Origin of the sequence: Pseudomonas fontis (genome assembly GCF_028656955.1) — a bacterium.
GTDB lineage: Bacteria > Pseudomonadota > Gammaproteobacteria > Pseudomonadales > Pseudomonadaceae > Aquipseudomonas > Aquipseudomonas fontis.
This window is the reverse complement of sequence record NZ_JAMDGY010000096.1, coordinates 1-56224: the sequence shown is the minus strand read 5'-3', so window position 1 is coordinate 56224 and position 56224 is coordinate 1. Positions and strand designations below refer to the sequence as shown.

The 56224-nt window shown below is 63.5% G+C and carries 56 protein-coding genes (1 of these 56 cut by a window edge); 37 read left to right on the top strand and 19 right to left on the bottom strand.

Going from position 1 to position 56224, the window contains the following annotated elements:
* The 9 genes from M5G11_RS23655 to M5G11_RS23615 all read left to right on the top strand — a co-directional run.
* Nucleotides 1-440: the 3' end of an ATP-grasp domain-containing protein gene (locus M5G11_RS23655; RefSeq protein WP_273913198.1), read on the top strand. 538 nt of this gene lie to the left of the window's left edge; only the last 440 of its 978 coding nucleotides appear in the window; its start codon lies beyond the left edge, outside the window; it ends in the stop codon at nt 438-440.
* Nucleotides 421-1098, top strand: coding sequence for a metallophosphoesterase family protein (locus M5G11_RS23650; protein ID WP_273913197.1), 678 nt, complete (start codon nt 421-423; stop codon nt 1096-1098). The genes M5G11_RS23655 and M5G11_RS23650 overlap by 20 nt, the downstream gene beginning before the upstream one ends.
* 124 nt (nt 1099-1222) lie before the next feature.
* Nucleotides 1223-2305 carry a dTDP-glucose 4,6-dehydratase gene (gene rfbB / locus M5G11_RS23645; RefSeq protein WP_273913196.1) on the top strand — a complete coding sequence of 361 codons (1083 nt, stop codon included), beginning with the start codon at nt 1223-1225 and terminating at the stop codon, nt 2303-2305.
* Complete coding sequence (rfbA, locus tag M5G11_RS23640; RefSeq protein WP_273913195.1) at nt 2302-3177, top strand: glucose-1-phosphate thymidylyltransferase RfbA; 876 nt, start codon at nt 2302-2304, stop codon at nt 3175-3177. Before rfbB ends, rfbA begins: the two co-directional genes overlap by 4 nt.
* Complete coding sequence (gene rfbC / locus M5G11_RS23635) at nt 3174-3719, top strand: dTDP-4-dehydrorhamnose 3,5-epimerase (RefSeq protein WP_273913194.1); 546 nt, start codon at nt 3174-3176, stop codon at nt 3717-3719. Before rfbA ends, rfbC begins: the two co-directional genes overlap by 4 nt.
* Nucleotides 3716-4591, top strand: a complete 876-nt coding sequence (gene rfbD / locus M5G11_RS23630; RefSeq protein WP_273913193.1) for a dTDP-4-dehydrorhamnose reductase — start codon at nt 3716-3718, stop codon at nt 4589-4591. The genes rfbC and rfbD overlap by 4 nt, the downstream gene beginning before the upstream one ends.
* Before the next feature lie 36 nt (nt 4592-4627).
* The gene (locus M5G11_RS23625) at nt 4628-6445 is read left to right on the top strand and encodes a sensor histidine kinase (RefSeq protein ID WP_273913215.1); all 1818 of its coding nucleotides are present in this window, start codon (nt 4628-4630) and stop codon (nt 6443-6445) included.
* A complete protein-coding gene (locus tag M5G11_RS23620) occupies nt 6442-7836 on the top strand; it encodes a sigma-54-dependent transcriptional regulator (RefSeq protein ID WP_273913192.1) in 1395 nt (464 codons plus the stop codon). The genes M5G11_RS23625 and M5G11_RS23620 overlap by 4 nt, the downstream gene beginning before the upstream one ends.
* Complete coding sequence (locus M5G11_RS23615; protein ID WP_273913191.1) at nt 7836-8291, top strand: thioesterase domain-containing protein; 456 nt, start codon at nt 7836-7838, stop codon at nt 8289-8291. Before M5G11_RS23620 ends, M5G11_RS23615 begins: the two co-directional genes overlap by 1 nt.
* Here M5G11_RS23615 and cysQ read toward each other — a convergent pair.
* Complete coding sequence (cysQ, locus tag M5G11_RS23610; RefSeq protein ID WP_273913190.1) at nt 8280-9107, bottom strand: 3'(2'),5'-bisphosphate nucleotidase CysQ; 828 nt, start codon at nt 9105-9107, stop codon at nt 8280-8282. The two genes, M5G11_RS23615 and cysQ, sit on opposite strands and share 12 nt — an antisense overlap.
* The gene (gene nudE / locus M5G11_RS23605) at nt 9104-9670 is read right to left on the bottom strand and encodes an ADP compounds hydrolase NudE (protein ID WP_273913189.1); all 567 of its coding nucleotides are present in this window, start codon (nt 9668-9670) and stop codon (nt 9104-9106) included. Before nudE ends, cysQ begins: the two co-directional genes overlap by 4 nt.
* 84 nt (nt 9671-9754) lie before the next feature.
* On the opposite strand from nudE, the gene yrfG reads away from it, so the two are divergent.
* Complete coding sequence (yrfG, locus tag M5G11_RS23600; protein ID WP_273913188.1) at nt 9755-10417, top strand: GMP/IMP nucleotidase; 663 nt, start codon at nt 9755-9757, stop codon at nt 10415-10417.
* Nucleotides 10418-10420: 3 nt separating this feature from the next.
* Here yrfG and lysM read toward each other — a convergent pair whose 3' ends face one another.
* Nucleotides 10421-10861: a peptidoglycan-binding protein LysM gene (gene lysM / locus M5G11_RS23595; RefSeq protein WP_273913187.1), complete on the bottom strand. Its 441-nt coding sequence runs from the start codon at nt 10859-10861 to the stop codon at nt 10421-10423.
* A gap of 85 nt (nt 10862-10946) precedes the next feature.
* On the opposite strand from lysM, the gene M5G11_RS23590 reads away from it, so the two are divergent.
* The 6 genes from M5G11_RS23590 to M5G11_RS23565 all read left to right on the top strand — a co-directional run bounded on the left by M5G11_RS23590 (nt 10947) and on the right by M5G11_RS23565 (nt 17683).
* The gene (locus tag M5G11_RS23590) at nt 10947-11834 is read left to right on the top strand and encodes a LysR family transcriptional regulator (RefSeq protein ID WP_273913186.1); all 888 of its coding nucleotides are present in this window, start codon (nt 10947-10949) and stop codon (nt 11832-11834) included.
* A 94-nt stretch (nt 11835-11928) separates the two neighbouring features.
* Nucleotides 11929-12765, top strand: a complete 837-nt coding sequence (gene fdhD, locus M5G11_RS23585) for a formate dehydrogenase accessory sulfurtransferase FdhD (protein WP_273913185.1) — start codon at nt 11929-11931, stop codon at nt 12763-12765.
* On the top strand, nt 12762-15098 hold the full coding sequence (locus M5G11_RS23580) for an FdhF/YdeP family oxidoreductase (protein WP_273913184.1): 2337 nt from the start codon (nt 12762-12764) through the stop codon (nt 15096-15098). Before fdhD ends, M5G11_RS23580 begins: the two co-directional genes overlap by 4 nt.
* A gap of 225 nt (nt 15099-15323) precedes the next feature.
* Nucleotides 15324-15794 (top strand): glycine zipper domain-containing protein, encoded by a 471-nt coding sequence (locus tag M5G11_RS23575; protein WP_273913183.1) that lies wholly within the window; start codon nt 15324-15326, stop codon nt 15792-15794.
* Between the two features lie 266 nt (nt 15795-16060).
* A complete protein-coding gene (locus M5G11_RS23570) occupies nt 16061-16906 on the top strand; it encodes a CheR family methyltransferase (protein WP_337994619.1) in 846 nt (281 codons plus the stop codon).
* A gap of 123 nt (nt 16907-17029) precedes the next feature.
* Complete coding sequence (locus tag M5G11_RS23565; protein WP_273913182.1) at nt 17030-17683, top strand: response regulator; 654 nt, start codon at nt 17030-17032, stop codon at nt 17681-17683.
* Nucleotides 17684-17686: 3 nt separating this feature from the next.
* On the opposite strand, the gene M5G11_RS23560 is transcribed toward M5G11_RS23565, so the two are convergent.
* The 4 genes from M5G11_RS23560 to M5G11_RS23545 all read right to left on the bottom strand — a co-directional run bounded on the left by M5G11_RS23560 (nt 17687) and on the right by M5G11_RS23545 (nt 21576).
* Entirely contained in the window at nt 17687-18115 is a 429-nt protein-coding gene (locus M5G11_RS23560; protein WP_273913181.1) for an acyl-CoA thioesterase, read from the bottom strand.
* Nucleotides 18116-18335: 220 nt separating this feature from the next.
* Nucleotides 18336-19877: a phosphoenolpyruvate carboxykinase gene (locus tag M5G11_RS23555; RefSeq protein ID WP_273913180.1), complete on the bottom strand. Its 1542-nt coding sequence runs from the start codon at nt 19875-19877 to the stop codon at nt 18336-18338.
* A 180-nt stretch (nt 19878-20057) separates the two neighbouring features.
* A complete protein-coding gene (gene hslO / locus M5G11_RS23550; RefSeq protein WP_273913178.1) occupies nt 20058-20960 on the bottom strand; it encodes an Hsp33 family molecular chaperone HslO in 903 nt (300 codons plus the stop codon).
* 214 nt (nt 20961-21174) lie between these two features.
* Nucleotides 21175-21576 (bottom strand): RNA-binding S4 domain-containing protein, encoded by a 402-nt coding sequence (locus M5G11_RS23545; protein ID WP_273913177.1) that lies wholly within the window; start codon nt 21574-21576, stop codon nt 21175-21177.
* 108 nt (nt 21577-21684) lie between these two features.
* Here M5G11_RS23545 and rimB point away from each other — a divergent pair, with 108 nt between their 5' ends.
* Together rimB and rimK are read left to right on the top strand one after the other, a co-directional pair.
* Nucleotides 21685-22167: a retropepsin-like aspartic endopeptidase RimB gene (gene rimB, locus M5G11_RS23540; RefSeq protein WP_273913176.1), complete on the top strand. Its 483-nt coding sequence runs from the start codon at nt 21685-21687 to the stop codon at nt 22165-22167.
* Complete coding sequence (rimK, locus tag M5G11_RS23535) at nt 22164-23069, top strand: 30S ribosomal protein S6--L-glutamate ligase (protein WP_273913174.1); 906 nt, start codon at nt 22164-22166, stop codon at nt 23067-23069. The genes rimB and rimK overlap by 4 nt, the downstream gene beginning before the upstream one ends.
* 2 nt (nt 23070-23071) lie before the next feature.
* Here rimK and M5G11_RS23530 read toward each other — a convergent pair whose 3' ends face one another.
* Together M5G11_RS23530 and ompR are read right to left on the bottom strand one after the other, a co-directional pair.
* Nucleotides 23072-24388, bottom strand: a complete 1317-nt coding sequence (locus M5G11_RS23530) for an ATP-binding protein (protein WP_273913173.1) — start codon at nt 24386-24388, stop codon at nt 23072-23074.
* Nucleotides 24389-24515: 127 nt separating this feature from the next.
* Entirely contained in the window at nt 24516-25256 is a 741-nt protein-coding gene (gene ompR / locus M5G11_RS23525; protein WP_273913172.1) for an osmolarity response regulator transcription factor OmpR, read from the bottom strand.
* Nucleotides 25257-25500: 244 nt separating this feature from the next.
* Here ompR and M5G11_RS23520 point away from each other — a divergent pair, with 244 nt between their 5' ends.
* The 4 genes from M5G11_RS23520 to M5G11_RS23505 all read left to right on the top strand — a co-directional run bounded on the left by M5G11_RS23520 (nt 25501) and on the right by M5G11_RS23505 (nt 30573).
* Nucleotides 25501-27822 carry a Tex family protein gene (locus M5G11_RS23520; protein ID WP_273913171.1) on the top strand — a complete coding sequence of 774 codons (2322 nt, stop codon included), beginning with the start codon at nt 25501-25503 and terminating at the stop codon, nt 27820-27822.
* On the top strand, nt 27822-28205 hold the full coding sequence (locus tag M5G11_RS23515) for a PaaI family thioesterase (protein ID WP_273913170.1): 384 nt from the start codon (nt 27822-27824) through the stop codon (nt 28203-28205). Before M5G11_RS23520 ends, M5G11_RS23515 begins: the two co-directional genes overlap by 1 nt.
* A gap of 153 nt (nt 28206-28358) precedes the next feature.
* The gene (gshA, locus tag M5G11_RS23510; RefSeq protein ID WP_273913169.1) at nt 28359-29945 is read left to right on the top strand and encodes a glutamate--cysteine ligase; all 1587 of its coding nucleotides are present in this window, start codon (nt 28359-28361) and stop codon (nt 29943-29945) included.
* A gap of 1 nt (nt 29946) precedes the next feature.
* The gene (locus M5G11_RS23505; protein WP_273913168.1) at nt 29947-30573 is read left to right on the top strand and encodes a TetR/AcrR family transcriptional regulator; all 627 of its coding nucleotides are present in this window, start codon (nt 29947-29949) and stop codon (nt 30571-30573) included.
* Nucleotides 30574-30660: 87 nt separating this feature from the next.
* Here M5G11_RS23505 and M5G11_RS23500 read toward each other — a convergent pair whose 3' ends face one another.
* The 8 genes from M5G11_RS23500 to M5G11_RS23465 all read right to left on the bottom strand — a co-directional run bounded on the left by M5G11_RS23500 (nt 30661) and on the right by M5G11_RS23465 (nt 37695).
* A complete protein-coding gene (locus M5G11_RS23500; RefSeq protein ID WP_273913167.1) occupies nt 30661-30876 on the bottom strand; it encodes a TOBE domain-containing protein in 216 nt (71 codons plus the stop codon).
* Nucleotides 30877-30901: 25 nt separating this feature from the next.
* The gene (ssuB, locus tag M5G11_RS23495) at nt 30902-31714 is read right to left on the bottom strand and encodes an aliphatic sulfonates ABC transporter ATP-binding protein (protein ID WP_273913166.1); all 813 of its coding nucleotides are present in this window, start codon (nt 31712-31714) and stop codon (nt 30902-30904) included.
* On the bottom strand, nt 31711-32505 hold the full coding sequence (gene ssuC / locus M5G11_RS23490; RefSeq protein ID WP_273913165.1) for an aliphatic sulfonate ABC transporter permease SsuC: 795 nt from the start codon (nt 32503-32505) through the stop codon (nt 31711-31713). Before ssuC ends, ssuB begins: the two co-directional genes overlap by 4 nt.
* Nucleotides 32506-32515: 10 nt before the next feature.
* Nucleotides 32516-33664, bottom strand: coding sequence for an FMNH2-dependent alkanesulfonate monooxygenase (gene ssuD / locus M5G11_RS23485; protein ID WP_273913164.1), 1149 nt, complete (start codon nt 33662-33664; stop codon nt 32516-32518).
* A 59-nt stretch (nt 33665-33723) separates the two neighbouring features.
* Nucleotides 33724-34689, bottom strand: coding sequence for a sulfonate ABC transporter substrate-binding protein (locus tag M5G11_RS23480; RefSeq protein ID WP_273913163.1), 966 nt, complete (start codon nt 34687-34689; stop codon nt 33724-33726).
* A gap of 94 nt (nt 34690-34783) precedes the next feature.
* Nucleotides 34784-35377, bottom strand: coding sequence for an NADPH-dependent FMN reductase (gene ssuE, locus M5G11_RS23475; RefSeq protein ID WP_273913162.1), 594 nt, complete (start codon nt 35375-35377; stop codon nt 34784-34786).
* A 185-nt stretch (nt 35378-35562) separates the two neighbouring features.
* Nucleotides 35563-36201 (bottom strand): peroxiredoxin, encoded by a 639-nt coding sequence (locus M5G11_RS23470; protein WP_273913161.1) that lies wholly within the window; start codon nt 36199-36201, stop codon nt 35563-35565.
* Nucleotides 36202-36360: 159 nt separating this feature from the next.
* Nucleotides 36361-37695: an OprD family porin gene (locus M5G11_RS23465; protein ID WP_273913159.1), complete on the bottom strand. Its 1335-nt coding sequence runs from the start codon at nt 37693-37695 to the stop codon at nt 36361-36363.
* A gap of 551 nt (nt 37696-38246) precedes the next feature.
* On the opposite strand from M5G11_RS23465, the gene tauA reads away from it, so the two are divergent.
* Genes tauA through tauD form a run of 4 tightly spaced genes read left to right on the top strand, consistent with a single transcriptional unit; the run spans nt 38247 to nt 41720 of the window.
* Nucleotides 38247-39224: a taurine ABC transporter substrate-binding protein gene (tauA, locus tag M5G11_RS23460; RefSeq protein WP_273913158.1), complete on the top strand. Its 978-nt coding sequence runs from the start codon at nt 38247-38249 to the stop codon at nt 39222-39224.
* 13 nt (nt 39225-39237) lie between these two features.
* Entirely contained in the window at nt 39238-40032 is a 795-nt protein-coding gene (gene tauB, locus M5G11_RS23455; protein WP_273913157.1) for a taurine ABC transporter ATP-binding subunit, read from the top strand.
* Nucleotides 40029-40868 (top strand): taurine ABC transporter permease TauC, encoded by an 840-nt coding sequence (gene tauC / locus M5G11_RS23450; protein WP_273913155.1) that lies wholly within the window; start codon nt 40029-40031, stop codon nt 40866-40868. The genes tauB and tauC overlap by 4 nt, the downstream gene beginning before the upstream one ends.
* 18 nt (nt 40869-40886) lie before the next feature.
* Nucleotides 40887-41720, top strand: a complete 834-nt coding sequence (tauD, locus tag M5G11_RS23445) for a taurine dioxygenase (RefSeq protein ID WP_273913154.1) — start codon at nt 40887-40889, stop codon at nt 41718-41720.
* A 90-nt stretch (nt 41721-41810) separates the two neighbouring features.
* On the opposite strand, the gene betT is transcribed toward tauD, so the two are convergent.
* Nucleotides 41811-43772 carry a choline transporter BetT gene (gene betT / locus M5G11_RS23440; RefSeq protein WP_273913213.1) on the bottom strand — a complete coding sequence of 654 codons (1962 nt, stop codon included), beginning with the start codon at nt 43770-43772 and terminating at the stop codon, nt 41811-41813.
* Nucleotides 43773-44124: 352 nt separating this feature from the next.
* On the bottom strand, nt 44125-45057 hold the full coding sequence (gene epsC / locus M5G11_RS23435; RefSeq protein ID WP_273913153.1) for a serine O-acetyltransferase EpsC: 933 nt from the start codon (nt 45055-45057) through the stop codon (nt 44125-44127).
* Nucleotides 45058-45252: 195 nt separating this feature from the next.
* Between epsC and M5G11_RS23430 the strand changes: the two genes are divergently transcribed.
* The 11 genes from M5G11_RS23430 to M5G11_RS23380 all read left to right on the top strand — a co-directional run bounded on the left by M5G11_RS23430 (nt 45253) and on the right by M5G11_RS23380 (nt 56088).
* Nucleotides 45253-46251, top strand: coding sequence for a D-cysteine desulfhydrase (locus M5G11_RS23430; protein ID WP_273913152.1), 999 nt, complete (start codon nt 45253-45255; stop codon nt 46249-46251).
* Nucleotides 46252-46369: 118 nt separating this feature from the next.
* Nucleotides 46370-47170, top strand: coding sequence for a cystine ABC transporter substrate-binding protein (tcyJ, locus tag M5G11_RS23425; RefSeq protein WP_273913151.1), 801 nt, complete (start codon nt 46370-46372; stop codon nt 47168-47170).
* On the top strand, nt 47170-47835 hold the full coding sequence (gene tcyL, locus M5G11_RS23420; protein WP_273913212.1) for a cystine ABC transporter permease: 666 nt from the start codon (nt 47170-47172) through the stop codon (nt 47833-47835). The genes tcyJ and tcyL overlap by 1 nt, the downstream gene beginning before the upstream one ends.
* A gap of 3 nt (nt 47836-47838) precedes the next feature.
* Nucleotides 47839-48597 (top strand): L-cystine ABC transporter ATP-binding protein TcyN, encoded by a 759-nt coding sequence (tcyN, locus tag M5G11_RS23415; protein ID WP_273913150.1) that lies wholly within the window; start codon nt 47839-47841, stop codon nt 48595-48597.
* Between the two features lie 177 nt (nt 48598-48774).
* Nucleotides 48775-49449 (top strand): hypothetical protein, encoded by a 675-nt coding sequence (locus M5G11_RS23410; protein WP_273913149.1) that lies wholly within the window; start codon nt 48775-48777, stop codon nt 49447-49449.
* A gap of 207 nt (nt 49450-49656) precedes the next feature.
* Nucleotides 49657-50898 (top strand): SfnB family sulfur acquisition oxidoreductase, encoded by a 1242-nt coding sequence (locus M5G11_RS23405; protein ID WP_273913148.1) that lies wholly within the window; start codon nt 49657-49659, stop codon nt 50896-50898.
* A 20-nt stretch (nt 50899-50918) separates the two neighbouring features.
* Entirely contained in the window at nt 50919-52124 is a 1206-nt protein-coding gene (locus M5G11_RS23400; RefSeq protein WP_273913147.1) for an SfnB family sulfur acquisition oxidoreductase, read from the top strand.
* 1 nt (nt 52125) lies between these two features.
* Complete coding sequence (locus M5G11_RS23395; protein WP_273913146.1) at nt 52126-53532, top strand: LLM class flavin-dependent oxidoreductase; 1407 nt, start codon at nt 52126-52128, stop codon at nt 53530-53532.
* The gene (locus tag M5G11_RS23390) at nt 53525-54331 is read left to right on the top strand and encodes a MetQ/NlpA family ABC transporter substrate-binding protein (protein ID WP_273913145.1); all 807 of its coding nucleotides are present in this window, start codon (nt 53525-53527) and stop codon (nt 54329-54331) included. Before M5G11_RS23395 ends, M5G11_RS23390 begins: the two co-directional genes overlap by 8 nt.
* A 1-nt stretch (nt 54332) precedes the next feature.
* Nucleotides 54333-55454 (top strand): methionine ABC transporter ATP-binding protein, encoded by a 1122-nt coding sequence (locus tag M5G11_RS23385; protein ID WP_273913144.1) that lies wholly within the window; start codon nt 54333-54335, stop codon nt 55452-55454.
* On the top strand, nt 55444-56088 hold the full coding sequence (locus tag M5G11_RS23380; RefSeq protein ID WP_273913143.1) for a methionine ABC transporter permease: 645 nt from the start codon (nt 55444-55446) through the stop codon (nt 56086-56088). The genes M5G11_RS23385 and M5G11_RS23380 overlap by 11 nt, the downstream gene beginning before the upstream one ends.
* Nucleotides 56089-56224 lie beyond the last annotated feature (136 nt).

Genomic DNA, 56224 nt, shown 5'->3' with positions numbered 1-56224 from the left:
AGGTGCTGATGGCGCAACCGATCATCGGCAACGCCGAGCAGGAATACACCGTCGCGGTGTTCGGCGATGGGCTGGGCGCAAGCTTCGGCTCGATCACCCTGCAACGCCGGCTCGCCGCAGACGGCTCCACGGCAAAGGCCTGGGTACGCCAGGACGCCACGCTGGACCAGACCGTGGCCCGCTTGTGCCGGCACTTCAAGCCTGTCGGCCCGACCAACCTGCAGTTCCGCCGGGCAGCGGATGGCAGCTGGAAACTGCTGGAGATCAACCCGCGAATCTCATCGACCAGTTCCATGCGCCGCGCCTTCGGCTTCAACGAAGCGGCCATGTGCCTGGAGTTCTTCCTGGAGCACAAGCAGCCTGCTGAACCGCAGATTCGCCCTGGCTTTGCCGTGCGCTACATAGAGGAGCATGTGGTCTATGATCGGGATCATTTCTGATATCCACGGCAACTACAGTGCCCTGTCGGCCGTGCTTGAGCGCCTGGATGAACTGAACGTCTCGCAGGTCATCTGCCTGGGTGACACGGCCGGCTACTACTGCCAGATCAACGAGTGCTGTGATGCGCTGCGCGAGCGCAACATCTTCAGCCTCATGGGCAACCATGACTGGTACCTGTCGAGCAACACGCCGTGCCCACGTTCCAACAGCGCCAATGCCTGCCTGGACTACCAGAAGGGCACCATTTCCCCGACCAATGCCGCGTGGTTGGCGTCGTTGCCTGCGCGCGCCAGCCAACACGGCATCGAGATGGTTCATGGCGGCTGGAACGACCCCATCGAGGAGTACCTGCGACCGAGCGATGAGTACTTCGCGGCACTGCCAGGTACTCACTTTGCCTCCGGGCATACCCATGTACCGGTCATCTGGGAAGGCCAGGGGAAGACCTACTGCAACCCGGGGTCGGTCGGCCAACCGCGCGACGGCGACCCCCGCGCCGCCTTCGCGACCTGGGACGGTGAGCACTTCACCCTGCACCGGATCGCCTACGATATCGAGCGCGTGCAGGCGGCAATGAACCAGGCGGGCTTCACGGCGTATTTCTCGGACAACCTACCGTTGGGAGCCCAGATCGGCGGGAGAATCAGTACGTACTGAGCGCCAATCCCGACCAGTGGTAGCCGAGGCTTGCCACCCCATGCATCACGCTTGCACTCGCTGGCTCCTGACCACAAACTATGGGCCATCTGATCACTACCCGCTGCCTCAAAGGCCATATGACATGCGCATTCTTATCACCGGCGGAGCCGGGTTCATCGGCTCGGCGCTGGTGCGTCACCTTATTCGCAACACCGAACATGAAGTGCTCAACCTCGACAAACTGACCTATGCCGGTAACCTTGAGTCGCTGGCCAGCATCGCGACCGATACCCGCTACGAGTTCGTCCAGGCCGATATCGTCGACCAGGTGGCTGTCAGCGCCGTACTAGAACGCTTCCAGCCGCATGCGATCATGCACCTGGCGGCAGAGTCGCATGTCGACCGCTCCATTGATGGTCCATCAGACTTCATCCAGACCAACATCGTCGGCACCTACAGCCTGCTGGAGGCCACTCGCGCCTATTGGAGCAAGCTGCCAGCCGCCGAAAAAGAAGCGTTCCGCTTCCATCACATCTCGACCGACGAAGTGTACGGCGACCTGCACGGTGTCGATGACCTGTTCACCGAGACCACGCCCTATGCGCCAAGCTCGCCTTATTCGGCCAGCAAGGCCGCTTCGGACCACCTGGTTCGCGCCTGGCAACGCACCTACGGTCTGCCGGTACTGCTGACCAACTGCTCGAACAACTACGGGCCATTCCACTTCCCGGAAAAACTGATCCCGCTGGTGATTCTCAATGCACTGGCCGGCAAGCCACTTCCGGTTTACGGCAACGGTTTGCAAGTGCGTGACTGGTTGTTCGTGGAAGACCATGCCCGTGCCTTGTTCAAGGTCGTTAGCGAAGGCAAGGTCGGTGAAACCTACAATATCGGTGGCCACAACGAGCAGAAGAACATCGATGTCGTGCGCGGTATCTGTGCCCTGCTCGAAGAGCTGGCGCCACAGCGTCCAGCCGGCATCACGAACTATGCTGACCTGATCACCTTCGTTCAGGACCGCCCCGGGCACGATCAACGTTATGCCATCGACGCGAGCAAGATCGAAAAAGAACTGGGCTGGGTTCCCGAGGAAACCTTCGAAACCGGTCTGCGCAAAACCGTTCAGTGGTATCTGGACAATCTGGAATGGTGCCAGCACGTACAAGACGGCAGCTACCAAGGGCAGCGCCTGGGCGCCACTGACTTCAAGGATATGATTGCATGACAAAAGGTATCGTCCTGGCGGGCGGCTCCGGCACTCGCCTGCACCCCATCACCCTGGGGGTTTCCAAGCAGCTCCTGCCGATCTACGACAAACCGATGATCTACTACCCGATCTCGGTGCTGATGCTGGCAGGCATTCGTGAGATCTTGCTGATTTCGACCCCTCAGGATCTCCCACACTATCGTCAGTTGCTCGGCGATGGTTCCTTGTTTGGTATCGAAATCAGCTATGCCGAGCAACCGTCTCCGGACGGTTTGGCCCAAGCGTTCCTTATCGGTGAGGAGTTCATTGGCAACGACTCGGTTTGCCTGGTACTGGGCGACAATATTTTCCACGGCCAGGGTTTCACCCCGCAGTTGATCAAAGCCGCACAGCACGCTAGTGGCGCAACGGTATTCGGCTACTGGGTCAAAGACCCGGAACGCTTTGGTGTCGTTGAGTACGACGCCGAAGGTCGCGCGCTGTCGATCGAAGAGAAGCCCGCCGTACCGAAGTCCAGCTACGCGGTTACCGGTCTGTACTTCTATGACAACGATGTGGTGAGCATCGCCAAGGCGGTCAAGCCGTCACCCCGTGGTGAACTGGAAATCACCGATATCAACAACGCCTATCTCAAGCGCGGTGATCTTCGTGTCGAACGACTCGGGCGAGGCTTCGCTTGGCTGGATACCGGCACGCATGACAGCCTGCTGGAAGCGTCACAGTACGTTCAGACCATTGAGCACCGCCAAGGTCTGAAAGTGGCCTGCCTCGAGGAAATTGCGTTCCAGCAAGGCTGGATCGACGAAGAACTCTTGACCAAGCGCGCCGAAGCGCTTGGAAAAACCGGTTACGGTCAGTACCTCTTTGGGTTGATGAGCCAAACACGATGAACGTAACCACCAGCACACTCGCCGGCGTACTGATCATCGAACCAAAAGTGTTCGGTGATGAGCGTGGTTTTTTTTACGAAAGCTTCAATGCACGCCGCTTTGCCGAAGCGACAGGCGTACAGGCCAACTTCGTCCAAGATAACCACTCACGCTCACAGAAAGGTGTGCTGCGTGGTCTTCATTACCAACTGAGCCACCCACAAGGCAAGCTGGTGCGGGTGACCGCAGGCGAAGTGCTCGACATCTCTGTCGACCTTCGCCGCAGCTCGCCGACCTTTGGTCAATGGTTCGGTATCCGCCTGTCTGCGCAGAACAATCGCCAGCTCTGGATTCCAGAGGGCTTTGCCCATGGGTTTGTGGTGCTGAGCGAGTTCGCCGAATTCATCTACAAAACCACCGATTACTACGAGCCCAGCGCCGAGCGCTGTATTCGTTGGGATGACCCGACGCTGGCCATCGACTGGCAGCTCGAAGTCGAGCCGTTGCTGTCAGCCAAAGACCAGCTTGGAAGGCCATTCAACGACGCTGAACTGTTCTCATGAGCAGCGTCCTGCCAAGGGTTCTCGTCATCGGCCAACACGGCCAGGTGTCGAAAGCCTTGCAAGCACAGCTGGCGGACGTTGGCCAATTGCACGTTCTAGGCAGCGACCAGCTCGACCTCGCCCACCCGGAACGCATTCGCGAGCACGTGCGCGCCAGCCGACCGGACCTGATCATCAACGCCGCCGCGCACACGGCGGTCGATCAGGCCGAAAGCGAGCCGGCGCTGGCCTTCGCGATCAATGCCCAGGCACCCGGCATCTTCGCCGAAGAAGCCGCCCGCCTCGGCATCCCCCTGATTCACTACTCCACCGACTATGTGTTCGACGGCCGCAAGGCAGCGCCTTACAGCGAAGACGACGCGCCGAACCCGCTGGGCGTGTACGGGCGCAGCAAACTGGCCGGGGAGCAGGCGATTGCCGCCGTGGGTGGCGAGCACCTGATCCTGCGCACCAGCTGGGTCTACTCGCGCACCGGGCGCAACTTCCTCTTGACCATGCAGCGCCTGCTGCAAGAAAAACCGCAGTTGCGCGTGGTCGCCGACCAGATCGGTGCACCCACCTGGGCCGGCACCATCGCCCAGAGCACCCGCGCCTTGATCGAGCGCTGGCAGGCTGGCCAAGCCGGCGCCTGGGGCACCTACCATTTGACCGCGCAAGGCGAAACCTCCTGGTTCGGCTTTGCCCAGGCGATTGGCGAGCAGCTCCAGCGCGCAGGCTTGCCCTGTGCAGAGCTGCTGCCGATCCCGTCCAGCGAGTACCCGACGCCGGCGCAACGCCCGCTGAACTCGCGGCTCGATTGCAGCCGCCTGCAACGTCAGTGGCAGGTCAGCCAGGCGCACTGGCAGCAGGCGCTGATCGACTGCCTGAAGTAGCGCATAATGCGCCAGATCTTTCTGGCGCTTGTTGCGATGACCATGACCCCGACCCTTCCCCGCCGGCCACGCTGGCGCAGCCTGGCGATACTCGCGTTGTGCCTGGCGCCGCTGCTGTGGCCGCTGCAACGCCTGGCCGAGCACTACTATCAGGATGAGCTGGCAGGCCAGAACCGCCAGACCCTCGACCTGTACGTCGCCAACCTGCTGGGTACCCTGCACCGCTATGAAACCCTGCCGCAGATCCTCGGCGACCTGCCGGCCCTGCGCGCCGTGCTGGCCGACCCGCTGCGCCTGGAAACCCTGACCAACGCCAACCGCCTGCTCAAGGACATCGCCACCCAGACCGGGGCTGAAGTGATGTACCTGATGGACAGCAACGGCAACACCCTGGCGGCGTCGAACTGGGACAAGAAAGACAGCTTCGTCGGGCGCAACTTCGCCTTCCGCCCCTACTTCAGCCAAGCGATTGCCGGGCACCTGGGGCGCTTCTTCGGCCAGGGCACCACCTCTGCCAAACGCGGCTACTTCTTTGCCGGCGCCGTGCGTGACGGTGAGCGGATCATCGGCGCGCTGGTGGTCAAGGTCGACCTGGACCACACCGAAACGCTCTGGGGCAAAACCCCGGAACAACTGCTGCTGACCGACCACAACGGCGTGGTGATCCTCACCTCACGGCCCGACTGGCGCTTCCGCGCCACGCGCCCGCTGAGCTACCAGGAACGCGAAGCGATTGCCGCGATCCAGCCCTACCCGACGCAAAATCCGCAGCCGATCAGCTTGAATACCGATGCCTGGCTGATCCAGACCCGGGCCATTACCGAAACCGGCTGGCAAGTAAGCATCCTTGCGCCACGCGCATTGATCGACCGCTCCGTCAGCACCGTGCTGGCGATTGGCGGGGCCACCTTGCTGGTGCTCATGTTGTTGCTGGGCCTGATGATGCAGCGCCGGCGCAACTACATGGACCGCATCGACTTCGAAGCACGTGCCCGCCAAGAGTTGGAAAAACGCGTTATCGAACGGACCGCCGACCTCGAAGGCCTCAACAGCCGCCTGAAAACCGAAGTGCTGGAACGCGAGCACGCCCAGCAGGAGGCCGCCCGCGCCCAGGACGAGCTGGTCCAGGCAGGCAAGCTGTCGGTGCTCGGCACCATGTCGGCGAGCATCAGCCATGAGCTGAACCAACCCCTGGCGGCGATCCGCAGCTATGCCGAGAACGCCGAGATCCTCCTCGACCACCAACGCACCGACGACGCCCGCAGCAACCTCAAGCTGATCAGCGAGCTGACCGGGCGCATGGCCTCGATCATCGCCCACCTGCGCGCCTTCGCCCGGCGCGACCGCCATGCCCCGGAAAGCGTGGCCCTGCAACCGGCGCTGGACGATGCCCTGGCCCTGCTGGCCAAGCGTCGCCGGGCCATGGCCGTGGAACTGGTGCGTGACCTGCCAGAGGCCACCTTGTGGGTGCAAGCCGGGGAAACCCGCCTGCGCCAGGTGCTCGGCAACCTGCTGGCCAATGCCCTCGATGCACTGACCGAAAAAGCCAACCCGCGCAAACTGTGGATAAGTGCCGAGCGTCGTGATGACTGCGTCTACCTGACCATACGCGACAACGGCCCGGGCTTTACCAGCCAGGCCATGGCCCGCGCCCGTGAGCCGTTCTTCACCACCAAGACGCGCACCCAGGGCCTTGGCCTGGGCCTGGCGATCTGCGATACCTTGATGCGCGCGCTCGGCGGCGAGCTGGTGCTGGCCAACCACCCCGAAGGCGGTGCGCTGCTGACCCTGCAATTGCGCGTGGCCAATACTGGCGCTACCACCTTTCACACCTCGGAGGACTCATCGGCATGACGACCGAGCTGATCGACAGCCGCACCCAGGTGCTCCTGGTCGACGACGACCCGCACCTGCGTCAGGCCCTGAGCCAGACCCTGGACCTCGCCGGCCTCAAGGTGATGTCCCTGAGCGAGGCCCAGGGCCTGGCCGGGCGCATCGAAGCCGACTGGCCCGGTGTGGTGGTCAGCGACATTCGCATGCCCGGCGTCGATGGCCTGCAATTGCTCGAACAGTTGCATGCCCTGGACGCTGAATTGCCGGTGCTGCTGATCACCGGCCACGGCGATGTGCCGCTGGCGGTGCAAGCCATGCGCGCCGGGGCCTATGACTTCCTCGAAAAGCCCTTCGCCAGTGACGCCCTGCTCGACGGCGTACGCCGCGCGCTGGCCCTGCGCCGCCTGGTGCTGGACAACCGCAGCCTGCGCCTGGCCTTGAGTGATCGCCAGCAACTGAGCACCCGCCTGGTCGGCCACTCGGCCGCCATGCAGCGCCTGCGCGAACAGATCGGTGCCCTGGCCGGCACTCGCGCCGACGTGCTGATCCTCGGTGAAACAGGCGCCGGCAAGGAAGTGGTGGCGCGTGCGCTGCACGACCTGTCGGGCCGTCGCGAAGGGCCGTTCGTGGCGATCAACGCCGGCGCGCTGGCCGAATCGGTGGTCGAGAGCGAGCTGTTCGGCCACGAGCCGGGGGCCTTCACCGGCGCGCAGAAACGCCGCATCGGCAAGTTCGAATTCGCCAACGGCGGCACGCTGTTCCTCGATGAAATCGAAAGCATGAGCCTGGATGTGCAGGTCAAGCTGCTGCGCCTGTTGCAGGAACGAGTGGTCGAGCGGCTGGGCGGCAACCAGCTGATCCCGCTGGATATCCGCATTATCGCGGCGACCAAGGAAGACCTGCGCCAGGCCGCCGACCAGGGCCGCTTCCGCGCCGACCTGTATTACCGCCTCAACGTTGCACCGCTGCGCATTCCGCCGCTGCGCGAGCGTGGCGACGATGTGCTGATGCTGTTCCAGCACTTCGCTGACGAAGCCAGCAACCGCCACGGCCTCACCCAGCACACCTTGCAGCCGGCCCAACGGGCAACGCTGTTGCGCCACAACTGGCCGGGCAACGTGCGCGAATTGCAGAACGTCGCCGAGCGCTTTGCGCTGGGCCTTGAGCTGGCACTGGACGGCGAGCCCGGCAGCACTGCCAGCCCACAGGGATTGCCAGTAGGCAGCGGCAACCTCAGTGAGCAGGTCGAGGACTTCGAGCGCTCGTTGATTGCCGCCGAACTGAGTCGCCCGCACAACTCCATGCGCAGCCTGGCCGAAGCCCTGGGCATCCCGCGCAAAACCCTGCACGACAAACTGCGCAAGCATGGCCTGAGCTTTGCCGCCGGTGACGACAGCGAGGACAACCGTTGATGAGCAGCGACAGCCAGTACCTGGAAACGGTACTGCACCATGACATCCCGCTGACCCGCGAAATGGGCCTGCACGTACTCGACTGGCAACAGCAGCGCCTGCGCCTGCAATTGCCGCTGGCCGCCAACGTCAACCACAAGAGCACCATGTTCGGCGGCAGCCTGTACTGCGCCGCCGTGCTCGCCGGCTGGGGCTGGCTGCACCTGCGCTTGCGCGAGGCGGGGATCGACGATGGGCATATCGTCATCCAGGAAGGCCAGATCAGCTACCCGCTGCCCGTCACCGGCGCGGCCATCGCCAGTTGCGAGGCACCGGAGGTAAAAGTCTGGGAACGTTTTGTGGCGACCTACCAGCGTCGTGGCCGCGCGCGGCTGACCCTGCGCACCCACGTGTTCAACGAGGGCAGCGAAGCGCCCGCCGTGCAGTTCGACGGGCAGTACGTACTACATCGCTGAGGCAAGCTTGAGCAGTTTTTCGCGCCACTCGGCCGAGGCCGGCAAGGCCAGGAAGAACGGATTGAGCAGCGATTCGCGCGGCGGGTAGACGAAGGCCTGGCCATTCAGCCCGAGCACTTCGCCACCGGCGCCTTCCAGCACGCCCTGGGCGGCAGCGGTATCCCACTGCGAAGTCGGGGCCAGGCGTGGGTAGCAGTCGGCGGCACCTTCGGCCAGCAGGCAGAATTTCAACGAGCTGCCGATATTGGCCAGCTTCAGTTCCCCCAGCGCTTCGCTCAAGCCAGCCAGCAAGCCTTCCTGCTGCGGGCTGGAATGCCGACGGCTGGCAACGACGGTAAAGGCTTCACCGGCTGCCGGTTCATTGCGCACGCTGATCGGCTGCGCTTCACCGCCCAGTTCCGAGCGCCAGGCACCGAGGCCCTTGCCGCCGAAGTAGCAACGGCCATTGGTAGGGATCGCCACTACGCCGAAGACCACCTGGCCCTGCTCGATCAGGGCAATGTTCACGGTGAACTCTTCGCTGCCGGCAATGAACTCCTTGGTCCCGTCCAGCGGGTCGACCAGCCACCAGCGCTGCCAACCCTGGCGCTCGCTCAGCGGGATATTGCAGTCTTCCTCGGACAGCACCGGAATCTGCGGCGCCAGCGCCAGCAGCCCCTCGGCAATGACCCGGTGGGCGGCCAGGTCGGCGGCGGTTACCGGTGAGTCATCAGCCTTGGCAGTAACCGCAACATCGGCGCGCCAGAATGGCAGGATGGCGTCACCTGCCGTGCGGGCCAGGGTGACGGCGTGCTGCATCAGCTCAAGATCGTTCATGCGCCGAACACCCCGCGCTGGGTCAGCAGGTCGCGCACCAGGTACAGCGCCGCCAGCGCCCGCCCCTCGGAGAACTGCGGGTGCTGGGCCAGGCTCGAGAGCTCGCGCAGGTTGACCTTGTCGACCCGCATCGGCTCGGGCTCATCGCCCTCAAGGCGCTCTTCATAGAGGTCAGTCGCCAGCACCACCTGGATCTTCTGGCTCATGTAGCCGGGCGACAGCGACAGCTCGGTCAGGTGCTCCAGTTGCCTGGCGCCATAACCGGCTTCTTCCTTCAGTTCGCGGTTGGCTGCCGCCAGCACGTCTTCGCCGGGCTCGATCAGCCCCTTGGGCACGGACAGCTCATATTCGTCGGTGCCGCCGCAGTATTCCTCGACCAGCACCGCATGCTCGCTGTCGAGCATCGCCACGATCATCACCGCGCCATAGCCATTGCCGCGCCCGACCAGGCGTTCGTAGGTACGCTCGATGCCATTGGAGAAACGCAACTGCACGGCTTCGACGCGAAACAGGCGGCTACTGGCGACGATCTCGCGGTTGAGGACGGTTGGTTTCTGGCGCATGAGGGGGCGGCTCCTTGGCGGTAACGGGGTACTATACCGTGGCTTGCCCGGCCACCGCGCCCCGACTTAACGAGAATATTTCACATGCCTTCCTTAGCCTGGCGCGACATCGACACCGTTCTGCTGGACATGGACGGCACCCTGCTCGACCTGCACTACGACAACCATTTCTGGCTGGAGCACCTGCCCCAGCGCTACGCCGAGCTGCACGGCGTCAGCCGGGCCATGGCCGAGCTGGAATTGCAGCCGCTGTTCGAGCGCAATGCCGGCTCGCTGAACTGGTACTGCCTGGACTTCTGGAGTGCCGAACTGCAGCTGCCGGTGCGTGAGCTGAAGCTGGAAACCGCCGAGCTGATCGCCCTGCGACCAGACGCCGACACCTTCCTGCAAGCGATCAAGGCCGCCGGCAAGCGGGTGATCATGATCACCAATGCGCACCGCGATTCGCTATCGCTGAAGCTGGAACGGATTGAACTGGCGCCTTACTTCGAGCGGCTGATCAGCTCCCACGACTACGGCTACCCCAAGGAGAGCCAGCAGTTCTGGAGCGCGCTGCAGGAGGACACGGCCTTCGACCCGGCACGCAGCCTGTTCATCGACGACACCCTGGCGATCCTGCGCAGTGCGCGGACCTTCGGCGTGGCGCACCTGTTGGCGGTGCGCCAGCCCGACAGCCGCAAAGGTCCACGGGACACCGAGGAATTCGCCGCGCAGGAAGACTACCGGGCGTTGCTCGAAGGGCTGTGAGGGTTACTCGGGGATACGCAGTGTTTGCCCCGGGTAGATCTTGTCCGGGTGGCTGAGCATCGGCTTGTTGGCCTCGAAAATCTTGTTGTACTGGTTGGCGCTGCCATACACCGCCAGGGAAATTGCGCTGAGGGTGTCGCCCTTCTTCACCACCACGAAACGCGCCGCCGCCACGACCGGGCCGGTCACGGTGATCTGATCGTCAACGGTCGCCACACCAACAATGTTGCCCAGCGCCAGGAGGATTTTTTCTTTCTCTTCCTGGCTTGCCACTTCACCCGTCACGGTGACCTTGTCACCCTCGACCGTGGTCTGGATATTCGGGTTGCCTAGCCCCACCTTGGCAACGTGCTCTTTGAGCTGCTCGCTGGCATTGGCATTCCCGGGGGTCAGCAGGTCGATGATTTTCTCGCCTGCTTCTTTGATGAAACTGAAAAGGCTCATTCCTTGCTCCATACGTATCAATGACCGGAGCATCGAGTCTAGGACAAGATAGAATGCTTCGCCTGCACGCCTGCGTGGACCGACGATGGACATCAAACAACTAAAATTCCTCATCGCCCTGGATGAAACCCGTCATTTCGGGCAAGCCGCGGCGCGCTGCCACGTGACCCAGCCGACCCTGTCGATGCGCCTGCGCAGCCTGGAGCAGGAGCTGGGCCTGGCCCTGGTCAACCGTGGCCAACGCTTCGAAGGGTTCACCGCCCAGGGCGAGCGCGTGCTGGCCTGGGCACGCTCGGCGCAGTCGGCGTTCGATGGCTTGTACGCGGAAGCGGCCGCCTGCCGCGGCCACCTCGCCGGCACCCTGCGCCTGGGGGTGGTGCCGCTGTCGAGCTTCGATCCGCTGCCCTTGCTGCAACGCCTGCACCGCCAGCACCCGGACCTGCGTTTCGAACTCAGCGCGCTGAGCTCCGAGCAGATCATCGAACGGCTGACCAGCAACCAGCTGGACCTGGGCGTCTCGTATCTTGAGCGCCTGGACAACGAGCGTTTCGAAGCGCTGCCGCTGGGCGATACGCAAATGGGGCTGTTGTATGACCCACGTCACTTCAGCTTCGCCGAAGCGCCCCTAAGCTGGGAAGCACTGACCGAACTGCCGCTGGGGCTGCTCACCGCCGGCATGCATTTTCGCCAGTCGATCGACCACAATTTCCACAGCCGTGGGCTGACCCCGCAGCTGCTGTTGCAGACCGATGCCGTCCATCAGTTGGTGCAGGCGGTGCACGGCGGCCTGTGCTGCGCAGTGATGCCACTGTCAGCCGGGCTCGAGGCCATGACAGGGCAATTGCGCCTGCAACCAATTGCAGCAGCGCGCACCCTGGCGCCCTTGGGGCTGATCATGCGCCGCTCGGCACCGCGCTCGGCCCTGGCGGAAGCCTGCTTTGTCGAATACCACCAATCCTTGAGTGGGTCTTGATCGACGCCATCTATCAACACATCAACACTGATGATTAGACGACACCCCGGCGTGGGCCTAGGCTTAAGGCTGAGCAGCCTGCCGGAATCCGTCCATGACCAGCAAACCCCCGGCCTGCGTGGCGTCCACCCCTTTGGCTGCGCCCGCGGCCAGTGTCCGATACGACTATTGCCAACTCGACGACAACAGCCCCGCCAGCACCGATCTGGCTGAGGAAGTTGCGCTGGCGATTGCCTTCAATGGCATCAGCCAGGCCGTGATGCTGGTCAGCCCCACGGACCTGGAAGACTTCGTCGTCGGCTTCAGCATCGGCAGTGGCATCGTCAACGCAGCCACCGAAATCTATGACATCAAGCTCAGCGGCAGCGGCTCGGCCCTGCACGCCGAGGTGGAAATCGCCAGCCGCGCCTTCTGGAACCTGAAGAACCAACGCCGGCAACTGGCCGGCACCAGCGGCTGCGGCCTGTGTGGCGTGGAAGCAGTGGAACAGGCGTTGCCTGAGCTCGACGTGTTGCCCGGCGCGCCGTTGCCGCCGGTGCACTGGCTTGAGGGCCTACGCCAGCGCATCAGCACCTTCCAGCCCCTGGGCCAGCATTGCGGTGCGGTGCATGCCGCGCTGTTCATGAATTGCCAGGGCGAACTGTTGCTGGGCCGTGAAGACATCGGCCGGCACAACGCCCTGGACAAACTGATCGGCGCCATCGAGCGCCAGCACATCGAGATCACCGGCGGGCTGGCCATCGTCACCAGCCGCTGCAGCCTGGAGCTGATCCAGAAAGTCCTGCGCGCCGGCATCCAGACCCTGGTGAGCCTGTCCTCACCCACCGGGCTGGCCCTGCAATGGGCCCGCCGGCACAACCTCAACCTTATTCATCTGCCGCAGCACAGTGCGCCGAGGGTCTACAGCCCCGCGCGGGAGAACCGTCCGTGAGCCTGCATCATCAAGCCGACCAGAAGCCCGTTCCTCGTTACAAGCCGTACCACGGCGCCGCCGGTGGCTGGGGTGCACTGCGCAGCGTCGCGCAGGCATGGATCGGCAGCGACAATGCGCTGAAGAACATCCGTGCGTTGCTCAAGACCAACCAGAACGGCGGCTTCGACTGCCCGGGTTGTGCCTGGGGCGACTCGCCGGAAAGCGGCATGGTCAAGTTCTGCGAGAACGGCGCCAAGGCAGTGAACTGGGAAGCCACCAAGCGTCGGGTGGATGCCAGCTTCTTTGCCCGCCACAGTGTCACCTCGCTGCTCGAACAAAGTGACTACTGGCTCGAGTACCAGGGCCGCCTGACCGAGCCGATGGTCTACAACCCGGTCAACGACCGCTACCAGCCGATCAGTTGGGACAGTGCCTTCGCCTTGATCGCCCGGCACCTGAACAACCTGACCAGCCCTGACCAGGCCGAGTTCTATACCTCGGGCCGGGCCAGCAACGAGGCGGCCTACCTGTACCAGTTGTTCGTGCGCGCCTACGGCACCAACAACTTCCCGGACTGCTCGAACATGTGCCACGAGGCCAGCGGCGTGGCGTTGGGGCAAAGCGTTGGAGTCGGCAAGGGCACCGTGACCTTCGACGACTTCGAGCACGCCGATGCGATTTTCGTCTGGGGCCAGAACCCCGGCACCAACCACCCGCGCATGCTTGAACCCCTGCGTGAAGCGGTCAAGCGTGGCGCCCAGGTGGTGTGCATCAACCCGCTGAAAGAACGTGGCCTGGAACGTTTCCAGCACCCGCAGCACCCGATCGAAATGCTCACCAACGGCGACCGCCCGACCAACACCGCGTACTTCCGCCCGGCACTGGGCGGCGACATGGCCGTGCTGCGCGGCATGGCCAAGTTCCTCCTGCTGTGGGAGCGCGAAGCGCAGACCAAGGGTGAGGAGGCGATTTTCGATCATGCCTTCATCGCCGAACATACCGCTGCCGTGGACGACTACCTGGCCACCGTGGATGCCACCGCGTGGGAGCACATCGTCGCGCAGTCGGGCCTGCCCCTGGTCGAGATCGAACAGGCCGCGCGCATGTACGCCAAGGGCAAGCGGGTGATCATGTGCTGGGCCATGGGCATTACCCAGCACCGGCATTCGGTGCCGACCATCCAGGAGATCGCCAACCTCATGCTGTTGCGCGGCAACCTCGGCCAGCCGGGTGCCGGCTTGTGCCCGGTGCGCGGCCACAGCAACGTGCAGGGCGACCGCACCATGGGCATCAACGAGCGGCCGCCGGTGGCCCTGCTCGATGCACTGGAACGCCGCTTCGGCTTCAAGGTGCCGCGTGAGAACGGCCACAACACGGTCGAGGCGATCCACGCCATGCTTGAAGGCCGGGCCAAGGTGTTCATCGGCCTGGGCGGCAACTTTGCCCAGGCAACGCCGGACACCACGCGCACCGCGCAAGCCTTGCGCAACTGCGAGCTGACCGTGCAGATCAGCACCAAGCTCAACCGCAGCCATCTGGTTCACGGCAAGCAGTCACTGATTCTGCCGTGCCTGGGGCGTACCGACATCGACCTGCAAGGCGAAGGCCCGCAGGCGGTCACCGTGGAAGACTCGTTCAGCATGGTGCATGCCTCCAATGGCCAGTTGCAGCCACTGTCCCGGCAGATGCGTTCGGAGCCGGCGGTGATTGCCGGGATCGCTGCCGCGACCTTGGGCAGCACGCCGGTGGACTGGAACTGGCTTGTTGCCGACTACGCACGCGTGCGTGACCTGATCGCCGACACCATTCCGGGGTTTGCGCGGTTCAATGAGCGGCTGCAGCATCCAGGCGGTTTCTACCTGGGCAACAGCGCCGCCGAGCGCAACTGGAAGACAGCCAGCGGGCGCGCCAACTTCAAGGCCAACGAACTGCCGCAGGACCTGCTGCACGAGCGAGTACGCGCCAGCGGCGAGGTACCGGACCTGATCATGCAGTCGATGCGCTCACACGATCAGTACAACACCACCATCTATGGGCTGGATGACCGCTATCGCGGCGTGAGGGGCCAGCGCGATGTGCTGTTCGCCAATGAGGCGGACATCGTGCGCCTGGGCTTCCGTCCTGGCGACAAGGCCGATATCGTTTCGTTGTGGAGCGACGGGCGCGAGCGGCGGGTGAAGGGCTTCACCTTGTTGGCGTTTGATATCCCTGCGGGTCAGGCGGCAGCGTACTACCCCGAGGTCAACCCGCTGGTGCCGCTGGAAAGCGTTGGCGATGGCAGCCATACCCCGACGTCGAAGTTTGTCGCGATCAAGCTTGAACGAGCCAGCGCGAACGCGCGGATTCTCTGAGGCCCTGCCGGCCCCCACAAGGGCCCGGCAGGCACAAAAAAGGCCCTGACATTCACTGCCAGGGCCTCGTTCCAAGCAAGCTATGACCGCCAAAAATAGAATAAGTTTCACTGCAAAAACAGTAACTTATAAAATTGTATACAAGTCGTGCTACTCGTCGGATTTCAATTGTCAGCCCCCCTTCCGAGCCTCAGGATCGCGTCGTCATCCCTCTGAGACTCTCGCATGAAATACTCCTCGATTCTCGTGTTGTCCCTTAGCCTGCTGAGCGGCGTTGCCTCTGCAGGTGGCACTACCGAAGCCGGCATTGGCGGCGCATTGGGTGGGGTATTGGGCTCGGTTGTCGGTCAGTCGATCGGCGGTAGCACCGGCTCGGCCATCGGTGCCGGCCTGGGTGGCGCCGCCGGTAGCGCCGTCGGTGCAGACAAACGCAGCCGTGGCGAAGCCGCCATCGGGGGTGCCCTGGGCGCCGCAGGCGGCAACGTGGTCGGCCGCAGCATGGGTGGCAACACCGGCAGCCTGATCGGCGCCGCAGCTGGCGGTGGCGCCGGTGGCGCGCTGGGTAACTACATGGGCAACAAGAGCGATGACGAAGACCGTCGCTATCGCAACCGCGACTACGACGACCGTCGCCACTACGACCGCGGCCGCCACTACGGCCACCGCAAGCACAACCGTCACTGGCGCCACCGCTAAGGCGCAAGCCCTTCGGGCTTAAGGCAAACTCCTAGCGGATCGAAGCAAGGGTGATGCAGGGGCAACGACTGCCCAGGCATCACCCTTGATGCATTTACCCCCGCATTCCTGACTGCTCGCAGCGTTCCCGCCTACCGACCAAGGGCTCACCCATTCAGCCCGGCTTAGGGGTAGCCCCGATTCTGGCGAATATAGCCAATCGCTATCATCGTGCATCTCCCGAATAAGCAACTGGACGCAGGGAATGCGGATCGACCAAAGCAAGCGTGCCCATTCGCCTCCTGCGCGAGGGGCATGAGATGCCAGCCAGGGCCAAGCCGCCAGTGCTCGCCGAGCATGAATTCCAGCAGTTGCAAACGCTGCTAGAGGACGCCTCGGGTATCGTGCTGGCGGCTGATCGCCGCACGCAGGTAGCATCGCGCCTGGTGCCACGGCTACACCGCCATCAGTTGGACAACTTCCCCGACTACCTGCAGCGCCTGCGCCAGCCCGCATTTGCCGCCGAGCAAACGCGGGTGATCGACCTGCTGCTCAGCAAGGAAACCTATTTCTTCCGCGAGCACCGTCACTTCGAGTTCCTCGCCCAGTGGCTGCTGCGCAACCCGTCGGCCAAGCGCTTCTGGAGCGCCGCCTGCGCCTCCGGCGAAGAAGCCTACAGCCTGGCCATGGTCGCCAGCGAACACGCCCGCAGCGACGACTGGTCAGTGCTGGCCAGCGACCTCAGCCGCGCTTCGCTGGGCCAGCTCGATGATGCGGTCTATGACATCACCCAGGCGCGGTATTTCCCCGAAGGCTGGCTACCGCGCTACAGCCGCTGCGGCACCGACGAGATGGACGGGCGCCTGCGCATCCACAGCAGCTTGCGGGCGCGGGTGCAGGCACGGCAGATCAACCTGGCCCAGGCACTGTCCGACAACCTGCCCTGCTTCGATGCGATTTTCCTGCGCAACTTGCTGATGTATTTCTGCCCGCACGCGCGTCAGCAGATGGTCCGGCGTGTGCTTGCGCACCTGCGCCCGGGTGGGTTGCTGGTCATCGGCCATACCGAAAGCATCGATGCACCCGCACTGCCGCTACGGCCAATACTGCCTTCGGTGTTCGAGCGCCTATGATGCTGGAAGCCAAGCTGGCTCCTGCGCCTGGTCGTTGCCACTGAACGTGCGACCACGCGGTAGCGCTCATCCGGACCGAGCAAAACTGCCGCCCTTCTTCCTTTGTGAAACAGGCTCGAATCCATGCTTTGCCGAATATTGATCGCCGATGACTCGCCGCTTTTCAGGGCGGGTCTGCGCGCACTGCTTGAACAGAAGAACGACTACGCCGTGGTCGGCGACACGGGGGACGGCATGAGCGCCGTGGCCTTGGCTGAACAGCTGAAGCCCGACATCGTCGTGCTGGACATGGGCCTGGACAGCCAGGACAGCGAGCAGGTCCTGCACGAGTTGTTCATCCGCGTGCCGAGCTGCCATGTGCTGATGCTCTCGGCGCGGGCAGAGCTGGAGTTCGTAATGAAATGCCTGCAACTGGGGGCGCATGGTTTCCTGCTCAAGAGCGCCACGGTCCTGGAGTTGGAGCAGGCCTTGCTGGCCTTGCGCAATGGCGGCCAGTACCTGTCATCGGCGGTGCTGCCGCTGGTGATCGGCCAGGCGGTCAAGCACAGCCGCAAGCGGCCGGTGGGCGGCACCATGCAACTGACTGCGCGTCAGTTGGAGATCCTGCGCCTGATCGCCCGTGGCGAGTCCACCCGCTCGATTGCCGATGGCCTGGGCTTGAGCGTGAAGACCATCGAGGCGCACCGCTCGCAGATCATGCACCGCTTGCAGATCCACGATGTGCCGGGGCTGGTGTTGTTTGCCGTGCGCGAAGGGATCATCCGCATCAACGACTGAAGGTCAGGCCAGCAGGGCCTCCAGGGCCGCTTGCAAGCGTTCGGGCAAGACTGCCGGGCGGTTTGACTCACGCTCGACGAACACCTGCACCACGCGCCCGGCAGCGCACGCCTGCGCGTCGCCCACCTGGAACAGCGCCAACGCGTATTCCACCGAACTGCCCGCAAGCCGGGTCACGCGCAGGCCGACTTCCAGGCATTCGGGAAAGGCTGCCGAGGCATAGAAGTCACAGGCAGAGCTGACCACAAAGCCGACCACGGCGCCTTCCTGCGGGTCGATCCCGGCGCACTCGATCAGGTGCGCCTGAATGGCGGTGTCGAAGAAGCCGTATACGGTTGCGCTGGCGATATGACCATTGAGGTCGTTGTCCTGCCAGCGCGTGAGGATCGGCTGGAAGTGCTGGTACTGCTCGCGTTGGGGGATGCTGGACATGGGCACAGGCCTCATTCTTAACGTAAAAACAGATCATAGCGTGATCCAACCAGTGGGAGCCGGCGTTGCCGGCGATGCAAGGCAGCGCCTTGCCAAATGGGGTCGTTGCACGACCCATCGCCGGCAAGGCCGGCTCCCACAGGGGCCAACACAGGACAGAATTACGCGCACAAAAAAGCCGCCCCGAAGGGCGGCTTTTTTTCAACGCAGTGGCAGCAACTTACAGTTGCGGGCCGGCTGCCTTGATGGCGTCGGAAACTTCGAACTTCTTGAAGTTTTCGATGAACAGCGAAGCCAGGCCTTTGGCCGCTTCGTCGTAGGCCGCCTGGTCAGCCCAGGTGTTGCGCGGGTTGAGCAGGACAGTATCAACGCCCGGAACCAGCTTCGGCACGTCCAGGTTGATGATGTCCAGGTGCTCGGTTTCAGCACCGACCAAGGTACCGCCCTGGATCGCCGCGATCACCGCACGGGTGGTCGGGATGTTGAAGCGCTTGCCAACGCCGTAGCCACCACCAGTCCAGCCGGTGTTGACCAGGTATACCTTCGAGTTGAAGCCACGGATACGCTTGATCAGCAGATCAGCGTACTCGCCAGCCGGACGCGGGAAGAACGGCGCGCCGAAGCAGGTGGAGAAGGTCGACTTGATGCCGCTGCCCGAACCCATTTCAGTGGAGCCCACCAGCGCGGTGTAACCCGACAGGAAGTGGTAGGCCGCCTGCTCTTCGTTGAGGATCGACACTGGCGGCAGTACGCCGGTCAGGTCGCAGGTCAGGAAGATGACCGCATTCGGCTCACCGCCAAGGTTCTTCTCGGAACGCTTGGCAACGTGCTCCAGCGGGTAGGCGGCACGGCTGTTCTGGGTCAGGCTGACATCGGCGTAGTCGGCTTTGCCGGCAGCGTCGGTGATGACGTTTTCCAGGACCGCGCCGTGCTGGATGGCTTTCCAGATGACCGGCTCGTTCTTCTCCGACAGGTCGATGCACTTGGCATAGCAACCGCCTTCGATGTTGAAGACAACGCCTTCGCCCCAGCCGTGTTCGTCGTCACCGATCAGGTAACGGCTTTCGTCGGCCGACAGGGTGGTTTTACCGGTGCCCGACAGACCGAAGAACAGGGTCACGTCGCCTGCTTCGCCGATGTTGGCAGCGCAGTGCATTGGCAGCACGTCGGCAGCCGGCAGCAGGAAGTTCTGCACCGAGAACATGGCTTTTTTCATCTCGCCGGCGTAACGCATGCCAGCGATCAGGACTTTCTTCTGTGCGAAGTTGATGATCACGCAACCATCGGAGTTGGTGCCGTCACGCTCGGGTACGCACTCGAAGTTGGCAACGTTGAGCACTTGCCACTCATCACGGCCAGCCGGGTTGTACTGTGCCGGGTTGATGAACAGGCAACGGCCGAACAGGTTCTGCCAGGCAGTCTGGGTGGTCATCTTGACGGCCAGGTAGTGCTCTTGTGCAGCCCCTACGTGAACGTACGAAACGAAATGCTCTTGCGCGTTGTTGAAGGCCTCGACGCGGTCCCACAGGGCATCGAACTTGTCGGCCGGGAACTTGCGGTTGATCGGGCCCCAGGCGATGGCAGCCTGAGTGGACGGCTCTTCGACGATGAAACGGTCAACCGGCGAACGGCCGGTACGGTGACCCGTTTCCACGACCAGCGCGCCAGTATCGGCAAGCTTGCCTTCACCGCGTTTCAGCGCTTCTTTTACCAGCTCATCGACGCTCAGGTCAGTGTGCACGGTGTTGTTGGCTTGCGTCATGAGATTCCCCATCCGGCCTGTGGCCGAGTGCTCCAAACGTTTTGTAGTAACTCTTTGAAAACTACTACAGCGGAAAAAAGTGGCCGGATTATGCCAGAAACGCCCAAAAAAAGTAGGGCCCTCCTGTCAGAACGGCGTGTTTCCGGCGTTCGACAGGAGTTTTACCTGTGGTGAAACGTTTTAGTGCCGAGTATCTGACGGTGCGTCCACACCCGCGCCAGCGAACAATTGCACCACATCGTTGGCATCGAATTGATAGCGCTCATTGCAGAACTGGCAATCGACTTCGATATGCCCGCCGTGCTCCTGCACCAGTTGCAGTGCATCGGCCTCACCCAGGCTGACCAGGGCGTTGCCGGAGCGATCACGCGAGCAGCTGCAGCGGAAGTGCAGCGACTGGATATCGAACAGGCGCACGGCCTCCTCGTGGTACAGGCGATGCAGGATGGTCTCGTTGTCCAGGCCCAGCAGCTCTTCAGCTTTCAGGGTACTGGCCAGGGCGGTCACGTGCTGCCAGTTGGCGGCGCGCTCTTCCTCGTCCTTCTCGAGCTGCGCGGGCAGCTGCTGCACCAGCAGGCCACGGGCGTGCTTGCCGTCGGCGTTGAGCCAGAACTTGGTGCCCACCTGCTGGGACATCACGAAATAGTTGGTGAAGCATTCCGACAAGGTGGCGCCGTCGAGGTCGACGATGCCCTGGTAGCGCTGGCCCTGGGTCGGGTCGACGGTCATGGCCAACACGCCATTGGGCATCAGCTCGGCCAGGGTGGCATCGGCACTGATCTGCTCGGCGTCGTAACGGGCCAGGCCACGGATCTCGCGCTCGCTGGAGCACTCGATCATCAACATCGGGATCGGCCCGTCGGAGCGCGCCTGCAGGATCAGCAAGCCGTCGAACTTCAAGGTGCCGACCAGCAGGGCCGCCGCTGCCATCAGCTCGCCCAGCAGTTGCTGCACCGGCTGTGGATAAGCGTGCTTGGCCAGGACTTCGGCATAGCTTTGCTCCAGTACGACGAGCTCACCACGCACATCGTGGTCGTCGAAAATGAAGCGTTGGGTGTAGTCGGTATCTGGCAAATCGGACATGAGTTCGGCTTTCTAGAAGGGTGAAAAATAAAGTCGGAAGCTTCCAGGCCCCCGGCGCACCGTCTCGGTGCGTTCAGCTGGCACGACAGAGGGCCATTTTAGGGGCAATCCTGCGCGCTTCCAAGCAACGTGGGCGCACGCCATTGCCGACTACTGTGTTTGCGCGGGTGACCGTTTGGCCAGATCCCTGCGCGCACTTTCGACGAATGGCGCTTCAACCGGCGCTATCGTGGAATTGATGCAGCTGGCGACGCTGTTTCTTGGTTGGCCGACCATCGGTCGTCACCCCTAGCGCACCGGCCTTGCGCAGCGCAGCCGCCTGTTCGCGGCGGGCGATACTCTCGGCGGTTTCCTCGTACAATGCCTGGGCTTCTGGCGCCCCGCGGCGCACCACCGACAGCGCCGTGACCACCACGGTACGCTCGTCGAAGCCGGTGCGCAGCACGAATTCATCACCCACTCGCGGCTCTTTCCCCGGTTTGCAGCGATCCCCGCGACAATGCACCTTGCCGCTCTCGATGGCGGTCTTGGCCAAGGCGCGGGTCTTGTAGAAGCGTGCGGCCCATAGCCACTTGTCGAGGCGTACCTTGTCGTCGTCTTCGCTCTTTTGTGCCATCGCATTTCCCCTTCCATTTGCGTCATGGAACTGTACTACCGTAACTGACGGATGCAAAAAATACGCGGCGTGCTTACAGTTCACCGACTTTCCCCCAGGTTGTGCATTTTGAAGACATTTGACCATCTGACCGTGATCGGCCTGCGCGAGTGGGTTGCCCTGCCAGACCTCGGCGTAGCCGGCCTGCGCGCCAAGATCGACACCGGGGCCAGTACCTCCAGCCTGCATGCCACCGAGGTCGAAGTCTTCGAGCGTGACGGTGAGCGCTGGGTGCGTTTCAACGCGCACTTGGGCTCGGTAGTACAACTGCGCCACCGCCGCTGCGAAGCGCCGCTGGTGACGATGAAAACCATCAAGAGCTCCAACGGCCATGCCCAGACCCGCTACGTGATCCGCACGCCCCTGGCGCTCGGTGACCGGGTCTGGGAGGTCGAGTTCACCCTGGCCTGCCGCAAGGCCATGCGCTATCGCCTGTTGCTCGGTTCCAAGGCGTTGGTGCATGGCCAGTTGGTGGTCAATCCAGGTCTCAAGTACGTTCAGGACAAGCCGGCCTTTCCGGCCACCATTACCCCTTCAACAGGTGTTGCATGAAGATCGCTGTGCTGTCGCGGAACCCGCGTCTGTATTCCACTCGTCGTCTGGTCGAAGCCGGTACGCAACGAGGGCATGAAATGGTGGTGATCGACACCTTGCGCGCCTACATGAACATTGCCAGCCACAAGCCGCAGATCCACTACCGCGGCAGGCCGCTGGAAGGTTTCGACGCGGTCATCCCGCGCATCGGTGCCTCGGTCACTTTCTATGGCTGCGCCGTGCTGCGCCAGTTCGAAATGATGGGGGTCTTCCCGCTCAACGAATCGGTCGCCATCGCCCGCTCGCGAGACAAGCTGCGCTCGCTGCAATTGCTCTCACGCCGTGGTATCGGCCTGCCGGTAACCGGCTTTGCCCACTCCCCGGATGACATCCCCGACCTGATCCAGATGGTCAACGGCGCCCCGCTGGTGATCAAGGTGCTCGAAGGCACCCAGGGCATCGGCGTGGTCCTGGCCGAAACCACCCAGGCCGCCGAGTCGGTGATCGAGGCGTTCATGGGCCTGAAGCAGAACATCATGGTCCAGGAATACATCAAGGAAGCCGGCGGCGCCGATATCCGCTGCTTTGTGGTCGGCGACAAGGTCATCGCCTCGATGAAGCGCCAGGCCAAGCCGGGCGAGTTCCGCTCCAACCTGCACCGTGGCGGCACTGCGAGCCTGATCAAGGTCACCCCGGAAGAGCGCATGACCGCTATTCGCGCGGCCAAGGTCATGGGCCTTAGCGTGGCTGGCGTGGACATCCTGCGTTCGAATCACGGCCCGCTGGTGATGGAGGTGAATTCCTCGCCGGGCCTGGAGGGCATCGAGGTCACCACCGGCAAGGACGTTGCCGGGATGATCATCGAGCACCTGGAGAAGAACGGCGGGCCAAACCTGACCCGCACCAAGGGCAAGGGCTGAGGCTAGACCGCGTCGCGCGGCAGCAGCAGGCCCAAGGGCAACCTGACCCGGGCCTCGATGCCGCCGCCGGAGCGGTTGCGCAACTCGACATTGCCGCCGTGCTGGGCGGCGATCCGCTTGACGATCGCCAGGCCCAGCCCGGTGCCCTTGCCGCTGCGCGCACGGTCGCCGCGAATGAATGGGTTGAAAATGCCTTCCAGTTCGTCCGGGTCGATGCCGGCGCCACGGTCCAGCACGCTGAGCACCACATACGGTGCACTGTTGTCACCCGAGACATAGGCCGCCACTTCCACGCCCTTGCCGGCGTGGTACAGGGCATTGCCGATCAGGTTGTTGAGCAGGCGCTTGACCGATACCCGGCGCAGTGGGAACGGCGGGATCGGTTCCAGGCACAGGCGCACGCGCTCCACCGGCTGATTGAACGGCGCCACCACCTCACGCACCAGGTCGCTCAGGTCGATGGCTTCGACCGGCTCGTCGCGACCATCACGGATGAATGCCAGGAACTGGTCAAGGATGGCATCCATGTCCTCGATATCGCGGACCATGTCGTCGGTCAATTCGTTGTCGTTGGGCAACATCGACAACGACAGCCGCAGGCGCGTCAGCGGTGTGCGCAGGTCATGCGATACCCCGGCCAGCATCAGTTCGCGCTCGCGCCCGGCCTGCTCGACATCTTCGGCCATCTGGTTGAACGCGCGGTACACGTCGGCCATCTCACTGGGCGTGTCGCCAATCGGCAAACGCACGCTGCTGCGCCCCTGCCCCAGCTGCCGAGTGGCGATCACCAGGCGCTTGAGCGGTTCGTTGAGCATGCGCACGAAGAACCAGGCCATCGCCGTCGAGGCCACGCCGATCCCCAGGAACCAGCCCAGCACGCTCCAGATCTTCTGCCCGCGCAACGGGTGCGGGTAGAGCGGCACTTTCAGCCAGCCATCGCCCAGGCTCGGGGCACGTACCCATAACGCCGGCGGCGCGTGAACACGCAGGCGCACCTCGGTGTCGTCACCCAGCTCGGACTGCATCTGGCGTTGGTAGATCTCGCTGTACGGCCAGTGCTGCTCGCCTTCCGGCACACCGCTGCCGACCACGCGCTTCAAACTGGCCGCCTCGGCGATCTTCTCGCGGTTTTCCTCGTCGGCGGCCCAATAGGCTCGCAGGGTCAGGGCGACGCCGTGGCTGTACTGGCGGTCGACCAGCACGTCCTCGTTCATCAGCAGGTAGACCAGGGTCAGCGCCTTGGAGAACAGTACGGCGGCAAGCACCAGCCAGAGGCTTCGGGCGAAGAAGCTTTGGGGGAACCAAAGGGGCGTTTTCATGGACAGCAGCTACACACTTGGCAGGCACGAGCATGGCTCGCAGGCATTGCAGAAAACCGGCACACAGAAAAACAGGGCTACCGTCGGGTGGCCCTGTACCGAGTGACCTGCATCTACAAACGAAACATCACTTTTCGGTTTTGCCGTCCGGCACGAAAACATAGCCAACACCCCAGACCGTCTGGATATAACGGGGTTTCGACGCATCGGGTTCGATCATCCGGCGCAGTCGGGAAATTTGTACGTCGATGGAGCGCTCCAACGCGTCCCACTCGCGACCACGGGCCAGGTTCATCAGTTTGTCGCGGGTCAGCGGCTCACGGGCGTGCATCACCAGCGCCTTGAGCACGGCGAATTCACCGGTGGTCAGCATGTGCACTTCTTCGCCACGCTTGAGTTCACGAGTAGCCAACGACAGTTCGTAGTCACCGAAGGTCACGGTCTCGTCTTCGCTGCCTGGCGCGCCAGGTACGGCGGGGGCCTGGCGGCGCAGCACGGCCTTGACCCGGGCAACCAGCTCGTCCGGATTGAATGGCTTGGCCAGGTAGTCGTCGGCGCCCAGCTCCAGGCCTTTGATGCGGCTCAGCTCGTCGCCCTTGGCGGTGAGCATGATGATCGGGATCTGGTTGTTCGCTGCCCGCAGGCGGCGGCAGGCCGAGAGGCCGTCTTCGCCCGGCAGCATCAGGTCGAGCACTACCAGGTTGAAAACCTCGCGGGCCAGCAGGCGGTCCATCTGCTCGACATTGGGTACGGCACGGGCACGAAAGCCCTTGCTGGTGAAGAAACGTTCCAGCAGGCTGCTGAGCCCCGGATCGTCGTCGACGATCAAAATTTTGTCGCCTTCGGCGTTTGGTGCAGTGGTGCTCATGGATAGCTCCTTTGTTCGCGGCACGCATTATGGCTTAGCAGCCAATTGACTGGGCCGAGTGCATTGTTAGCAGATTTTTCCCCGGGTGCCAGCCCAACCGGTCGAGGGGCTGGCCTGGCGCTATCACCGCAAGCTGCGCACGCTGGGTATAATGCGCCGCTTTCATCCAGCGTCGCCCTGCTCAAACGCACCCTGCAGCGTACTTGCGGCGGCTTTTGCACTCTTACATTTGTCAGGTGGTTTTATGGACAGCATCAACAGCCGCATCGCCGAGGAACTCGGCGTCCGCCCGCAACAGGTCGAAGCGGCCGTGGCTCTACTTGATGAAGGCTCCACGGTGCCTTTTATCTCCCGCTACCGTAAAGAAGTGACCGGCAGCCTGGACGACACCCAACTGCGTCACCTGGAAGAGCGCCTGCGCTACCTGCGCGAGCTGGACGATCGCCGCGCAAGCATCCTGGCGAGCATCGAGGAACAGGGCAAGCTGACCCCGGAGCTGGCCCGCGAGATCAAGCTGGCCGACACCAAGACCCGCCTCGAAGACCTTTACCTGCCATACAAGCAAAAGCGCCGCACCAAGGGCCAGATCGCCCTGGAAGCTGGCCTGGGCGAGCTGGCCGACGGCCTGTTCAACGACCCGCAACTGACCCCGGAAAGCGAAGCCACGCGCTTCGTGGACGCCGAAAAAGGCGTGGCCGACGTCAAGGCAGCCCTTGAAGGCGCCAAGTACATCCTCATGGAGCGCTTCGCCGAAGACGCCAACCTGCTCGCCAAGCTGCGCAACTTCCTCAAGCAGGAAGCCGTGCTGAGCGCACGCCTGGTGGCCGGCAAGGAAGAAGAAGGCGCCAAGTTCCGCGACTATTTCGAGCATGACGAAGTGCTGCGCAGCGTGCCGTCGCACCGTGCCCTGGCGATCTTCCGCGGGCGCAACGAAGGCGTGCTGTCCGCCACCCTGAAAGTCGGCGAAGAACTGCCCGGCACCCTGCACCCGTGCGAGCTGATGATCGGCTCGCAATTCGGCCTGAGCAACCAGAACCGCCCGGCCGACAAATGGCTTGGCGAAGTGGTGCGCTGGACCTGGAAGGTCAAGCTCTACACCAGCCTGGAAACCGACCTGTTCGGCGAGCTGCGCGATGGCGCCGAGGGCGAGGCGATCAACGTCTTCGCACACAACCTGCACGACCTGCTGCTGGCCGCCCCGGCCGGCCCGCGCACCACCCTGGGCCTGGACCCGGGCCTGCGTACCGGCTGCAAGGTGGCAGTGGTCGATGCCACCGGCAAGCTGCTGGACACCGCAACCGTCTACCCGCACGTGCCGAAGAACCAGTGGGACCAGACCATCGCCGTGCTCGCCGCGCTGTGCGCCAAGCACTCGGTGGAGCTGATCGCCATCGGCAACGGCACCGCCAGCCGCGAAACCGACAAGCTGGCCGCCGAACTGATCAAGAAATACCCAGCGCTGAAAATGACCAAGATCATGGTCTCCGAAGCCGGCGCTTCGGTGTACTCGGCCTCCGAGCTGGCGGCCAAGGAATTCCCGGACCTCGACGTGACCCTCCGTGGCGCCGTGTCGATTGCCCGCCGCCTGCAGGACCCGCTGGCCGAGCTGGTGAAGATCGACCCGAAATCCATCGGGGTCGGCCAGTACCAGCACGACGTGTCCCAGCTCAAGCTGGCGCGCGGCCTGGACGCCGTGGTCGAGGACTGCGTGAACGCCGTCGGCGTGGACGTCAACACCGCCTCGGTCGCGCTGCTGGCACGCATCTCCGGCCTGAACAGCACGCTGGCCCAGAACATCGTCGCCCACCGCGATGAAAACGGTGCCTTCAAGACCCGCGCCGCGTTGAAGAAAGTCAGCCGCCTGGGCGAGAAAACCTACGAACAAGCCGCCGGCTTCCTGCGCGTGATGAACGGCGACAACCCGCTGGACGCCTCTGCGGTTCACCCGGAAGCCTACCCGCTGGTCAAGCGCATCGCCGCCGAGACCGACCGCGACATCCGTTCGCTGATCGGCGACAGCGGTTTCCTCAAGCGCCTGGACCCGAAAAAATTCACCGACGAGACCTTCGGCCTGCCGACCGTCACCGACATCCTCCAGGAACTCGACAAACCCGGCCGCGACCCGCGCCCGGAGTTCAAGACCGCCGAGTTCCAGGAAGGCGTCGAAGACCTCAAGGACCTGCAACTGGGGATGATCCTCGAAGGCGTGGTGACCAACGTCACCAACTTCGGCGCCTTCGTCGATATCGGCGTGCACCAGGACGGCCTGGTGCACATCTCGGCGCTGTCCGAGAAGTTCATCAAGGACCCGCGTGAGGCGGTCAAGGCCGGCGACGTGGTCAAGGTCAAGGTCATGGAAATCGACATCCCGCGCAAACGCGTCGGCCTGTCGATGCGCATGGGCGATACCCCCGGCGAGAAAATCGACGGTGCCCGTGGCAGCCGTCCAGGTTCGGCACCGCGTCAGCAACAGAGCCAGCCGGCACGCGTCAAGGAAACTGCGGCCCCGGCCAACAACGCCATGGCATCGCTGTTCGCCAACGCCAAGCAACTGAAGAAGAAGTGATGGAGATTCCCGAAGGGGTCATCCAGAGCGCCTTCAGCCAGTTGCTCGGCTGCCGCCTGCTGCGCCTTGAACAAGGCGTGGCCGAGGTGGCCATGGACGTAGCGCCGCACCTGCACAATCGCGGCGGCAAGCTGCATGGCGGGGCGATCTTCAGCCTGGTCGACAATGCCATGGGGCTGGCCTGTTCCAGTTCCCATGGCTTCGACCAGCAGAGCGTGACGGTAGAGTGCAAGATCAACTACCTGCGCCCGGTCAGCGACGGCGAAGTACAGTGCATCGCCCGCGTGCTGCAGGCCGGGCGACGCATACTGGTCGTCGAAGCCGAGGTGCATCAGGGCGACAAGCTGGTGGCCAAAGCGCAAGGCACCTTCGCCGCGCTCTAGCCGCAAACAGCCAATCTGCGGTACTTTCGGCAGTGCGCGGGCACTGCCGCAACCCCGCAAAAACCGGGCGACAACGCCAGTTCCTCTGTCCACCCTTGTAGACCGTCATCTCTACCCCCATATTGGGGCGACTGACGCGTGAAGGAATCCATCTTGAGCGAACTTCTCAACCGCCGCCTGAGCCTGCTCAGCCAGGGCGACAACCTCTCCCTGCTCAAGCAGTGCCTGCACGGCATTGAGCGTGAATGCCTGCGCGTGACCGAGGACGGCCGTCTGGCCCAGACCCCGCACCCCGAAGAACTGGGCTCGGCGTTGACCCACGAGCAGATCACCACCGACTATTCCGAGTCGCTGCTGGAGTTCATCACTCCCGCCCTGGCTGATCCTGCCCAGACCCTGAAAAGCCTCGAAAGCATCCACCGCTTCGCTTATACCCAGTTGGGCAGCGAGTACCTGTGGAGCCCATCGATGCCCTGCCCGCTGCCGGCCGAGGAAGACATTCCGATCGCCTGGTACGGCACCTCGAACATCGGCCAGCTCAAGTACGTCTACCGCAAGGGCCTGGCCCTGCGTTACGGCCGTACCATGCAGTGCATTGCCGGTATTCACTACAATTTCTCGCTGCCAGACGCGCTCTGGCCGCTGCTGCGCCAGGCCGAAGGCCAGGCGGGCGATGACCGTGATTATCAGTCGGCGGCGTATATCGCCCTGATCCGCAACTTCCGCCGCTACAGCTGGCTGCTGATGTACCTGTTCGGTGCCTCGCCGGCGCTGGATGCCGGCTTCCTGCGCGGTCGTGCACATCAGCTCGAAGCCTTCGACGCCGACACCCTGTACCTGCCGTATGCCACCAGCCTGCGCATGAGCGACCTGGGTTACCAGAGCAACGCCCAGGCCGGCCTCACGCCGTGCTACAACGACCTGAGCAGCTACACCGACAGCCTGCGCAAGGCGGTAGCCACGCCGTATGCGCCGTATGTCGAGGTCGGTACGCACAAGGATGGCGAGTGGGTGCAACTGAACACCAACATCCTGCAGATCGAAAACGAGTACTACTCGAACATCCGCCCCAAGCGCGTGACCTACTCCGGCGAGCGGCCGATCCAGGCGCTGATGGCGCGTGGCATCCAGTACGTCGAAGTGCGTTGCCTGGACATCAACCCGTTCCTGCCCACCGGCATCGACCTGCCGGAGGCGCGCTTCCTCGATGCGTTCCTGCTGTTCTGCGCGCTGGAAGAAAGCCCGTTGCTGGAAAACGGCGAATGCGGCCAGTGCACCGACAACTTCCTCAGCGTGGTCAAGGAAGGGCGTCGTCCGGGCCTGAAACTGCGCCGCGACGGCCATCCGGTCGAACTCAAGCAATGGGCTGATGAACTGCTCAAACGCATCGCGCCACTGGCTGAGCTGCTCGACTCCAGCCAAGGTATCGACGGCCATGCCAAGGCCCTGGCCGCACAAGCAGCCAAGGTCAGCGACCCGTCGTTGACGCCGTCGGCCCAGGTGCTGGCGAGCATGCGTGAGCACAAGGAAAGCTTCAGCCGCTTCGCCCTGCGCCAGAGCCAGCAGCACGCCGAGTTCTTCCGTGAAACGCCGCTGAGCAGCGAGGAGCAGCAGCGCTTCGAGCGGCTGGCGAGTGACTCCCTGGAGGCTCAGTCGAAGCTGGAGCGCGAAGAAGAAAAGGTCGATTTCGACCTGTTCGTTGCCGCCTACCAGGCGAGCATCCTGGCGATCAGCAACTGACATGACCCGCACCGTCACTGCGCGCAAACCGCGCGCTCGCAGCCAGGCGCGGATCGACACCATCCTCGAGGCGGCCCGCACCTTGCTGGCCAGCGAGGGCGTGGCCAGCCTGTCGATCTACAGCGTGGCCGAGCGCGCGCAGATCCCGCCGTCGTCGGTGTATCACTTTTTCGCCAGCGTGCCGGCCTTGCTCGAAGCGCTGACGGCAGACGTGCACCGGGCGTTTCGTGATTGCCTGCAAGCGCCGATCGAGGCAGGCAGCCTGCAGCATTGGCACGACCTGTCACGGCTTGTGGAACAGCGCATGCTGGCGATCTACAACGAGGATGCGGCGGCGCGCCAGTTGATTCTGGCGCAGCACGGCTTGAGCGAAGTGACGCAGGCGGATCGGCAACACGACCTGGAGCTGGGTGATCTGATGCGGGCGTTGTTCGACCAGCATTTCCAGCTGCCGGCCTTGCCGGAGGATGTCGACGTGTTTGCCCTGGCGATGGAGCTGGGTGATCGGGTGTATGCCCGCTCGGTCCATGTGCACGGGCAGATCACCCCGCGCATGGCTGAAGAAGGGATGCGCGTGTTTGATGCGTACCTGGGGCTGTATTTACCGCCGTTCCTGCCCAGACGTTGATACTGCGCAGCCCTCATCGCCGGCAAGGCCGGCTCCCACAGCGTTCAGTGCCACATGGCCTCTGTGGGAGCTGGCCTTGCCAACCTGTCAGAGCTTGGCAATCGACACTTCAGTCGACTTCACAAAGGCAATCACTTCACTGCCAATGGTCAACTCCAGCTCTTTCACCGAGCGCGTGGTGATCACCGAGGTCACTACCCCCGACGCCGTCTGCACGTCGATTTCCGACAACACCGGCCCTTCGAGGATTTCCTTCACGGTGCCCTTGAACTGGTTACGTACGTTGATCGCTTTGATGGTCATCTTCAGGTTCCTTTCTAAATAGAGGTCAATGCGCCCAACGCAACTGCGTGGGCAAAGGGGCTACAGGTTCAGGCTCGGGCGGCGTGCCCGGCACCGACAGAACACGGTTCAATACTTCACTTTCCAACGCCGCCAGCCGATGCGATCCGCGCACCCGCGGACGCGGCAACTCCACCACCAGGTCCAGGCCGACGGCGCCGTCCTCGATCAGGATCACCCGGTCGGCCACTGCCACCGCCTCGCTCACATCGTGGGTCACCAGCAACACGGTAAAACCGTGCTGGCGCCAGAGCTTTTCAATCAATTGCTGCATCTCGATGCGGGTCAGCGCATCCAGCGCCCCTAGCGGTTCGTCCAGCAACAGCAGGCGCGGCTGGTGAATCAACGCACGGGCCAGGGCCACACGCTGCTTCTGTCCGCCCGACAAGGCCGCCGGCCATTCATTGGCACGGTCCGCCAAACCGACCGCCTCCAGCGCTTCCAGCGCGCGAGGCCGCCAGTTGCCGTCCAGGCCCAGGCCGACGTTGTCGATCACCCGCTTCCAGGGCAGCAGGCGCGCCTCCTGGAACATCAGCCGGGTATCTTCGCGCGCCTCGCTCAACGGCGCGCTGCCCGCCAGCAGATCCCCGCCGCTGGGCAGATCCAGCCCCGCCAGCAAGCGCAGCAAGGTGCTCTTGCCACAACCACTGCGACCAACGATTGCCACGAACTGACCGGCCGGAATATGCAGGTCGATATCGCGCAGCACCTGCCGCTGGCCAAAGGTTTTCTGCACATTGCGCACGGCCAGCGGGATCCCGCGCAGCAGGCGTGGAGGTTGTTCCTTGAGAATGCTCATTGGCCGTCCCCCCTTACGACCTGATAGGCCGGGTGCCAGCGCAGCCACACCCGCTCAAGCCCTCGCGCCGCCAGGTCGGCCAGCTTGCCAAGCACTGCGTACAAGACGATCGCCAGCACCACCACGTCGGTCTGCAGGAACTCGCGCGCATTCATCGCCAGGTAACCGATGCCGGCGTTGGCCGAGATGGTCTCGGCCACGATCAGCGTCAGCCACATGAAGCCCAGTGCAAAGCGCACCCCGACCAGGATCGAAGGCAAGGCACCCGGCAGGATCACCTGGCGGAACAGGGCAAACCCGCTCAAGCCATAACTGCGCGCCATCTCCACCAGCGCCGGGTCGACGTTGCGAATACCGTGATAGGTGTTCAGGTAGATCGGGAACAAAGTGCCCAGGGCCACCAGGAAGATCTTCGCCGACTCGTCGATCCCGAACCACAGGATCACCAACGGGATCAGCGCCAGGTGCGGCAAGTTGCGGATCATCTGCACCGAGCTGTCGAGCAGGCGCTCGCCCCAGGTCGACAGGCCAGTGATAAAACCCAGCACCAGGCCGATACTGCCGCCGATGACGAAGCCCAGGCCGGCACGCCAGCCACTGATCGCCAGGTGGGTCCAGATTTCCCCGCTGCGCACCAACTCGACACCGGCACTGACTACCGCGCTGGGTGCCGGGAGAATCCGCGTCGACAACCAGCCTGCGCTGACCGCCAGTTGCCAGACTGCCAGCAACAGCACCGGCAGGGCCCAGGGCGCGAGGCGTTGCGGCCACGGCGTTGAAGGACGACTCATGACCCGACCCTCAGCGCTGTGCAGCGGATTTGGGCAGGATGTCGTTGGCCACCATCTCGCCAAACGGGCTCACGTAGCCCGCGCTTTTCGGCACTTCAGGCTGTTCGATATCCAGATGCGGGAACAGCAGTTCGGCTACCCGGTAGGACTCTTCAAGGTGTGGATAACCGGAGAAGATGAAGGTGTCGATGCCCAGGTCGGCATACTCCTTGACCCGCGCCGCGACAGTCGGGCCATCACCCACCAGTGCGGTGCCGGCACCCCCACGCACCAGGCCGACCCCGGCCCAGAGATTGGGGCTGACTTCCAGGTTGTCGCGGTTGCCGCCATGCAGCGCCGCCATGCGTTGCTGGCCCACCGAGTCGAACCGCGCCAGCGACGCCTGGGCGCGGGCAATGGTGTCGTCGTCCAGGTGCGAGATCAGGCGCTCGGCGGCCTGCCAGGCTTCAGCGTTGGTTTCCCGCACGATGACGTGCAGACGAATGCCGAAGCGCACGCTACGGCCCTGCTTGGCGGCCTTGGCGCGTACTTGCTCGATTTTCTCGGCGACTGCCGCTGGCGGCTCGCCCCAGGTCAGGTACAGCTCGACCTGTTCGGCGGCGAGGTCTTGCGCGGCCTCTGAAGAGCCACCGAAATACAGCGGCGGACGCGGTTGCTGGATCGGCGGATAGAGCAGCTTGGCGCCCTTCACGGTGATGTGCTGGCCGTCATAGTCGACGGTTTCCCCTTCCAGCACCCGGCGCCAGATGCGGGTGAATTCCACCGAGGCCTGGTAGCGCTCTTCATGGCTGAGGAACAGGCCGTCGCCGGACAGTTCTTCCGGGTCGCCACCGGTCACCAGGTTGAACAGTGCACGGCCGTTGGACAGGCGATCCAGGGTCGCCGCCTGACGCGCCGCCACGGTCGGCGAGATGATCCCCGGGCGCAGGGCGACCAGGAACTTCAGGCGCTGGGTGACCGGAATCAGCGACGCGGCTACGAGCCAGGAGTCCTCGCAGGAACGCCCGGTGGGGATCAGTACGCCGCCAAAGCCAAGGCGGTCCGCCGCCTGGGCGATCTGTTGCAGGTAACCGTGATCGACCGCGCGCGCACCGTCGGCGGTGCCCAGGTAGTGGCCGTCGCCATGGGTGGGAAGAAACCAGAATACGTTGAGGCTCATTGGAGTTGTCTCCTAAGGGGTGGCGCAAACCGGGGCGGCGCCCCGGCGCGGGCAAAACGTCAAGGCGCCGTGGCGACCTTGGCCGGTGGCGTCCAGATCACGTCCCTGATGCTCAGGGGCTTGGGAATCAGCTTCAGGGTGTGGAAGGTGTCGGCGATCTTCTGCTGCGCACTGACCACCTCCGGGGTGATGAAGTGGGCGCCATAGCCCTGGCGCTTCACCGAGGTCAGGGTGATGTCGGCAGGCAGGCCGAGCAGCGGTGCCACCTGGTCGGTGACCTCCTGCGGGTTGGCCTGCGACCACTCGCCCACGGCGCGCACTTCATCGACCAGGGCGCTGATCACTTCGGGGTGCTGCTGTGCGTAAGGCTTGGTCGCCAGGTAGAACTGATGGTTGTCGACGATGCCCTTGCCGTCGCGCAAGGTGCGCGCTTGCAACTGCTGTTCGGCGGCAGCCTGGTACGGGTCCCAGATCACCCAGGCATCGACGCTGCCACGCTCGAAGGCGGCGCGGGCATCGGCGGGCGGCAGGAACACCGTGGTGATGTCGCTGTACTTGAGGCCGGCGTCTTCCAGGGCACGCACCAGCAGGTAGTGCACGTTGGAGCCTTTGTTGAGCACGACCTTCTTGCCTTTGAGTTCCTTCACCGACTGGATCGGCGACCCCTTGGGCACCAGGATCGCTTCGCTGTGCGGCGCCGGCGGTTCATAGGCGACGTAGAGCAGGTCGGCACCAGCGGCCTGGGCAAACACCGGCGGCGTTTCGCCGGTCACGCCGAAATCGATCGAGCCGACGTTCAGGCCTTCGAGCAGTTGCGGGCCACCGGGGAATTCGGTCCATTGCACCTGCACGCCTTGGGCGGCGAGACGTTTTTCCAGGGTGCCCTTGGCCTTGAGCAGCACCAGGGTGCCGTACTTCTGATAACCGATACGCAGGGTATCGGCTTGAGCTTGGGTGATGGCGCCGAAGGACACAGCCGCAGCAAACAGAGCGACCAGACCACGACGCAAAATGACAGTGCGCATAGCGCTCTCCTTTTGCGGTTGGGTTCAGGCTGCACCTGCTTGCCCGTTGGCGGGCGAGTAAGGTGGGGGCAAACGATGAAACGGTTAGCGGGCCTCAGATGCTCCAGCGAGCACTGAGCAGACGTTCGTTGAGCACACCGGGCGCGACCGGTTGCGGTCGGCGAGCCAGGGCGCGGTGAAACTGTTGCAGCGATTCTTCCAGGCGTTGCTCCAGCGCCGGCGCCAGTTGCGCGGCGGCGCTGCCTTCGCCGTAGGCGATCTGGCTGTCGTCGGCAAAGATCCCTTGCAGGGTCTCCTCGGCCTTCAACGCCGAGAGCACCGGCTTGAGCGCGTAGTCCACCGCGAGCATGTGGGCGATGCTGCCACCGGTGGCGATAGGCAGGATCACCTTGTGCTGCAAGGCGCGTTCGGGCAGCAGGTCGAGCAGGGTTTTCAGGGCACCGGCGAAGGACGCCTTGTACACCGGGGTGGCCACGATCAGGCCGTCGGCCTGTTCCACCAGTTGCAAAAAGTGCTGCACGATCGGGCTGTCGAAACGCGCATGCAGCAGGTCTTCGGCCGGGAAGTCGCGCACCTGGAAGGTCACCACTTCAACACCCAGGCGTTGCAGCCATTGGCGCGAACGCTCAAGCAGTACCGCAGTACGCGAACGCTGGCTGGGGCTGCCGCCGAGAGATACAACCAGCATGAAGTGCTTCCTTGATCCTGTACTTGAGAGGTGACCTTAACAGCTCACCGCATATACCCATAAATCATATTTATTCATTTGTTTATTCTATTTGGATCTATTAGAGGCCTTGCCGGCAATGAGCCCCCAACAGGCAAAAAAAAGGGCCGTCGAAACGGCCCAAAATTCCCTGCATGGCTAAAAAATCAACGATTGGGCTGCGGTGTCAGGCGCAGGTACGGCTTGACCGCACGGTAGCCCTTGGGGAAGCGGCGCTTGATTTCGTCCTCGTCCTTGAGCGACGGCACGATCACCACCTCGTCACCGTCCTGCCAGTTGGCGGGGGTGGCGACCTTGTGGTTGTCGGTCAGTTGCAACGAGTCGATCACCCGCAGAATTTCATGGAAATTGCGCCCGGTACTCGCCGGGTAGGTGATGGTCAGGCGAATCTTCTTGTGCGGATCGATCACGAACAACGAGCGCACGGTCAGCGTGTCGCTGGCATTGGGGTGGATCAGGTCGTACAGGTCCGAGACCTTGCGATCGGCATCGGCCAGGATCGGGAAGTTGACTGTGGTGCCCTGGGTTTCATTGATGTCTTCGATCCAGCGGTGGTGCGAATCCACCGGGTCGACCGACAGCGCAATGGCCTTGACCCCACGCTCGGCAAACTGGTCCTTGAGCTTGGCGGTGAACCCCAGCTCGGTGGTGCACACCGGGGTGAAGTCGGCCGGGTGCGAGAACAACACGCCCCAGCTGTCGCCCAGCCATTCGTGGAAGCGGATCTTCCCGGCACTGGAATCCTGTTCGAAATCGGGGGCGATGTCGCCAAGTCTGAGGCTCATGCTGCGGCTCCTTGCGAGGTTCGTTATGGCTTCACTCTGCCTGTTGCCGCGTAAAAGTAAAAAGAATAAATATCGATTTATTTATAACCATAAGAACTATCAAATTACAGGCGAAAAAAAGCCCCGCACGTGGGCGGGGCTTCTCTTGCAACGACCGTATTACAGGAAGTTGTAGGTGTAGCTGACGATCAGACGGTTCTCGTCCTGGTCGCGCTGGCCCGCGGCTTCGGAGCGCAGCGAAGCGTTACGCCACGCCAGGCCCAGACCTTTGAGGGTCCCTTCTGGAATCACGTAGCCCAGGGTGAAGTCGCGCTCCCACTCGGAACGGTCGCTCTGTGCCGCGTTGATGTTGGTGCCTTTCAGGTAGATCACCGAAGTGGTCAGGCCTGGTACGCCGATGGCCGCGAAGTCATAGGCATATTGCGCCAGCCAGGTACGCTCGCCTGCACGCTGGAACTTGCCGATCTGTACGTCGGTGATCAGGTAGCTGGACGAACCGTCACCCTGGTTCAGGAACGGGAAGTCGCTGGTACCGTTGATACGCTGGTAACCGGCGCTCAGCGCGTGGCCTTGCAGGCTGTAGGTGAACTTGGCGCTCCAGGTACGGTTATCAACTTCACCGTTGTTCTGGTAGCCAGAAGCCTTGTAGCCAGCCAGACGGCCTTCAGCGCTGGCATTCTTGCCATCCGAATCGCTGTAGAAGTAACGCAGGTCAGACTTCAGGCTACCCACTGGCAGTGCCAGGTTGTGGGTCAGGCCCAGGAAGTGCTGTTTGTAGAAGTCGTCCAGGTTGCCGTAGTAGTACTGAGCCAGCAGGTCCTTGGTGATCTTGTAGTCAGCACCTGCGTAGTAGAACGCATTGCTACGCACGCCTGCAGCGCCGCCCGCACCGGCGATAGCCAGCGACTCGTTGTTGGTCGAGTTACGGCCTTTGGCGTGTTCCAGCTTACCGCCGACCAGGGTCAGGTTGTCGATCTCGTTGGAGGTGATCTGACCACCTTCGAAGGTCTGTGGCAGCAGGCGACCGTCGTTGTAGTTAACGACCGGCAGCTTCGGCATCAGGGTGCCGATCTGTGCAACAGTTTTCGAGAACTTGACCTTGCCGGTCAGGCCCAGGCTGCTGAAGTCTTCAACCGCACGACCATCGCTGTCGCTTGGGAAGACCAGGCCGCCTTTGTTGACGCTGTTCTTGTTGTAGGCAGTGCCCTTGCCCGAATCCAGGCGGAAACCGGCCAGACCGATGGCATCGATACCGAAACCAACGGTGCCTTGGGTGTAGCCCGAGGTGAAGTTGAAGATGAAGCCTTGGCCCCACTCTTCCTGCTTGGATGGCTTGTTGTTGGTCGAACCCGCCAGGTTGTTGCGGTTGTCCTGGTTGATATAGAAGTTACGGGCAGTAACGCTGGCCTTGCTGTCTTCTACGAAACCGGCAGCACCTGCTTGCTGGGCCAGAACCCCGACGGCCACGGCAATAGCCAAGGTGGACTTGTACATGTTTTGCTCCTTTACGTTCTAATTCTTGTGTGTCGTTAAGGCGGAATCTACTGCTCCGCTCTGTGACGATGGGCGATTAGCGCCAAAGCGTGACCGTCAAGTCAATCGTAACGAATCATTTCACTACTTTGGTCTAATGCGCCGCCCCAGGTGGGCAAGGATAAAGACTATTGGTTAATTCCAAAAAGCCTTATTTCAGAATTTTTCAGATTATTCGGATATATATCCCAAATATTTCTGTGGAGACATCATCGGCAGGCGGGCTGATTTCTAAAGGAAATTGCTGGCAGCTCTTTTAGATCAAATAGAAGGCTTTTTTACTGTCATCCTGGAAATCCCAGCTGTTGTAGCCGCTGCCGTCAGGCTGCGCTGAAGCCCGCAAGGGCTCCCAAAAGCGGCGCCTGCGTTGCAGGCGAGCGCAGCCTGACGGCAGCGGCTACAGACTATTTGGCTCCTAAGCTAATTCTAAAAAGTTATTTATATTAAGTTTCTTAGATCATCTAGTCTTCTTGGCACTCGATCCTCACCGACCGCCTGACAAGGAGTTCACCATGACCCTGCACACTCCGCTGCGCCTGATTACCGCCCTGGCCCTCGCCGGCGCCAGCTGGTTTGCCCAGGCGGCCGACCTGACCGTCGCCTACCAGACCACCGTCGACCCGGCCAAAGTGGCCCAGGCCGACGGCAGCTACGAAAAAGCCAGCAAGGCCAGCATCGACTGGCGCAAATTCGACAGCGGTGCCGACGTGATCACCGCCGTGGCCTCCGGCGATGTGCAGATCGGCTACCTCGGCTCCAGCCCCCTGGCCGCGGCCGCCACCCGCAAGTTGCCGGTGGAAACCTTCCTGATCGCCACCCAGATCGGCGCCGCCGAAGCCTTGGTCGCCCGCGACGGCGCCGGGATCAACTCACCGCAGGACCTGGTCGGCAAGAAGATCGCCGTGCCCTTCGTCTCCACCGGCCACTACAGCCTGCTGGCCGCGCTGAAACAGTGGAACATCGACCCGTCCAAAGTGCAGATCCTCAACCTCGCACCACCGGCGATTGTTGCCGCCTGGAAGCGCGGCGACATTGACGCCACTTATGTATGGGACCCCGCCTTGGGCGTAGCCAAGGAAAACGGCAAGGTGCTGATCACCTCCGGCGAGCTGGCGAAAAAAGGCGCACCGACCTTCGATGCCTGGATCGTGCGCAAGGACTTCGCTGCCAAGCACCCGGAGATCGTCAAGGCCTTCGCCAAGGTCACCCTCGACGCCTACGCCGACTACCGCAAAGACCCGCAAGCCTGGCTGGCCAATGCCAGCAATGTAGAGAAAGTCGCCAAGCTGTCCGGTGCCAAGACCAGCGACATTCCGGCCCTGCTGCAAGGCAACGTCTACCCGCTGGCCGCCGACCAGGTCGCTGCGCTGGGTTCGCCGACCACCCAGGCGATCACCGACACCGCCACCTTCCTTAAAGAGCAAGGCAAGGTCGAGGCGGTGCTGCCGGACTACTCGCCGTACGTCAGCGCCAAGTTCATCGCCAACTGAAACCGGAGTCACCATGGCCCTGTTAGAGCTGGAGCGCATCAGCGCACAGTACCCCGGCGCCGCCGACCCGGTGCTGGCCGATATCAACCTGAGCCTGGGGCCGCAGCAACTGCTGGTCGCCCTCGGCCCTTCGGGCAGCGGCAAGACCTCGCTGCTCAACCTGATTGCCGGCTTTGTCGCGCCCAGCGCCGGGCGCATCACCCTCGACGGTGTACCGGTGCAGGGCCCAAGCGCTGAGCGTGGCGTGGTGTTCCAGGACGACGCTCTGCTGCCCTGGCAGGACGTGCTGGCCAACGTTGCCTTTGGCCTGGAATTGGCCGGGGTGGCGCGCGAGCCGCGCGAACGCAAAGCCCGCGAGATGCTCGCCCTGGTCGACCTTGCGGACTTCGCAGCGCGGCGCGTCTGGCAACTGTCCGGTGGCCAGAAGCAACGCGTCGGCCTGGCTCGCGCACTGGCCGCCGACCCGCGCGTGCTGCTGATGGACGAACCCTTCGGCGCCCTCGATGCGTTTACCCGCGAACAGATGCAGGAGCTGCTGTTGCAGGTCTGGCAGCGCACCGCCAAGCCGGTGTTCCTGATCACTCACGACATTGAAGAAGCGGTATTCCTCGCCACCGACCTGGTGCTGCTGGCACCCAACCCGGGGCAGATCGTCGAGCGCCTGCAGCTGGATTTCGGCCAGCGTTATGCGGCCGGTGAATCGGCGCGGGCGATCAAGTCCGACCCACGCTTTATCGAGACCCGCGAGCATGTGCTCGCCCGGGTGTTTTCTCAACGCAGCGCCGCCCCGCGGCAGGGGTACGCATGAGCAGCCTGGACCTTCCGGTGGTGGCCACGCCCGCGACGAGCCCACCCACCCCCACCCGCCCTCGACGCAGCCTGAGCACCCGCGGGATCAGCAGCCTGACCCTGCTCGGCCTGCTGCTGGTGTGGTGGGCGGTGACGGCGGCCGAATGGGTTGAACCGTTGTTCCTGCCATCGCCCGAGGCGGTGCTGGGCAAAGCCTGGTTGCTGCTGACCCAGGGGTATATGGATGCAACGTTGTGGCAGCACCTGGGCGCGAGCCTTGGGCGTATCGGCCTGGCCCTGGGTGCGGCGGTCCTGACGGCCATCCCGGTGGGCATCGCCATCGGCTACAACCGCATTGCACGGGGCATTCTCGACCCGCTGATCGAGTTCTACCGGCCGATTCCGCCGCTGGCCTACCTGCCGCTGATCGTGATCTGGTGCGGCATCGGCGAGCTGTCGAAAGTCCTGCTGATCTACCTGGCGATCTTCGCCCCGATTGCCATTGCTACCGCCACCGGCGTGCGCACCGTCGACCCGGCGCGGGTCCGCGCAGCGCAGTCGTTGGGCGCCAGCCGCTGGCAGCTGATTCGTCATGTGATCCTGCCCAGTGCCCTGCCAGACATCCTCACTGGCGTGCGCATCGGCCTGGGTGTGGGCTGGTCGACCCTGGTGGCCGCCGAACTGATCGCCGCCACCAGCGGCCTGGGCTTCATGGTGCAGTCGGCGGCGCAGTTTTTGGTCACCGACGTGGTGGTGCTGGGGATCCTGGTGATTGCCCTGATCGCCTTTGCCCTGGAAATGAGCCTGCGTGCCCTGCAACGCAAACTGGTGCCCTGGCATGGCCAGAGCCACTGAGAACCTAGCGAGACCGACATGAGCCTGACCATTACCCCTTTGAGCCCGGCGCTGGGCGCGCAGATCAGTGGCGTCGACCTGAGCCGTGAAATCAGCCAAGAGGCGCGGGACGCCATCGAGCAAGCGCTGCTCAAGCACCAGGTGCTGTTCTTTCGCGAGCAGCCACTGAACCCGCAGCAGCAGGCGAATTTTGCCGCGCGCTTTGGTGACCTGCATATTCATCCGATCTACCCGAACGTGCCGGAAACCCCGCAGGTGCTGGTGCTCGACACCGCCGTCACCGATGTGCGCGACAACGCCATCTGGCACACCGACGTGACCTTCCTGCCAACCCCGGCGCTGGGCGCGGTGCTCAGTGCCAAGCAGTTGCCGGCGTATGGCGGCGACACCTTGTGGGCCAGCGGGATTGCCGCCTATGAAGCGTTGTCGGCACCGATGCAGCAGTTGCTCGACGGGCTGACGGCGACCCACGATTTCACCAAGTCGTTCCCGCTGGAACGCTTTGGCAGCACGCCGCAAGACCTGCAACGCTGGGAGGCGACACGGCGCAGCAACCCGCCGTTGTCTCACCCGGTGATTCGCACGCACCCGGTCAGCCGGCGCAAGTCGCTGTTCGTCAATGAAGGGTTTACCACGCGGATCAATGAACTGGGCGAGGCGGAGAGCGAGGCGATCCTGAAGCTGCTGTTCGCCCATGCGACGCGGCCGGAGTTCACCCTGCGCTGGCGTTGGCAGGAAAACGACGTGGCGTTCTGGGACAACCGCGTGACCCAGCACTATGCGGTGGATGACTACCGGCCGCAGCGGCGGGTGATGCACCGGGCGACGATCCTTGGGGATGCGCCGTTCTGATGGGACCGCTTGCGCGGTCCATCGCCGGCAAGGCCGGCTCCCACAGAGGCATTGTGAGAGCCGGCCTTGCCGGCGATAGGGCCCGGAAGGTCAACGCACCATGTGCAGGAACTGCATATGCCGCTCGTACTGATCGAGGATGTCGTTGATGATCTGCTCCTTGCTGTAGCCCACCAGGTCATAGTCCTGGCTGCCCTCGCTAAGGTGCACTTCCGCCCGGTAATAGCGACGGTTCTTCAACTCCTGCGTACCCAGCCCGCCCAGCGCGAATGACGGGGTGAAATACCCGCGCATCTGCACCTGGTAAATGAACGGCTGCTCTTCACCATGGCCGATCTTCAGGCTGACGTTGTCGTGGCTCGGGTCTTCCTGGGTGATGACGTTGAGTCCCTTCTCGGCGAACACCTCGGTCACCTCGGCAATCGCCGGACGTACCACGGTGTCCATGAAGCGATATACCTCGTCACGCGAAGGGAAATGCACCGCCTGGCTCAGGCGCTGCTTCCAGCCCCCGCGCCCACGCCGCGAATTGGCGAACGGCGCCAGCGAATGCATCTGCGCAATCTGGCGCTGCGACTCCAGGTAGAAGGCCTTGTGCAGCCCCCACATCATCGCCAGCAAGATCACCGAGAACGGCAACGAGGTCAGTACCACCGCCGATTTCAACGAATCGATGCTCCCGGCGAACAGCAAGCCGATGGTCACCAGCGCGGTCATCACGCCCCAGAACACCCGCAACCAGTTCGGCCCGTCTTCGTCCGCATGGCCACCAGTGGCCGACAGGGTAGAGAGCACCACGGTGCCGGAGTCGGCCGAAGTCACGAAGAACACGAAGCTGATGAACACCGTGACGGCGATCACCGCCTTGCTCCACGGGTAGGTTTCCAGCAGCAGGTACAAGGTCATCGACGGGTCGTCCAGGGCCGATTGCCCCAGCGCCGTCATGCCATGCTCCAGCACCTGGAACATCGCGCTGTTGCCGAAAATCGACATCCACGCCAGGGTGAAGCCCAGCGGAATCAGCAGCACGCCGAAGACGAATTCACGGATGGTCCGGCCACGGGAGATCCGTGCGATGAACAGCCCGACAAAGGGCGCCCAGGCAATCCACCAGGCCCAGTAGAACACCGTCCAGTTGCCCAGCCAGTCGTTGGCCTGGGAATAGGCGTACACATCGAAACTCTTGCGCGGCAAGGCCCCGAGGTAGTCGCCGAGGTTCTGGATCAGGGTATTGAACAGGTGCTGGGTTGGCCCGGCGAACAGCACGAACAGCAGCAGCGCACAGGCCAGGAACATGTTGATGTCGGACATCACCCGCACGCCCTTCTCCACCCCGGCAACTGCCACGGCGACGGCCGCGCCCATCATCAGGGTGATCAGGATCACCTGCACCCATTGGGTATGGGAGACGCCGAACAGGTACTCCAGGCCCGAGTTCAGGTGCAGCACGCCAAAGCCCATGTCGGCGCCCAGGCCGAACACCGTGGCAATGATGCCGAAGCCATCGACCGCGTAGCCGATCGGGCCGTTGATGCGTTTGCCGATCAGCGGGTACAGCGCCGAGCGCAGTGCCAGCGGCAGGTTGTGGCGATAGGCGAAGTAGGCCAGGGCCATGCCGACGAAGGCGAACACCCCCCAGCCATGCAGGCCCCAGTGCAGGAACAGCAACTGCATCGCCTGACGCCCGGCCTCGGCGGTGCCGGCCTCGCCTTGCGGCGGCTGGAGCATGTGGGTCAGGGGTTCGGAGACGCAGAAGAAGAACAGCGTGATGCTGATGCCGGCGGCGAACAGCATGCCTGCCCAGGACAGGTAACTGAACTCGGGTTCGTCGTGGTCGGCACCGAGCTTGATCTTGCCGTAGCCGGACAAGGCGGTGACCACCACGAAGACCAGGTACAGGGTCATGGCCAGCATGTAGTACCAGCCGACCGTGTTGGCCGCCCAGTTCTGCGCGGCCAGCAGCCACTCGCCGGCGGCTTGCGGGTTGCTGATGACCACCAGGCCAAACAGCAGGATAAAACTCGCGGCGAAGTAGAACACCGGAGGGTTCATGCGGATCTTGCCGCTAGGCATCGGGGATGGCGCACTCATGGGATGTGCACCTCGTGAGGGTGAATGAGGGTTGGGTTGAACGGGTTCAGCAAAGGGTTTCCTCCTGTTGAACGCCGGCAGCGGACCACCGTTTTAACTTGAACAAGCATTCAAGTTAAACATGGATGGGGTCGCGGTGCGACCTTATGCCGCTTTTGCTCACCTGTGAAACCTGGCTCAAACCACTGTAAACAACACCCTCATGTGGGAGCCGGCCTTGCCGGCGATTGGCCAATCAACCCTGCATTTCGGCTGAGTGTACTGGCCCCATCGCCGGCAAGGCCGGCTCCCACAGAGGTGATCAGAACGCTACTTACTTCTGGGTCCCGTCATCGTGCTGCAGGTTCGCCTGGGTCAGGTTGCTGCCCGCCGCGACGCTGCGGGTCAGCCACACGTTGCCGCCGATGGTCGAACCCTTGCCGATGGTGATACGTCCCAGAATAGTTGCCCCGGCATAGATCACCACATCGTCCTCGACGATCGGGTGGCGCGGCTGGCCTTTTTGCAGTTGCCCCGACTCATCCGCCGGGAAGCGCTTGGCGCCCAGGGTCACGGCCTGGTAGATACGCACCCGCTCGCCAATGATCGCGGTCTCGCCGATCACCACACCCGTACCATGGTCGATAAAGAAGCTCGGGCCGATCTGCGCGCCCGGGTGAATGTCGATACCGGTGCTCGAATGCGCCAACTCCGAGCTGATCCGCGCCAGCAACGGCAGGCCGGCACGGTACAGGTGGTGCGCCAGGCGGTGGTGAATCACCGCCAGCACGCCCGGGTAGCACAGCAGCACTTCATCCACGCTGCGCGCCGCCGGGTCGCCGTGATAGGCCGCCAGCACATCGGTATCGAGCAGGGAGCGCAAACCCGGCAGGGCCGCCGCGAAATCCTGGATCAGGCGCAGGGCCTTGGCGTCCACTTCGCTGGCGTTGCAGTTGCCATGGCGCGCGGCATAGCGCAATTCAAGCTTGGCCTGGCCGAGCAACGCGGTCAGCGCCGCATCGAGGGTATGGCCGACGTAGTAGTCCTCGCTTTCTTCGCGCAGGTCCACAGGGCCCAGGCGCATCGGGAACAACGCCCCGCACAGTTGCTCGAGGATATGCCGAATCGCCTCACGCGAAGGCAGCTCGCGCCCGCCCTGCTCGCCGCTGCTGCGGCCATTGCGGCTTCGCCATTCATCACGGGCCGAACGCAGTTGGCCGACGATGTTCTTCAGTTGCCAGTACCCAGTTTGCGGGGTGTCGCTCACGGTGATTCTCCTGACTCGGCGGCGATGACTTGAAGGGAAGGGCCGCTCTCCTGGGAGCTCACTCTACGGCAAATGCCGGGGGGGTAAAAAACATCGCTTTATTCCCGTTTGCTATATATGGGGCATAAGCCGGCCTAGTTGCCCGCAACCGCAGCCGTGCCTATAGTCGAACTTTCTTCCTGCCAGCCAAAGACCATGATCGAACGACAGCTTTCCCGCTTCAATCGTCTGGAACTGCTCGGTGCGCCGACCCCGCTGGAGAAACTCCAGCGCCTCTCGGCCTGGGCCGGGCGCGACCTCTACATCAAGCGCGATGACCTCACCCCGCTGGCATTGGGCGGCAACAAGCTGCGCAAGCTCGAATACCTGGCAGCCGATGCCCTGGCCAAGGGCGCCGACACCCTGGTTACCGCCGGGGCCATCCAGTCCAACCATGTGCGCCAGACCGCCGCCCTCGCCGCTCGCCTGGGCCTGGGGTGCGTCGCGTTGCTGGAAAACCCGATTGCCACCCAGTCGCCGAACTACCAGGGCAACGGCAACCGCCTGCTGCTGGAGCTGTTCGACGCCAAGGTCGAGCTTGTGGATAACCTCGACAACGCCGACGAGCAACTGCAATCGCTGGCGGTGCGCCTGCATGCCAGCGGGAAAAAACCCTACATCGTGCCCATTGGTGGCTCCAATGCCCTCGGTGCCCTGGGTTATGTACGCGCCGGCCTGGAATTGGCCGAGCAGATCAAACACAGCGGCCAGACATTCGCCGGCGTGGTGCTCGCCTCCGGCAGCGCGGGCACTCATAGCGGCCTGGGCCTGGCCTTGGCCGAGACCTTGCCGCAATTGCCGGTGATCGGCGTGACCGTGTCGCGCAGCGACGAAGCCCAGCGGCCCAAGGTCGAAGGTTTGGCGCAACGTACGGCTGAACTGTTGGGCGTGCCGCTGCCGGCCGCGTTCAAAGTCGAGCTGTGGGACGAATACTTCGCCCCGCGCTACGGCGAACCCAACGCCGGCACCCTCGCCGCAATCCGCTTGCTGGCCAGCCAGGAGGGCCTGCTGCTGGACCCGGTGTACACCGGCAAGGCCATGGCCGGCCTGCTCGACGGCATCGCCCGGCAGCGCTTCAATGATGGCCCGCTGATTTTTCTGCATACCGGCGGGGCACCCGCATTATTCGCCTACCCTGAGGTCTGGGAGAGATGAGTGAGTACACACAGGCTTAGTTGATATAGATATAAGAAAATGAATTTATATTATTTTTAAGCCTATTAGCACCACCCTATAGTCACCACCCACCACATAACAACATTGGGGCTGAGACATGACGATTTCCGTTTTCGGTAAGCAGGTACTGGGCGCCGGTGTGGCGCTGTTGCTAGGCGCCAGCCTGCTCGGTCAGGCAGTTGCCGGCGAGCAGTTGAAGACCATCAAGGACAAGGGCGTGATCAACATCGGCCTGGAAGGCACCTATCCGCCGTTCAGCTTCGTTGATGCCGACGGCAAGCTGGCCGGGTTCGAAGTGGAACTGTCCGAGGCACTGGCCAAGGAGCTTGGGGTCAAGGCCAAGATCCAGCCGACCAAATGGGACGGCATCCTCGCGGCCCTGGAGTCCAAGCGCCTCGACGCAGTGGTCAACCAGGTAACCATTTCCGCAGAGCGCCAGAAGAAGTACGACTTCTCCAAGCCCTACACCGTCTCGGGTATCCAGGCCCTGGTGCTGAAGAAAAACGTCGAGACGCTGAACATCAAGTCGGCGGCTGATCTGGCTGGCAAGAAAGTCGGCGTCGGCCTGGGCACCAACTATGAGCAGTGGCTGAAGGAAAACGTCCCGCAAGCGGTCATCAAGACCTACGACGATGATCCGACCAAGTTCCAGGACCTGAAAAACGGCCGCATCGATGCCACCCTGATCGACCGCCTGGCTGCGCTTGAATATGCCAAGAAAGCCCCGGACACCGCCGCTGCAGGCGAGGCCTTCTCGCGTCAGGAAGCCGGTGTGGCCCTGCGCAAAGGCGAGCCGGAACTGCTTGAGGCGATCAATCAGGCCCTCGACAAGCTGCGCGCCGATGGCACCCTGGCCAAGCTCTCCGAGAAATACTTCGGTGCTGACGTAACCCAATGATCGAAAACAGCCTGCAGCTTGCCCTCGATTCCGCGCCCTTTCTGCTCAAGGGCGCGTATTTCACGGTCGTTCTCAGCCTCGGCGGGATGTTCTTCGGCTTGCTGCTGGGCTTCGGCCTGGCGCTGATGCGCCTGTCGCGGTTCAAGCTGCTGAGCTGGACCGCGCGGGTCTACGTGTCGTTCTTTCGCGGCACGCCGCTGCTGGTGCAGCTGTTCGTGATCTATTACGGGCTGCCGCAAATCGGCCTGGAACTGGACCCGCTACCTGCGGCGCTGATCGGCTTCTCGCTGAACATGGCCGCCTATGCCTGTGAAATCCTGCGTGCCGCGATCAGCTCGATCGACCGTGGCCAGTGGGAGGCTGCCGCGAGCATCGGCATGACCCGTGGCCAGGCCCTGCGCCGGGCGATCCTGCCGCAAGCCGCGCGCACGGCCCTGCCACCGCTGGGCAACAGTTTCATTTCGCTGGTCAAGGACACTGCCCTGGCGGCCACCATCCAGGTGCCGGAGCTGTTCCGCCAGGCCCAATTGATTACCGCCCGGACCTTCGAGGTCTTCACCATGTACCTTGCCGCCGCGCTCATCTACTGGGTGCTGGCCAGCGTTCTGGCACACCTGCAGAACCGCCTGGAAGCGCGGGTCAACCGACACGACCAGGAGTCCTGAGGCATGATCCGGGTAGAACACCTGAGCAAGCAGTTCAACGGCCAGACCGTGCTCAACGACATCAGCCTGACCGTGGAGGCCGGCGAGGTCATCGCCATCATCGGCCCCAGCGGCTCGGGCAAGACCACCTTCCTGCGCTGCCTGAACCTGCTGGAAACCCCCAGCAGCGGGCGCATCCAGGTAGGCGACGTGAGCATCGACGCCACTCGCCCGCTGACCCAGCAAAGCGGTTTGATCCGCAAATTGCGCCAGCAGGTCGGCTTCGTGTTCCAGAATTTCAACCTGTTCCCGCACCGCACCGCACTGGAAAACGTCATCGAAGGCCCGCTGGTGGTCAAGAAGACTCCCCGCGAGCAAGCCGAGGCGCTGGGCCGCAAGCTGTTGGCCAAGGTCGGCCTGGCGGGCAAGGAAGACGCCTACCCCCGGCGCCTGTCCGGTGGCCAGCAGCAGCGCGTGGCGATTGCCCGGGCGCTGGCGATGGAGCCCGAGGTGATCCTCTTCGACGAGCCGACTTCAGCCCTCGACCCGGAGCTGGTCGGCGAAGTGCTGGCGACCATTCGTGGCCTGGCCGAAGAGAAGCGCACCATGGTCATCGTCACCCACGAGATGAGCTTTGCCCGTGATGTCGCCAACCGGGTGATCTTCTTCGACAAGGGGGTGATCGTTGAACAGGGCGAGGCCAAGGCGCTGTTCGCCAACCCGCAGGAAGAACGCACCCGGCAGTTCCTCGGCAAGATCCTCGGCAGCCAGCAGGTCGGCTGAAACCCGGACCGCGCCCCGACGCCCCCCACCCTCCTGCCGCGCTCGCGGTAGGACTGCTCTGAACTTCCAGCACGCCAGCCCGGAGGGCCATGGCGTGCCTTGACTCGCCTGGCGTTCTGGCAAATAACCAGTCCCTCGTGCCTCTCTCCCGACTCGATCAGCACCAGGACCATCGCCATGCCCCACGCAGTCAAAGGATCTGAACTGCCGCCCCTGCTCCTGCCCCATGTCGCCCCCGGCGGCATTGGCAGGCACACGGCCGCCCACCTTGTCGCCCAGGTCGAGACCGGCCCGCCGATGGCCCCTGGCGACCTGCTCGAACTGTTCTGCGGCAACCGCTTTGTGGTGGCTCGCAGCTTGACCGCGCAGGCGCTCGGCCAGCCGCTTGAACTGGGCATCCCCGCCCACTTGTTGCACAGCGGGGTGCAGCGTTTTCACTATCGCCTGCTCAAACCCGGGTGCTGCCCACGGCGTTCGCCGCCCGTCGAAGTGGCGGTCAAGCTCAATGGCCCTGCGGCCCTGCTGGCGATTCGAGTCGCGCCTCACTACCTGCGCGAAGGCGTGTTCGCCGAGCGCCTGGGCCCAGGCCTGGACGTGCGCATCGAGCCCTACCGCAACATGGCCGAGGGCGACGCCATCACCCTGTCCTGGGGTGATCTGCGCCTGGACCTGGCGCCGCTATCCGCAGCCGCACTCGACCAGCCCGTGAGCGCACGGATCCCCACCGAACTGATCGTCGAAGCCGGCGCCGACCCACACCTGGAGCTGAGCTACTGCGTGCTCGACCGGGTCGGCAATGCCTCTGGCTGGGCGCCTGCCACCTGCCTGCGCGTGCATGAGGGCAGCGCGTAGCGGCACTTCTATGCATATTCCTAAAGGTTAGTTTATTTAGTTTTTATACGCGATTAAGGTATATGAACCGGACCACCGGACCAACGCATCGCTGTCGCCGCGCACTTGCGGCGACGCATCCCACGACGTGAGGTTAGGTATGGTCAGGAACACAATCACCCCAGTGCATAACGCCAGGGCATTGAGCGCAGCCAAGGAGCGGCACTGATGTCCAGTCTGGCAAACACTGTCGTCCACAGTGATGTGGACAGCGCCCCACTGCTGTTGCCGGCCAAGGTGCTGCGCAACGACGCCGAGGCCCTGCAAGCCGCCCATGAGCTCGCTGCCATCGCCCGCACGCAAGCGGCCCGACGCGACCAGCAGCGCAAGCTGCCCTGGGCAGAAATCGAACACTTCACCCGCAGCGGCCTGGGCAGCATCAGCATTCCCAAAGCCTACGGCGGCGCGGACGTTTCCTACGCCACGATTGCCGAGGTGTTTCGCATCATCAGCGCCGCCGACCCGGCGCTCGGGCAGATCCCGCAGAATCAGTTCGGCATCCTGCAACTGCTGCGCGTGACGGCCGCCGAAACCCAGAAGCAGCGGCTGTTCACCTCGGTGCTCAATGGCTGGCGGATCGGCAATGCCGGCCCCGAGCGTGGCACCAGGCACACCCTGGAGCTCAAGGCGCGGATCAGCCGCGAAGGCGACGGCTACGCCCTCAGCGGGCAGAAGTTCTATTCCACTGGCGCACTGTTTGCCCACTGGGTGGCGGTCAAGGCACTCGACGACGACGGTCGCCAGGTGCTGGCGTTCGTGCGCCGGGGCAGCCCGGGCCTGCGCATCGTCGATGATTGGTCCGGCTTCGGCCAGCGCACCACGGCCAGCGGCACCGTGCTGCTGGACCGCGTGCCGGTCGATGCCGAACTGGTGATCGACACCTGGCGCCAGGGCGATGTGCCGAGCATCCAGGGCGCCGCCTCGCAACTGATCCAGGCGGCGATTGATGCCGGCATCGCCGAAGCCGCCGTGCAGGACGCCATTGCCTTTGTGCGTGAGCGTGCGCGGCCGTGGATCGACGCCAAGGTCGAGCGCGCCAGCGATGACCTCTACGTGATTGCCGACATCGGTCGCCTGACGCTGGAGCTGCATGCCGCCCAGGCCTTGCTGCGCAAAGCCGCGCAGGTGCTCGACGACGTCAACGCAACCCCGCTCAGCGCCGAGAGCGCCGCCCGTGCCTCGATTGCCGTGGCCGAAGCCAAGGTGCTGACCACCGAGGTATCGCTGCTGGCCAGCGAAAAGCTTTTCGAACTGGCGGGCAGCCGCGCCACCCTGGCCGAGTTCAACCTCGACCGGCACTGGCGCAACGCCCGCGTCCACACCCTGCATGACCCGGTGCGCTGGAAATACCACGCCGTGGGTGCCTATCACCTCAACGGTACGTTGCCTGCCCGGCATTCCTGGATTTAACCAGACCACTGGAGCCCCTTATGACCCTTTCTGTACAACCGCTCGGTGACGTCGCGGTAATCCACAGTGACGCCCAGGCCCTGGCCGTTGCCGACGAACTGGCCGCCCTGCTGCGCCAGGACAGCCCTCTGCGTGACCGCGAACGGCGCTTGCCGCACCCAGAATTGGCGCTGTTCTCGCGCTCCGGCCTGTGGGGCATCAGCGTGCCCAAGGCCTTCGGTGGCGCCGGCGTGTCCAACGTCACCCTGGCCAAGGTCATCGCCCGCATCGCCCAGGCGGATGCCTCGCTGGGGCAGATTCCGCAGAACCATTTCTATGCCCTGGAAGTGCTACGGGTGAATGGCAGCCCCGAGCAGCAACAGCGGCTTTACGCCGAGGTCCTGGCCGGCCGGCGTTTCGGCAACGCGCTGGCCGAGCTGGGCACCAAAACCGCGCATGAGCGCACCACCGCACTCACCCGTGAGGGCGACGGCTACCGCATCAACGGCCGCAAGTTCTACGCAACCGGCGCGCTGTATGCCCAGCGCATCCCGACCTCGGTGGTCGATGAACAGGGCGTGCAGCAGCTGGCCTTCGTGCCGGCCGACAGCACCGGCCTGACGGTGATCGACGACTGGAGCGGCTTCGGCCAGCGCACCACCGGCAGTGGCTCGGTGGTGTTCGACAACGTGTACGTGGCCGCCGCCGACGTGGTGCCATTCCAGAGTGCCTTCGAACGGCCGACCCCGGTCGGGCCGCTGGCCCAGATTCTTCACGCCGCCATCGACACCGGCATCGCCCGCGCCGCCTATGAAGATGCCCTGCACTTCGTGCGTACGCGCACCCGGCCATGGATCGACTCCGGTTTCGACAAGGCCATCGACGACCCACTGACCTTGAAGTCTTTCGGCCACCTGGCGATTCGTTTACACGCGACCGAAGAACTGCTGGAACGTGCCGGCGAGTTCCTCGACCGCGCCCAGGCTGACACCAACGCCGACAGCGTTGCGGCTGCGTCCATTGCCGTGGCCGAAGTGCGCGCACTCAGCAGCGAAATCTCGCTGGCCGCCGGCAGCACGCTGTTCGAGCTGGCCGGCAGCCAGGCCACCCTCGCCGAACACGGCCTGGACCGCCACTGGCGCAATGCGCGGGTGCACACCCTGCACGACCCGGTGCGCTGGAAATACCACGCCATCGGCAACTACTACCTCAACGATGAAAACCCACCACTGCGGGGGACCATCTGACATGGCCAAGAAAAAGATCCTGCTCAACGCCTTCAACATGAATTGCGTCGGGCACATCAACCACGGTTTGTGGACCCACCCACGGGACACCTCGAGCCGCTACAAGACCCTCGAATACTGGACCGAACTGGCCCAGTTGCTGGAGCGCGGGCTGTTTGACGGGCTGTTCATCGCCGACATCGTCGGGGTGTACGACGTCTACCAGCAGTCAGTCGACGTGCCGCTGAAGGAGTCGATCCAGCTGCCGGTCAACGACCCGTTGCTGCTGGTCTCGGCCATGGCCGCCGTGACCCGCCACCTGGGTTTCGGCCTGACCGCCAACCTCACCTACGAACCGCCGTACCTGTTCGCCCGACGCCTGTCGACGCTCGATCACCTCAGCCGTGGCCGGGTGGGTTGGAACATTGTCACCGGCTACCTGGACAGCGCCGCCAAGGCCGTGGGCCTGGAGCAGCAACCCGAGCACGACCGGCGTTATGACCAGGCCGACGAGTACCTGGAGGTGCTGTACAAGCTGCTCGAAGGTAGCTGGGAAAACGGCGCGGTGGTCAACGACCGCGAACAGCGCATCTATGCCCAGCCCGACAAGGTGCACAAGGTCGAGCACCTTGGCGAGTTCTACAAGGTCGAGGGCTATCACCTCTGCGAGCCGTCGCCCCAGCGCACGCCGGTGTTGTTCCAGGCCGGCAGCTCCGAGCGCGGCCTGGGCTTTGCCGGCAACCATGCCGAGTGCGTGTTCATCAGCGGCCAGAACAAGGCGGCGACCCGCGCCCAGGTCGACAAGGTCCGCGCAGCGGCGGTGGCGGCCGGGCGCGATGGCCAGGCGATCAAGGTGTTCATGGGCATCACGGTGATCGTCGCCCGCAGCGAAGCGCAGGCCCATGCCAAGCATGCCGAGTACCTGCGCTACGCCAGCGCCGAGGCCGGTGTGGCGCATTTTTCCAGCTCCACCGGGATCGACTTTGCCGCCTATGAGCTGGATGAGCCGATCCAGTATGTGAAGAGCAACGCCATCCAGTCGGCGACCAAGAACCTGCAAAACAACGACTGGACCCGCCGCAAGCTGCTCGACCAGCACGCCTTGGGCGGGCGCTACGTAACCCTGGTCGGCTCGCCAAGCCAGGTCGCCGATGAACTGGAAAGCTGGATCGCCGAGACCGGCCTGGACGGCTTCAACCTGACCCGCACCGTGACCCCGGAAAGCTATGTCGACTTCATCGACCTGGTGATCCCCGAGCTGCAAAAACGCGGGTCGTACAAGACCGCTTATGAACCCGGCAGCCTGCGCGAAAAGCTGTTCAGCGACGGCAACGCCCACCTGCCAGCAGACCACCCCGGCGCCAGCTATCGCCAGCCTGCCGACCGACCTGCAACCTCAATCCCGACTGGAGCGCTAGAGCATGCTTAAGACCTTCCTGACCCGCCCTGTCGCGGCCATTGCCCTGGCCCTGGGCTTGACCGGCGCCGCCCACGGCGCCGACGCCCCACTGAAAATCGGCACCACCGCAGCCTTCGCCATTCCCCTGGAAGCGGCGGTGGATGAAGCCAAGAAGCAGGGCCTGAAAGTCGAGCTGATCGAGTTCAGCGACTGGATCGCGCCCAACGTCAGCCTCGCCGCTGGCGACATCGACGTGAACTACTTCCAGCACATCCCGTTCCTGGAAAACGCCAAGGCCGCCGCCGGTTTCGACCTGGTCCCCTATGCACCGGGGATCATCAACAACGTCGGCCTGTACTCGAAAAAATACAAAAGCTTCGAGGCGTTGCCCGCAGGCGCCAGCGTCGCCATCGCCAACGACCCGATCAACAGCGGCCGTGGCCTGCAATTGCTGGCCAAGTCGGGGCTGATCACCCTCAAGCCGGGCGTGGGCTACAAGGCGACCGAAGAAGACATCATCGCCAACCCGAAGAAACTGAAGATCCTTCAGGTCGAGGCCGTGCAGCTGGTACGCGCGTATGACGATGCGGACCTGGTGCAGGGCTACCCGGCCTATATCCGTTTGGCGAACACCTTCGATGCGCGCTCCGCGTTGCTGTTCGACGGCCTGGACCACAAGGAATACGTGATCCAGTTCGTGATCAAGCCGCAGAACAAGGCCGACCCGCGTTTGGCCAAGTTCATCGACATCTACCAGCACTCGCCGGCAGTTCGCGCAGCACTGGAAAAGGCCCACGGCACGCTGTACCAGCCGGGCTGGGAGAGCTGAGATGACGGCCGCCACCGCCCACCAGACGGCGCTCCCCTTCGCCCCGTTGCAGCAGGCGCAACAGCGCGCGCTGCACCCGGAGCTGCACAACGCGCACATCCGTTTCATCGGCTTGAACAAGACCTACCCAGGGCAGGACGCACCGGCGCTGGCGGACATCGACCTGAACATCCAGCGCGGGGAAATTTTCGGCATCATCGGCCGCAGTGGGGCCGGCAAATCGTCGTTGATCCGCACCATCAATCGCCTGGAGCAACCTAGCGGCGGGCGGGTGCTGATCGATCAGGTGGACATCGGCGAATACGACGAAGACCGGCTGGTGGCGCTGCGTCGGCGCATCGGCATGATCTTCCAGCACTTCAACCTGATGTCGGCCAAGACCGTGTGGCAGAACGTCGAGCTGCCGCTGAAGGTTGCCGGCGTGCCCAAGGCCGCGCGCGAGCGCAAGGTGCGTGAGCTGCTGGAGTTGGTCGGGCTGCAGGAGAAGCACCGGGTGTACCCCGCGCAGTTGTCGGGTGGGCAAAAGCAGCGGGTGGGCATTGCCCGCGCGCTGGTACATGACCCGCAGATCCTGCTGTGCGATGAAGCCACCTCGGCGCTGGACCCGGAGACCACCGAGTCGATTCTTGGCCTGCTGCGCGACATCAACCAACGCCTGGGGCTGACCATTGTGCTGATCACCCACGAGATGGCGGTGATTCGCGCCATCTGTGATCGGGTGGTGGTGCTGGAGCGCGGCCGCGTGGTGGAACAGGGCGCGGTGTGGGAAGTGTTTGGCGACCCGCAGCACGCGGTCAGTCGCACCTTGCTGGCGCCGTTGCAGCCGCCTTTGTCGCAGAGCGTGCAGGCGCGTTTGCAGGTTGCGCCGCCGAGCGCACAAGCCGCGATTGTATTGCGTTTGCGGGTGAGCGGGCGCGATGCCGAGGCGCCGGATTTGTCGGCGCTGTTCAGTGCGCTGGGTGGGCAGGTGAGTTTGCTGCAGGGCGGCATCGAACCGATCCAGGAGCGGGCCTTGGGGCAGTTGGTGGTGTCGGTGGCCGGCTCGGTGCATGGCCATGCCGGCGTGATCGAGCGGGCCCGGCAGTGGGCGGCGCAGGTGGAGGTGCTGGGTTATGTGGTTTGATCGTTTGTTGCAGGGGGTGCTGGACACCCTGCTGATGGTCGGTGTGTCGTCATTGATTGCCTTGCTCGCGGGGGTGCCGTTGGCAGTGATCCTGGTGACCAGTGGCAAGGGCGGCATTTTCGAGGCGCCTGGGGTGAACCGGGTGCTGGGGGCGTTCGTGAACCTGTTTCGTTCGATCCCGTTCCTGATTCTGATGGTGGCGCTGATCCCGTTCACCCGGCTGATTGTCGGCACCACGTATGGGGTATGGGCGGCGGTGGTGCCGTTGACCATTGCGGCAACGCCGTTCTTTGCGCGGATTGCCGAGGTGAGTTTGCGTGAGGTGGACCATGGCTTGATCGAGGCGGCGCAGGCGATGGGTTGCCGGCGCTGGCATATCGTCTGGCATGTGTTGTTGCCGGAGGCGCTGCCGGGGATTGTCGGGGGGTTCACCATTACCCTGGTCACCATGATCAACTCCTCGGCGATGGCCGGGGCGATTGGTGCTGGAGGGTTGGGGGATATTGCCTACCGGTATGGCTACCAGCGCTTTGACAGCCAGATCATGCTGACGGTGATCGTGATGCTGGTGGTGTTGGTGGCGATGATCCAGGTGGGTGGGGATCGGTTGGCGAAGGGGTTGAACAAGCGCTGATCTGGGGCTCCCACAAAGATTCATGTGTGGGAGCCGGCCTTGCCGGCGGGGGGTGTCAGAAATTTTGTGTTCGGGCATAACATGAGCAAGAGGTGCATGTATGCCAACCAAAAAGAAACCCGGGCGCCAGACTTGC

Excerpts from the sequence above, each read along its gene's own strand:
- lysM (WP_273913187.1), bottom strand. The coding sequence starts at position 10,861 with ATGAGCCTTTTCAGTTTCATCAAAGAAGCAGGCGAGAAAATCATCGAC.
- rfbB (WP_273913196.1), top strand. The coding sequence starts at position 1,223 with ATGCGCATTCTTATCACCGGCGGAGCCGGGTTCATCGGCTCGGCGCTG.
- M5G11_RS23590 (WP_273913186.1), top strand. The coding sequence starts at position 10,947 with ATGGACATCAAACAACTAAAATTCCTCATCGCCCTGGATGAAACCCGT.
- M5G11_RS23565 (WP_273913182.1), top strand. The coding sequence starts at position 17,030 with ATGCTTTGCCGAATATTGATCGCCGATGACTCGCCGCTTTTCAGGGCG.
- tauA (WP_273913158.1), top strand. The coding sequence starts at position 38,247 with ATGACCCTGCACACTCCGCTGCGCCTGATTACCGCCCTGGCCCTCGCC.
- M5G11_RS23465 (WP_273913159.1), bottom strand. The coding sequence starts at position 37,695 with ATGTACAAGTCCACCTTGGCTATTGCCGTGGCCGTCGGGGTTCTGGCC.
- ssuD (WP_273913164.1), bottom strand. The coding sequence starts at position 33,664 with ATGAGCCTCAACGTATTCTGGTTTCTTCCCACCCATGGCGACGGCCAC.
- betT (WP_273913213.1), bottom strand. The coding sequence starts at position 43,772 with ATGAACCCTCCGGTGTTCTACTTCGCCGCGAGTTTTATCCTGCTGTTT.
- rfbD (WP_273913193.1), top strand. The coding sequence starts at position 3,716 with ATGAGCAGCGTCCTGCCAAGGGTTCTCGTCATCGGCCAACACGGCCAG.
- ompR (WP_273913172.1), bottom strand. The coding sequence starts at position 25,256 with ATGAGCACCACTGCACCAAACGCCGAAGGCGACAAAATTTTGATCGTC.
- M5G11_RS23560 (WP_273913181.1), bottom strand. The coding sequence starts at position 18,115 with ATGTCCAGCATCCCCCAACGCGAGCAGTACCAGCACTTCCAGCCGATC.
- rfbC (WP_273913194.1), top strand. The coding sequence starts at position 3,174 with ATGAACGTAACCACCAGCACACTCGCCGGCGTACTGATCATCGAACCA.
- M5G11_RS23385 (WP_273913144.1), top strand. The coding sequence starts at position 54,333 with ATGACGGCCGCCACCGCCCACCAGACGGCGCTCCCCTTCGCCCCGTTG.
- M5G11_RS23470 (WP_273913161.1), bottom strand. The coding sequence starts at position 36,201 with ATGAGCCTCAGACTTGGCGACATCGCCCCCGATTTCGAACAGGATTCC.
- M5G11_RS23390 (WP_273913145.1), top strand. The coding sequence starts at position 53,525 with ATGCTTAAGACCTTCCTGACCCGCCCTGTCGCGGCCATTGCCCTGGCC.
- hslO (WP_273913178.1), bottom strand. The coding sequence starts at position 20,960 with ATGTCCGATTTGCCAGATACCGACTACACCCAACGCTTCATTTTCGAC.
- M5G11_RS23555 (WP_273913180.1), bottom strand. The coding sequence starts at position 19,877 with ATGACGCAAGCCAACAACACCGTGCACACTGACCTGAGCGTCGATGAG.
- rfbA (WP_273913195.1), top strand. The coding sequence starts at position 2,302 with ATGACAAAAGGTATCGTCCTGGCGGGCGGCTCCGGCACTCGCCTGCAC.
- tauC (WP_273913155.1), top strand. The coding sequence starts at position 40,029 with ATGAGCAGCCTGGACCTTCCGGTGGTGGCCACGCCCGCGACGAGCCCA.
- M5G11_RS23520 (WP_273913171.1), top strand. The coding sequence starts at position 25,501 with ATGGACAGCATCAACAGCCGCATCGCCGAGGAACTCGGCGTCCGCCCG.
- M5G11_RS23405 (WP_273913148.1), top strand. The coding sequence starts at position 49,657 with ATGTCCAGTCTGGCAAACACTGTCGTCCACAGTGATGTGGACAGCGCC.
- M5G11_RS23480 (WP_273913163.1), bottom strand. The coding sequence starts at position 34,689 with ATGCGCACTGTCATTTTGCGTCGTGGTCTGGTCGCTCTGTTTGCTGCG.
- ssuB (WP_273913166.1), bottom strand. The coding sequence starts at position 31,714 with ATGAGCATTCTCAAGGAACAACCTCCACGCCTGCTGCGCGGGATCCCG.
- tcyN (WP_273913150.1), top strand. The coding sequence starts at position 47,839 with ATGATCCGGGTAGAACACCTGAGCAAGCAGTTCAACGGCCAGACCGTG.
- M5G11_RS23530 (WP_273913173.1), bottom strand. The coding sequence starts at position 24,388 with ATGAAAACGCCCCTTTGGTTCCCCCAAAGCTTCTTCGCCCGAAGCCTC.
- M5G11_RS23500 (WP_273913167.1), bottom strand. The coding sequence starts at position 30,876 with ATGACCATCAAAGCGATCAACGTACGTAACCAGTTCAAGGGCACCGTG.
- M5G11_RS23625 (WP_273913215.1), top strand. The coding sequence starts at position 4,628 with ATGACCATGACCCCGACCCTTCCCCGCCGGCCACGCTGGCGCAGCCTG.
- M5G11_RS23505 (WP_273913168.1), top strand. The coding sequence starts at position 29,947 with ATGACCCGCACCGTCACTGCGCGCAAACCGCGCGCTCGCAGCCAGGCG.
- rimK (WP_273913174.1), top strand. The coding sequence starts at position 22,164 with ATGAAGATCGCTGTGCTGTCGCGGAACCCGCGTCTGTATTCCACTCGT.
- tcyJ (WP_273913151.1), top strand. The coding sequence starts at position 46,370 with ATGACGATTTCCGTTTTCGGTAAGCAGGTACTGGGCGCCGGTGTGGCG.
- M5G11_RS23615 (WP_273913191.1), top strand. The coding sequence starts at position 7,836 with ATGAGCAGCGACAGCCAGTACCTGGAAACGGTACTGCACCATGACATC.
- nudE (WP_273913189.1), bottom strand. The coding sequence starts at position 9,670 with ATGCGCCAGAAACCAACCGTCCTCAACCGCGAGATCGTCGCCAGTAGC.
- cysQ (WP_273913190.1), bottom strand. The coding sequence starts at position 9,107 with ATGAACGATCTTGAGCTGATGCAGCACGCCGTCACCCTGGCCCGCACG.
- M5G11_RS23430 (WP_273913152.1), top strand. The coding sequence starts at position 45,253 with ATGATCGAACGACAGCTTTCCCGCTTCAATCGTCTGGAACTGCTCGGT.
- yrfG (WP_273913188.1), top strand. The coding sequence starts at position 9,755 with ATGCCTTCCTTAGCCTGGCGCGACATCGACACCGTTCTGCTGGACATG.
- fdhD (WP_273913185.1), top strand. The coding sequence starts at position 11,929 with ATGACCAGCAAACCCCCGGCCTGCGTGGCGTCCACCCCTTTGGCTGCG.
- tauD (WP_273913154.1), top strand. The coding sequence starts at position 40,887 with ATGAGCCTGACCATTACCCCTTTGAGCCCGGCGCTGGGCGCGCAGATC.
- M5G11_RS23395 (WP_273913146.1), top strand. The coding sequence starts at position 52,126 with ATGGCCAAGAAAAAGATCCTGCTCAACGCCTTCAACATGAATTGCGTC.
- M5G11_RS23545 (WP_273913177.1), bottom strand. The coding sequence starts at position 21,576 with ATGGCACAAAAGAGCGAAGACGACGACAAGGTACGCCTCGACAAGTGG.
- M5G11_RS23400 (WP_273913147.1), top strand. The coding sequence starts at position 50,919 with ATGACCCTTTCTGTACAACCGCTCGGTGACGTCGCGGTAATCCACAGT.
- tauB (WP_273913157.1), top strand. The coding sequence starts at position 39,238 with ATGGCCCTGTTAGAGCTGGAGCGCATCAGCGCACAGTACCCCGGCGCC.
- ssuE (WP_273913162.1), bottom strand. The coding sequence starts at position 35,377 with ATGCTGGTTGTATCTCTCGGCGGCAGCCCCAGCCAGCGTTCGCGTACT.
- M5G11_RS23380 (WP_273913143.1), top strand. The coding sequence starts at position 55,444 with ATGTGGTTTGATCGTTTGTTGCAGGGGGTGCTGGACACCCTGCTGATG.
- M5G11_RS23650 (WP_273913197.1), top strand. The coding sequence starts at position 421 with ATGATCGGGATCATTTCTGATATCCACGGCAACTACAGTGCCCTGTCG.
- M5G11_RS23515 (WP_273913170.1), top strand. The coding sequence starts at position 27,822 with ATGGAGATTCCCGAAGGGGTCATCCAGAGCGCCTTCAGCCAGTTGCTC.
- ssuC (WP_273913165.1), bottom strand. The coding sequence starts at position 32,505 with ATGAGTCGTCCTTCAACGCCGTGGCCGCAACGCCTCGCGCCCTGGGCC.
- M5G11_RS23575 (WP_273913183.1), top strand. The coding sequence starts at position 15,324 with ATGAAATACTCCTCGATTCTCGTGTTGTCCCTTAGCCTGCTGAGCGGC.
- M5G11_RS23410 (WP_273913149.1), top strand. The coding sequence starts at position 48,775 with ATGCCCCACGCAGTCAAAGGATCTGAACTGCCGCCCCTGCTCCTGCCC.
- M5G11_RS23620 (WP_273913192.1), top strand. The coding sequence starts at position 6,442 with ATGACGACCGAGCTGATCGACAGCCGCACCCAGGTGCTCCTGGTCGAC.